Annotated in this window: 40 protein-coding genes and 1 CRISPR repeat array; of the genes, 18 read left to right on the forward strand and 22 right to left on the reverse strand. The window is 37.7% G+C overall.

Translation table 11 applies throughout. The annotated features are described in order from the left end of the window. The 13 genes from QXK50_08385 to bgaS all read right to left on the reverse strand — a co-directional run. Positions 1–2,087: ABC transporter substrate-binding protein (locus QXK50_08385; GenBank protein ID MEM2009165.1), on the reverse strand; the 2,087-nt coding region annotated here is incomplete at its 3' end. Between the two features lie 120 nt (positions 2,088–2,207). After that, the gene (locus tag QXK50_08390; GenBank protein MEM2009166.1) at positions 2,208–3,662 is read right to left on the reverse strand and encodes an ABC transporter substrate-binding protein; all 1,455 of its coding nucleotides are present in this window, start codon (positions 3,660–3,662) and stop codon (positions 2,208–2,210) included. A 171-nt stretch (positions 3,663–3,833) separates the two neighbouring features. Continuing rightward, the gene (locus QXK50_08395; GenBank protein ID MEM2009167.1) at positions 3,834–4,409 is read right to left on the reverse strand and encodes a stage II sporulation protein M; all 576 of its coding nucleotides are present in this window, start codon (positions 4,407–4,409) and stop codon (positions 3,834–3,836) included. Positions 4,410–4,597: 188 nt separating this feature from the next. Then, entirely contained in the window at positions 4,598–5,368 is a 771-nt protein-coding gene (locus QXK50_08400) for an asparagine synthase-related protein (GenBank protein MEM2009168.1), read from the reverse strand. After that, positions 5,368–5,991 carry an ATPase gene (locus tag QXK50_08405; protein ID MEM2009169.1) on the reverse strand — a complete coding sequence of 208 codons (624 nt, stop codon included), beginning with the start codon at positions 5,989–5,991 and terminating at the stop codon, positions 5,368–5,370. The genes QXK50_08400 and QXK50_08405 overlap by 1 nt, the downstream gene beginning before the upstream one ends. A gap of 2 nt (positions 5,992–5,993) precedes the next feature. Further along, positions 5,994–6,686, reverse strand: a complete 693-nt coding sequence (locus QXK50_08410) for a ParB N-terminal domain-containing protein (GenBank protein ID MEM2009170.1) — start codon at positions 6,684–6,686, stop codon at positions 5,994–5,996. Between the two features lie 36 nt (positions 6,687–6,722). Continuing rightward, complete coding sequence (locus QXK50_08415; GenBank protein MEM2009171.1) at positions 6,723–7,697, reverse strand: cobalamin biosynthesis protein; 975 nt, start codon at positions 7,695–7,697, stop codon at positions 6,723–6,725. Beyond that, positions 7,664–8,479 (reverse strand): adenosylcobinamide-GDP ribazoletransferase, encoded by an 816-nt coding sequence (locus QXK50_08420; GenBank protein MEM2009172.1) that lies wholly within the window; start codon positions 8,477–8,479, stop codon positions 7,664–7,666. The genes QXK50_08415 and QXK50_08420 overlap by 34 nt, the downstream gene beginning before the upstream one ends. Further along, a complete protein-coding gene (locus tag QXK50_08425) occupies positions 8,472–9,515 on the reverse strand; it encodes an aminotransferase class I/II-fold pyridoxal phosphate-dependent enzyme (protein ID MEM2009173.1) in 1,044 nt (347 codons plus the stop codon). The genes QXK50_08420 and QXK50_08425 overlap by 8 nt, the downstream gene beginning before the upstream one ends. After that, the gene (locus QXK50_08430; protein MEM2009174.1) at positions 9,479–10,024 is read right to left on the reverse strand and encodes an NTP transferase domain-containing protein; all 546 of its coding nucleotides are present in this window, start codon (positions 10,022–10,024) and stop codon (positions 9,479–9,481) included. Before QXK50_08430 ends, QXK50_08425 begins: the two co-directional genes overlap by 37 nt. 95 nt (positions 10,025–10,119) lie before the next feature. After that, positions 10,120–10,602 (reverse strand): hypothetical protein, encoded by a 483-nt coding sequence (locus tag QXK50_08435; GenBank protein ID MEM2009175.1) that lies wholly within the window; start codon positions 10,600–10,602, stop codon positions 10,120–10,122. After that, entirely contained in the window at positions 10,599–10,820 is a 222-nt protein-coding gene (locus tag QXK50_08440) for a ribbon-helix-helix protein, CopG family (protein ID MEM2009176.1), read from the reverse strand. Before QXK50_08440 ends, QXK50_08435 begins: the two co-directional genes overlap by 4 nt. Beyond that, complete coding sequence (gene bgaS / locus QXK50_08445) at positions 10,817–12,361, reverse strand: beta-galactosidase BgaS (protein MEM2009177.1); 1,545 nt, start codon at positions 12,359–12,361, stop codon at positions 10,817–10,819. Before bgaS ends, QXK50_08440 begins: the two co-directional genes overlap by 4 nt. Before the next feature lie 168 nt (positions 12,362–12,529). Between bgaS and QXK50_08450 the strand changes: the two genes are divergently transcribed. The 5 genes from QXK50_08450 to QXK50_08470 all read left to right on the forward strand — a co-directional run bounded on the left by QXK50_08450 (position 12,530) and on the right by QXK50_08470 (position 18,536). Next, positions 12,530–14,563, forward strand: a complete 2,034-nt coding sequence (locus tag QXK50_08450) for an ABC transporter substrate-binding protein (protein MEM2009178.1) — start codon at positions 12,530–12,532, stop codon at positions 14,561–14,563. A gap of 111 nt (positions 14,564–14,674) precedes the next feature. Further along, the gene (locus QXK50_08455) at positions 14,675–15,688 is read left to right on the forward strand and encodes an ABC transporter permease (protein MEM2009179.1); all 1,014 of its coding nucleotides are present in this window, start codon (positions 14,675–14,677) and stop codon (positions 15,686–15,688) included. 2 nt (positions 15,689–15,690) lie between these two features. Further along, complete coding sequence (locus QXK50_08460; protein MEM2009180.1) at positions 15,691–16,584, forward strand: ABC transporter permease; 894 nt, start codon at positions 15,691–15,693, stop codon at positions 16,582–16,584. A 13-nt stretch (positions 16,585–16,597) separates the two neighbouring features. Next, positions 16,598–17,566, forward strand: coding sequence for an ABC transporter ATP-binding protein (locus QXK50_08465; protein MEM2009181.1), 969 nt, complete (start codon positions 16,598–16,600; stop codon positions 17,564–17,566). A 7-nt stretch (positions 17,567–17,573) separates the two neighbouring features. Beyond that, on the forward strand, positions 17,574–18,536 hold the full coding sequence (locus tag QXK50_08470) for an ABC transporter ATP-binding protein (GenBank protein MEM2009182.1): 963 nt from the start codon (positions 17,574–17,576) through the stop codon (positions 18,534–18,536). 49 nt (positions 18,537–18,585) lie between these two features. Here the strand turns inward: QXK50_08470 and QXK50_08475 are convergent, their stop codons facing one another. Beyond that, complete coding sequence (locus tag QXK50_08475; protein ID MEM2009183.1) at positions 18,586–19,851, reverse strand: NDP-sugar synthase; 1,266 nt, start codon at positions 19,849–19,851, stop codon at positions 18,586–18,588. 136 nt (positions 19,852–19,987) lie between these two features. Between QXK50_08475 and QXK50_08480 the strand changes: the two genes are divergently transcribed. The 6 genes from QXK50_08480 to QXK50_08505 all read left to right on the forward strand — a co-directional run bounded on the left by QXK50_08480 (position 19,988) and on the right by QXK50_08505 (position 29,674). Beyond that, complete coding sequence (locus tag QXK50_08480) at positions 19,988–21,565, forward strand: glycogen/starch synthase (protein ID MEM2009184.1); 1,578 nt, start codon at positions 19,988–19,990, stop codon at positions 21,563–21,565. A gap of 96 nt (positions 21,566–21,661) precedes the next feature. Continuing rightward, positions 21,662–23,215: a glycogen/starch/alpha-glucan phosphorylase gene (locus tag QXK50_08485; GenBank protein MEM2009185.1), complete on the forward strand. Its 1,554-nt coding sequence runs from the start codon at positions 21,662–21,664 to the stop codon at positions 23,213–23,215. A 4-nt stretch (positions 23,216–23,219) separates the two neighbouring features. Beyond that, positions 23,220–24,632, forward strand: a complete 1,413-nt coding sequence (locus tag QXK50_08490) for a phosphotransferase (protein MEM2009186.1) — start codon at positions 23,220–23,222, stop codon at positions 24,630–24,632. Then, positions 24,629–26,179, forward strand: a complete 1,551-nt coding sequence (locus QXK50_08495) for a glycoside hydrolase family 57 protein (protein MEM2009187.1) — start codon at positions 24,629–24,631, stop codon at positions 26,177–26,179. Before QXK50_08490 ends, QXK50_08495 begins: the two co-directional genes overlap by 4 nt. Beyond that, positions 26,176–28,104 carry an alpha-amylase/4-alpha-glucanotransferase domain-containing protein gene (locus QXK50_08500; protein ID MEM2009188.1) on the forward strand — a complete coding sequence of 643 codons (1,929 nt, stop codon included), beginning with the start codon at positions 26,176–26,178 and terminating at the stop codon, positions 28,102–28,104. Before QXK50_08495 ends, QXK50_08500 begins: the two co-directional genes overlap by 4 nt. Positions 28,105–28,108: 4 nt before the next feature. Beyond that, complete coding sequence (locus QXK50_08505) at positions 28,109–29,674, forward strand: glycoside hydrolase family 57 (protein ID MEM2009189.1); 1,566 nt, start codon at positions 28,109–28,111, stop codon at positions 29,672–29,674. A 230-nt stretch (positions 29,675–29,904) separates the two neighbouring features. On the opposite strand, the gene QXK50_08510 is transcribed toward QXK50_08505, so the two are convergent. From QXK50_08510 to QXK50_08540, 7 genes are all read right to left on the reverse strand, one after another. Next, entirely contained in the window at positions 29,905–31,002 is a 1,098-nt protein-coding gene (locus QXK50_08510; GenBank protein MEM2009190.1) for an adenosylcobinamide amidohydrolase, read from the reverse strand. 3 nt (positions 31,003–31,005) lie between these two features. Next, complete coding sequence (locus QXK50_08515; protein MEM2009191.1) at positions 31,006–32,085, reverse strand: TIGR00303 family protein; 1,080 nt, start codon at positions 32,083–32,085, stop codon at positions 31,006–31,008. 34 nt (positions 32,086–32,119) lie between these two features. Further along, entirely contained in the window at positions 32,120–32,902 is a 783-nt protein-coding gene (locus tag QXK50_08520) for an ABC transporter ATP-binding protein (protein ID MEM2009192.1), read from the reverse strand. Continuing rightward, the gene (locus QXK50_08525; protein MEM2009193.1) at positions 32,899–33,933 is read right to left on the reverse strand and encodes an iron ABC transporter permease; all 1,035 of its coding nucleotides are present in this window, start codon (positions 33,931–33,933) and stop codon (positions 32,899–32,901) included. The genes QXK50_08520 and QXK50_08525 overlap by 4 nt, the downstream gene beginning before the upstream one ends. An 11-nt stretch (positions 33,934–33,944) precedes the next feature. After that, positions 33,945–35,060, reverse strand: coding sequence for an ABC transporter substrate-binding protein (locus QXK50_08530; protein ID MEM2009194.1), 1,116 nt, complete (start codon positions 35,058–35,060; stop codon positions 33,945–33,947). Between the two features lie 35 nt (positions 35,061–35,095). Beyond that, complete coding sequence (locus QXK50_08535; GenBank protein ID MEM2009195.1) at positions 35,096–35,914, reverse strand: radical SAM protein; 819 nt, start codon at positions 35,912–35,914, stop codon at positions 35,096–35,098. Positions 35,915–36,018: 104 nt separating this feature from the next. Next, on the reverse strand, positions 36,019–37,116 hold the full coding sequence (locus tag QXK50_08540; GenBank protein MEM2009196.1) for a uroporphyrinogen decarboxylase family protein: 1,098 nt from the start codon (positions 37,114–37,116) through the stop codon (positions 36,019–36,021). A gap of 126 nt (positions 37,117–37,242) precedes the next feature. Here QXK50_08540 and QXK50_08545 point away from each other — a divergent pair, with 126 nt between their 5' ends. The 6 genes from QXK50_08545 to QXK50_08570 all read left to right on the forward strand — a co-directional run bounded on the left by QXK50_08545 (position 37,243) and on the right by QXK50_08570 (position 46,170). After that, positions 37,243–38,838, forward strand: coding sequence for a dihydropteroate synthase-like protein (locus QXK50_08545; protein MEM2009197.1), 1,596 nt, complete (start codon positions 37,243–37,245; stop codon positions 38,836–38,838). A gap of 169 nt (positions 38,839–39,007) precedes the next feature. After that, positions 39,008–41,554: a hypothetical protein gene (locus QXK50_08550; GenBank protein MEM2009198.1), complete on the forward strand. Its 2,547-nt coding sequence runs from the start codon at positions 39,008–39,010 to the stop codon at positions 41,552–41,554. Between the two features lie 381 nt (positions 41,555–41,935). Continuing rightward, positions 41,936–42,856 carry a quinolinate synthase NadA gene (gene nadA / locus QXK50_08555; GenBank protein MEM2009199.1) on the forward strand — a complete coding sequence of 307 codons (921 nt, stop codon included), beginning with the start codon at positions 41,936–41,938 and terminating at the stop codon, positions 42,854–42,856. After that, a complete protein-coding gene (gene nadC, locus QXK50_08560) occupies positions 42,844–43,698 on the forward strand; it encodes a carboxylating nicotinate-nucleotide diphosphorylase (GenBank protein ID MEM2009200.1) in 855 nt (284 codons plus the stop codon). Before nadA ends, nadC begins: the two co-directional genes overlap by 13 nt. Continuing rightward, a complete protein-coding gene (nadX, locus tag QXK50_08565; GenBank protein ID MEM2009201.1) occupies positions 43,695–44,480 on the forward strand; it encodes an aspartate dehydrogenase in 786 nt (261 codons plus the stop codon). Before nadC ends, nadX begins: the two co-directional genes overlap by 4 nt. 214 nt (positions 44,481–44,694) lie before the next feature. Further along, the gene (locus QXK50_08570; GenBank protein MEM2009202.1) at positions 44,695–46,170 is read left to right on the forward strand and encodes a hypothetical protein; all 1,476 of its coding nucleotides are present in this window, start codon (positions 44,695–44,697) and stop codon (positions 46,168–46,170) included. A gap of 782 nt (positions 46,171–46,952) precedes the next feature. On the opposite strand, the gene QXK50_08575 is transcribed toward QXK50_08570, so the two are convergent. After that, positions 46,953–47,141 (reverse strand): hypothetical protein, encoded by a 189-nt coding sequence (locus QXK50_08575; GenBank protein MEM2009203.1) that lies wholly within the window; start codon positions 47,139–47,141, stop codon positions 46,953–46,955. Positions 47,142–47,460: 319 nt separating this feature from the next. Then, positions 47,461–50,348: direct repeats of the CRISPR family, unit length 25 nt; unit sequence GAAACTCCCAAAAGGGAGTAGAAAG. Between the two features lie 139 nt (positions 50,349–50,487). Here QXK50_08575 and QXK50_08580 point away from each other — a divergent pair. Beyond that, positions 50,488–50,730 (forward strand): nucleotidyltransferase domain-containing protein, encoded by a 243-nt coding sequence (locus tag QXK50_08580; GenBank protein ID MEM2009204.1) that lies wholly within the window; start codon positions 50,488–50,490, stop codon positions 50,728–50,730. Positions 50,731–51,092: the final 362 nt, after the last annotated feature.

Genomic DNA, 51,092 nt, shown 5'->3' on the forward strand with positions numbered 1-51,092 from the left:
GGTGAAGGAGTTGTTGTTGGTGTTGTTGGTGTTGGTGAAGGAGTTGTTGTTGGTGTTGTTGGTGTTGGTGAAGGAGTTGTTGTTGGTGTTGTTGGTGTTGGTGAAGGAGTTGTTGTTGGTGTTGTTGGTGTTGGTGAAGGAGTTGTTGTTGGTGTTGTTGTTAGTACTGGTCTACCTGATTCTATTCTGAAGCTTTTTGCTTCATATATTGTCCTTCTTAGATATTCGTTATACTTTTTCATAGATATGAGGGCTCCTCCTTCTTCTACTGGCGCTAACCACCATGGTTTTTCAATTGGTTTTCCTGTTGGTGTTAAGAAGAATACCACAGGTACACTACCCCACCATGATGGTAGCCACCATGGTCTCTGTGCATTTGGCCATCCATCCCAGTATTTATTGTTGTATATCCAGAATACTGGTGTATAGAATAATGGTATTGATGGTAGATCTTCGAATAGTATCTCTTGGATAGCGTAGGCCAGCTCTTTTTCACGTTCAGGATCTATTAGTGATCTCATCATTTCTTCAAATAATGCGTTCAACCTATCGTTTGTATAGCCTATCCATCTAGCCATGTTGCCCCATGGAGAGTATAGAGCATTTCCATAAGAGTTTCTAACATGGCCTACTTCATATGCTCCAGCACTCCAACACAATGTTGCTTCGAATCTACCGTTGGAGAAGCTTTCCCACCAAACTCTATAGTCAACAGCTTGTACTGCTACTTGTATACCTATATCTTTTAGTGCATCAGATATAAGTGAAGCTATGTTGTTCTCAAGAACAGCTCCTGCAGACACTAGTATTGTGAATCTCAAGGATGTTCCATCTGGAAGTTCTCTAACACCATCTTTATCTCTATCAACAATTCCTGCAGCATCAAGCATACCTCTTGCTTTAGCTAGATCTTGCTTAAGTAGACAGTCTGGTGTTCCCCAATACTTTTGACATGCTTCACGATTCACATAATCTTCGTATACACCTTCAGCAACAAATCCAACAACAGGTGCCTGTTTTACTAATCCTAATAAACCATATTCAGTAATATCTTCCCACGGTATAGCCCAGGCAATAGCTCTTCTTACCTCGACTCTCTGGAAGATAGGTAGATTGAGGTTGAGATATAGCCAGAAACTTGCTCCAGGTATGAAGTATGGCTGTACATCAGACCATGTCTTTATACCATACTTTGTTTTAAGTTCATCAACATTAGGTACAAATACTCCTGCTCCACCACCTATAATACCTAAAGCATCTATATCGCCTCTGGTTAAAGCTGATACTGCTACTGTAACATCTTTATAGTATATGAATGTTAGATACTTAGCTGCAGGAAGACCAAAGATATCTTTACCCCACCAATTATCTATTCTCTCATATACAACCTGAGTAGCATCTGCGAAATAAAGTTTGTAGGGTCCACTAACGACCTGTTTATCTGGGTCATCATTTCTCCACTGAACTCTCATGCCTTCGCCCATTTCATCAATAAGAGGTTTGAAGATATGTACCGGTACTGGTCTTATGAATAGTACGCATCCTATAGGGCCTCCAAGCCAATCCATAACTATTTCCTCTCTTGGTGGAGGTTCTTCACCTGGTGATCTAGCTATGTAGTACTTTAGTGTTTTATTATCGATTACCTCGTAGTTATATATACACCAGTCTCCCCATAGACCAGCACCTACTTGTCTGCTTAACTGGTAACCCTCTATTATGTCTCTACTAGTTATGGGTGTTCCATCGCTCCAGCGAGCTTCATCCCTTATGTGTAGCGTTATAGTGATTTCGTCTCCATTGAATTCTATCTTATCTATAAGGAATAAGAGCCAGTCCTGGGTTAATGTATTCTGAATAGCTACTGATGGGTATAGAATATGCCAGGCACCCCACTCCATACCACCCGTGCCTCCAGGAGCAAAGATGTTCCAGTTTAGTGTTGGTGCACCTATGTTTCCTATAACTAGAGACTCTTCACGTCTTGCTCTTTGCGCATTTATGTGTGTATTCGCTATAGCAAGAGCTGTGCTTAATAACATCATTAAGATGAAGAGATACACCAGGTGTTTGTTTCTTGAGATCAAAGGATCCACCCGGTCTGGTTTATTTACTTATATACTCCTTATTGTAAGCTTAAAAATTTATTTAGCATACCGTAAAAATCTAGATGAGATGAACAAGAGGATAGATAGTAATGAAAGATGCTAGCCCAGGTTCTGAATCAATATATTGAGTTTACTGATGATAGCGTCTTTAAATGTGCTCCTAAGCTTTTCTATATCTACACTATTGTTGCGAATGGCATTACCAAGTTCACGTGCTTTATCTAGCGTAAATACTGTTTTGCCACCTGTTAGAGGATCTATGAATTCTACAGGCTGACCCACCATATCGAGATACCTGTAATATTCTTCGAGAACTATCTCTCTGTTAATGTACTTCTCTACAATACGGTTCACGACTATCCTTAGCAGTTCTCTAACATCTTGATCTGCTATAATTGTGTCTCCGTAAAGAGCTATAGCTGGTGCTGCTTCACCCAGCACAAGCTCCATATTTACTGGCGATGCATAAAGATTCGTTATAGCTGGATCCCTATAGATTATCCTGGGGTTTGTATTGTTGTATCCTAGAACCGGTATGTAGAAACTCCATCCAGTTCTGTTTAGGAACATCTTATCTTGTGCTTCTGTCAAAACCCATCTGATTAGTCTATACATGCCTTCTAGACCATCATCAGTAGTTCTAGCAGCTATAGCTATAGGTGTGAACCAGAATCCTGTCTCATTCCTGGGAAATATTATCCGGAGTTTATCGGGAAACATAGAGTAAGCTGTATATGCGTCACCAAACTCCAGAACAGTGAGTAATGCTTTTCCAAAAGATATAGAGTCTCTCGCTTGACGAGTACCTGTCTCAAGTCTTGAGATAGAACCAAAGATCACGGATATCAATGTCCAGCCTTTCTCCCAACCGTACTTCGATAGAAGTGTATTAACTGTATTCATCATTGGTGCTCTATTAGTTACAGGATAGGCTGCTACAACGTTCCCTCCTTTAGTTATTACTGCAACGTATTCAGGTTTGATCAAGTCTATCCATGAACTCGGTACCTCTAATCCGTATTTGTTAGCGTAATCAGTGTTAACTAACCATGTGTATGGTACAAAGAACATTGCAATCCAGCACAATCTGCCATCATCTGTATACCCCTTGAGGAGTTCTGGTACATCTCTAGCTAATGCAAGGATTTCTGGATCGTCTATTGGGTGTAGAGCTCCTTCTCTACATAGAATAGTTATGTTGTATCTGTTCTGTCCTATAAATCCATCTACACTTCCATTAATGCCTGCAGCTTTCCATACTTTTGGATCTTCAATCCTTATAAATGATATATTCGTTATATTCAGCCTCATTGATGCAGAAGGAAGTACTACACCCACTCTAGGCATACCGCTTTCAGCGAAAAAGTATCTATTAAAATCGTCACAACCCCATTGACTCCATGTAGACATAATCTTCAAGGATATAGGCTTAAGCTGTTTAACTTCAGATGTTTCTTGCCGACCTGGTGATATAATGATATTGTATATACCAAACAATGCTATACCTAAGATGACTACAATTGCTACAACCATTAATACCGCGTTTTTCCTCATACCGATCACATATCTGGAATTCTTTCTACAGAATTTATAAAATTTAGAGACACTAGATCGAACAATGTTCTACACATTATCTATCCATGACCGAGAAACATATCATATCAATAAACTGTTTTTTCGTATGATATGATATGTAGTGATTTGCGGAAACTTGGATGGACATACTTAGTCAATGAGGCTAGAAACTATATATGGTGTTATGAAGGATTCTATGAAGCTGGCGACTAAGAGTAGTAGAACAATTATCAGGATTATTTTTGGAAGAATCTTCAATGTTTTAGCTATATCTTCTCTATTTCTTTTAAATACATATTTCCAGAAGTCTATACCGAGCTTAGTTCCAAAAGCTGACGCCATGAGTATTGCTGGAAGTTCGAAAACACCGTGAGGAGCTATAGCTACAAAGCCTAGGAGTGGTGAGCCTCCAGTCATAATAACCAACATTATCACCATACCTACAATAAACCCATTGGCAAAAACTATTGCGCCGGGAATAAATACAAGTAGACCTGAGGCTATAGATATGGCCGCAACTAGTAGGTTCCTTCTAAATATATAGAAAGCTGTATCAATGCTATAGAATTCTATAGGGATATCTCCGTAAGCTTGCTTGATCATATCATTTACTGTTTGAAGCTCGTTTGGCTCAAACATCACGAGATATAGTGTAGCAAAAGAGCCTAGAAGCCAACTCACTATGAATATAATGACCATGACCAGGAAAAACATCTTCAGAGACACAACATTCACCTCTAGATATGTGCCACAAACTACTGGACTAATATACTGATTTACAGCTATATATTTCTACCTCAATGTATGTCGCTATGATGGTTGGCTAAGCCAAACTACGTGTATTTGTTTTAATCAGTACTTCAATAGAATGGGTTATGGATAATACATAACCATGTCTTTAGATTCAATTGGTTCTAGTAATCGTATATAGATCTGCATATAGATACAGTTCCTGCACCATCTTCAGCTGGCGTCTTTATTCTCTGACTGATAACATGTAGATCTCTTGACCTTAGTATCTCTCTCAAGATTTCTTTTCCCTGCATTTTCTCTGATCTCAAACAATTTATCGGTATCTTGAACGCTATATCCAGTACTTCTCTATCTAGGAGTAGGGCTACAGCCTTTACACCTATACACTTTGCTATTTCTAGCTCTGGGTATCTACTATAAGCTAACCTGTTAATGGTTTCCTCAAGTTCTTTTTCAACAAGTTTTAATAGAAAGCTATAGCCAGCGAAAACCTCATCTCCACCACTTCCTGTATAGATACATCTACATCCATCTCTTTTGGCTTCTCTAAGTACTGAATAGAAAACTATATCGTTTCTGATCTCTATACATCCACCATCTCTATGCGAGTCAATTCTATCCCTACCTATACACCCAATAACACTGCTCACCAGATTATCGATATCTCCTTGATCTATATAGATGTACTTAACATCTATATTGAAGAGCTTAGCTATATGGTTTACATATACAAGATCTTTCGGAAGACCTTGTCTATATACAGCCGTATAGCCTCTAGGCTTATAGCCAGCTGATATACTTGCTAAAAGCACTAGTGATGTGTCTATTCCACCACTTAAAGCAATACAATCACATCTATACTTCTCTACAGATTCCACCAGCACATTGAACATCTTCTCTACATATATACTGCAGGGCATGGAGACTCTCATTAGATCAGCCTCAAGATAATGTAGCTACCATAGCTTTCAGATCCTATAGTCTTGTAGCCGAGAGTAGATCTGTGGAGTGGTCCTGTTAAAACTACTGTATGGTATTCGCCTTTTTCTCCTAGAGGATCTACACCTATTTTTAGCGCTTTTTCGACAAATAGATCGACATTACTTTTACCTAGTTCTACACCAAGCCATTCACTTAAACTCTCTATACACCCTATTATGAGTGGTTTTACACCATCATTGAGCTCTCTATAGAGAAGATCAAGAGAATCTAAACCCCATAGAGGTTCAACAAGTGTTGCTCCTACTTCTTTAGCGAGTTTCTCCATATAGTTCAGATGCTCATCAACATACACATCTCCAGCAACTATAACATCTACCTGAAGCTTCTTAAGCAGATCAACTGTCTCCATAAACTCTCTACCTCTAGTAAGCCTTGCCACAGTAACCGGTATTTCGGCTAGAAGAAGTGTCTCAATAGATTTACCTATGTTGAGTAGATGTGGACTTGGTCTCGGAAACTCGTATACAAGCACTATACCTAGATCCACTTTTCTACCATATCGATAGACAGCGTAGTAGGAATCCTTGCCTCCAGATAGAAAAGCTACATACATATTCAGACACCAAGCTTTTGGAGAAGCTTTAAGGGATAGATTACGTAGAGATTCTTGAGATAGGTCTTGTGGTATGTTGTTCTAGGAGGAAAAGTCTCACTTTTTGTAGCAACTCTATAGATATCTTCTGGCTCTAGTTTTGGCATCAATACACATATATCTGAATAATAACATTTATCTATGTTTATAGGAATCTTAACCATATCGAATAACGTATTTGAGGAACCAAGTTCTTTAAACGCTAGATAAACATCAATTCTATCAATATTCAAAACCATCATTATATCACCCACCTTAACCATCATTTCATCGCTACCTCTCTTAACCATAGACTCTAGCTCTTCTACAGTCTTTACCACAGATCTATAGTCTATCAATCTACTTGACCCAATATACATCCATCCACCAACATCATCTACATCTCTGTAGTCAGCTAAATAAGCTGGAACTACTTTTATACCAAGAAATTTTAGAGCATTAAGTCTATGATGACCATCGATAACTATAAGCCTGTTCTTTTCCACAATAATAGGCTTCCTTAAAGCTCCATCAACACTTATTGAGCCTAGAACTCTAGAACTATGTATAGGGTCGATATCTTCGTGAGGAACAACATCATCTATGTAGAGTAGAACTAGATCAGCAAGACAATCAATACATGGATTCTCCTGGATTCTATATCTCTTTATTGGCATTTTACGCTACCTCAGAATTGTTAACATGATCTATCACTATATGTTAGCTAAGTATATAAGATGATGTACAGATAACGCCAAGAGATGTAGAACAACTACATAGACTATAGATACATAGATAGAGAGTTTTACAGCTTTTAGTATATCGATATGTGTTGGTAAATGAAATTCTCTACCTATAGTATAGCTCTCAATCTTTTCAAGCTTAACACCTAGACATCCAGCTGTAGCCGCCATAGGGTTTCCAGCATTTATGCTTTCTGTAGATCTTCTATCTCTTAAATATATGTACCAACTTCTTCGAATAGATCCACCAACAATAGAACATAAAGCTAGCGTAATTAGTGCAGTTAATCTTGCTGGAACAAAATTGAGGAATGTATCTACTTTTGCTGAAAACCATCCTATATCCTTAAACATAGGCTCTCTATAACCTACTGCAGAATCCATTGTATTAGCTAACCTCTGGATTAATGCTCCTATGCAGCCTAGAAAGAGGTAGAAGAATAGTGGTGATGTAAATCCGTCTACAAGACTCTCAAACAGAGACTCTATAGCGGCTGAAGCTATGTGGCCTTCATAAAGATTTTCAACATTTCTTCTAACGATATTTGAGACAGTTTTTCGAGCATGCACTATATCTCTATTCTTAAGATGTAGATAAACAGCTTTAACATAGTCTAGAAGCAGTTTTAGTGATAGAGAGACCTTCAAGAGATATATAGAGAATAATATCCAGAGAACTCTATGTATAGAGTTAAACACATAGAGAACAAACATATATAGAGCTGTATGGATAAAGACTGTGGCAATCCATAGAGCTACACCCATTAACCTATTCTTCGGAAGCTTTTTGTAGAGAATCATGACGAATCTATACGATGTGTGTACAGGATGTATCTTGTACATTATCCCGCTGTGGTATGGGTAGAGAAAATCAAGTATAAGAGCGCCTAAGAGTATTGAAGAGAACTCCACTATATCTCTAGGGAGAATCCAATCCAGATCCATAGATCTACACCTATAACATGTATAGTCATAACCATTAGATAGCATAGCTCAGATACAAAGCCCAGCACATCGCCATTAACGAAACCCAGAACCTTACTGGATAACACATAGGTAGAGATTACAGCAATAATGAAAGCAACAGCTAGTAACATGATTAATGGAACTACTGTAGTGTGTATAGAGAACATAAGGGCTATAGTTAAAGCAACTGCTATAGCTATACCGAGAAACACATCTATGTCTCTGACACTATGCTTGAATACTCTACCTATACCTTCTGGAGGTTCTCTACCTAGATAAGATAGTGTAGGCATGGAAACTATAGACCATACTTCAGCAGAAATAATCAAAACTATTGATATATCTGGTCTTGTCTTGATCAAGATGCTAAGTATCGATGAATATAGTCCTAAAACAAATAGCACGAATATCGCTATTGCGTAAGAACCTCTATACCTATCTTTAACAACTCTATACGCATCTACACCAAATCTATATGCCAAGACAGCTTCTGAGAAATCTATAAAACCATCTACATGTAGAAATCCCTGCATAATATAGTGCATAGCTATTACCGTAAACGTCGCTAGAAAAGGTGCATCTATATCTACTATATATAGTATATAGAGTGGGAGAATAGTGAATAATCCACGTATCAAACCAATAATCGGGAGAAGGTATAGAGATCCAAAAACAAGAGTATTAGATCTCAACCTATGTGGTAAAGGTATTGGTGTTAAAAAGGATAAAAGTGCGAAAAAGTTCTTCAATACTTTAACCAAGAGCTATCTCCTTACTGAGTATATCGAGTAACTCATCGTTTTCTTTAGCTTGCCTTATAGCCATCCTAATGAAGCTAGGTCCAAGACCTTTGAAACTAGTGCAGCTTCTTACAGCTATACCTTTCTTCCGAAGATCTCTAGATATACGGTCGCCTCCCCCAACTTCAACTAGAATGAAATTAGTATCGCTTTCAAATACAGTTAGACCCATATCTATAAGCTTTCTACTAACTCTCTTCTTCTCATTCTCTATATACCTTCGTGAATACTCTATAAATTCCTTAAATTCGTTCTCGTATTCAACTAAACCCAGAGCTAAACACTCTGCTAAGCTATTTACATTCCACGGCTGTCTAACTATATCTATCTTCCTATACAGTTCATCATCTTCTGTATACAGAAAACCTAGTCTAATGCCTGGTAGAGAGAGCCATTTAGTTAGAGATCTCACAAAAATAATGTTCTTGGGAAGATCATGCCCTACCTCTATAGAGCATCTACTACAAAGCTCTATATAAGCTTCATCTACTAGAACTCTAGCTCTACATCTAGAGAGATATGGAATAAGAACATTTTTGTCTATATAGATGCCTAAAGGATTATTGGGATTAGTCACAATTATGAGTGTATCCTCATCGAGACATGCTTCATCTAGATGTGATAGATCTAGATAGAATCTCGAGCCATCTCTTCTATAAAATACGCTACGATACTCTATACCAAGAACATGGGATACATCTTCATATTCACCATAAGAAGGCTCTAGAACAACTACAGTTCTTGGTCTAACTGCAATTAGTGTGAGATTCACTGCCTCTCCAGCTCCTGCTGTAGGTAGCACATTTTCTTCTCTACATCTATAGAATCTAGCTAGAGCTCTGCGTAGATCTCTATAACTATAGTCTGGATACTTATCAAGAACTCTATTCCTAACACATCTATCTATAATGCTATAGACTATTTGTGGAGGTCCTAGAGGATTAAGATTAGAACTAAAATCTATTCTCGCTTCTCTATCTCCTCCATGGATACGCATATCTCTCTAGCCCACTCAAGATCTTCATATGTATCTATATCTCTTAGCTCCTTAACCTCTTCAAAATATATATTCATCCAGTTCCCACTAGATCTCCTGAAAAACGATATACCAGACTCTCTACAAACACTATCTCTACAAACCATCAATGTAACAACATCTGCTTCACACTTTATTGCCTTAGCCAGGAACTCCTCAACAATACCTATTGATAGGAAAGGCATATCTGATGGTAGAATAAGTACAGGGAAAGACACTTTATTCAGAATAAAGTCTAGATCGTAAACATAACCTGCTCCAGGACATATAACAACCTCAATATCATCACTATCCTCAACATTATGAACATCTTCTGCTCTTAAACAAATATACACCTTCCTCCTCTCTTTGACACCTTTAGCCACCTCTACAGCAATATCTATTAACCTCTTACCACATACCTTTAGAAAAGGCTTCTTTAAACCACCCAATCTTGAACCTCTACCACCAGCCATAACAACTACATCCAACTCTATTCCACCACTTCAGAAACTTATCTAATACAAAGAAGAAATTATTACTGTAGACCGAATTACATAGCTTATATATCTCTTTGTATCTATTTCTATCTTTTGCTACTTTCGCTGATCACAAGTTCTCTAACCTTACTCACAAGTTCTTCTACACTCATCACCATGAGGCCGTATCTTCTGTAGATTTCATAATCAGCTGGATCTGCTGCAACTAGTATGTATCCTTTCTCTAGAGCTATAGCTACATTTATCAGATCAACATTATCGGGATTTATTGAGTGATGAAGTAGATCGCTCTTCATTAATGCTACTTTACTGACTATTCTATCATCTACATTCACTATATCGTATATCTGTTTCAAAACATCTATGACTTGTATTTGTGAGTTAATTCTCTTAATGTAGTAGAGATAGGCTAAAAAATCTATGAGCGATAATATTGAGACATGTATTTTTGTTTTAGCTAATATAAGTGGAACCAGATTCTTGTACTCACTACTGTGCAGTAGTGCTAAAGCTGGTGCATCAACTAAGAGCTCGAATTTTTCAAGAATATCCTCTATACTGAGGTTCAACGATTGCTACCTTGCTTACGCTTTATCTGTCTGAAGAACGCTGTAGCTTCTTCAGGATCTATGTCTATACTTATTCTCTCTATGTTTTCTCTAGCTACATTCATATGCCATCTCTTGATGAGCTCGTTTATTAATTCATTGAACGATTGACATCCCATTTTATCCTTAAGCTCTCTAAGCTTTCTCCAAGTCTCTTCATCTACAGCTATTGTCTTCATCTTCTATCACCCATATTGATTAGATGCCTTAGATAGTCTCTAGGTATTGAATTACTCGTCACTATCTGTTTGTAAATATTGGCAGAATGCCTGGCTCTTCTCTCTTTAGTAATCAGATCTACTTCATATAAACCGAACTTCTGTTTAAAGCCGTGAGTCCATTCGTAGTTGTCTGTAAGTGCCCAATGAAGATAACCTTTAACATCTATTCCCCTCTCTACAGCCAATAGAATGACATATAAATGGTTTACCAGATACGATGGCCTGAGAATATCTTTAGAGTCGGATACACCATTCTCAGTTACATATATTACGCTACTACATCTACGCCCTACATCAAGAGCTTCTAAAAGCCCTTCCGGATACATCTCCCATCCCATCCCATCACACTTCCTACCTGCTTTCGAAAGCCCATAAGGTATACACGCATATCCATATCCACTTACAGCCTCGAAATCCAGAATAGGATAACCTTCAAATCTACCCGGTCGTCTCCTTACAACAATTCTTGTATAGTAGTTTATGCCGAGCCAGTCAAGAGAATGTCCAAGCACCTTAGGATTTAATATTGTTTTACCATCTAACACTTCATCAAATCTTCCATGAACTATAGCTTCCAGTAGCAAATGGTTATGAAAATACGAGTAATGCTCACTAGCTCTACTAGATTCTTCATCGCCTACAGTATGTGAAGGAATTATGTTGTGAACAATACCTACTTCTGCAGAAGAACTAGAATCCTCATCAGCTTTAACGGTATCGAATCTCTTGATAACCCTGTATGCTAGAGCATGAGCTACAGCGATATTTAGTAAAGCTTTAGGTACGATATCTGGTCTATTAACACCAGGTGGAAAACCACTATAAGTCCCCATATACCCAAGTTCTACTGGAACCATAGGCTCATTAAATGTAACCCACATATCAACAATATCTCCGAATTTCCATGCAACATAAGCAGCAAATTTTGCGAACTCTATTGGAAAACTATCTTCTACAACTCCACGAGGACCCTTGTTTAAACAACTAGCTCTGGCTCTAATGGGGTTATGTATCCAGTAGGGGAAAGTGAAATGCGAGAGATTCAGTATTACTTTGAATCCCCTGCTCCTAAGGTCCAGTATAATGTTTCTATAAATGTCTATTGCATTATGATCTGCCAACTCATCCAATTGATTAAGGACTTCATCAGTTACCTTAACATCTCTAACTATACCATATCCATCAAACTCTACATCAACTTCTACAAATTTCGTAGAAAAAGGAAATACCCTGCTCCACTCAATACCTAACCTATATAGGTTCAGCCTCATGTGTTCAGCAATCTCGTGATCTACTTTATAGAGCTCCAGATAGTTTACGCCATCTTCAGGAAGATCCCCACTCACCAGCTTCATGGATATATTTACAGGATCTCTAACCCAATGCCACCAATCAGTATTTACATCTAGATACCTTCTATACTCATCACCCATTTCAAACTGGAATCCAGATTCAGACACACCCCATCTGAACCTCTCTGGAAACTCTAAAACACTCATACCTCTCCCCTAAAATTGGGGTTCCGTGCTCTCTAAACATGTTTATGCATGTTGCTACGCTATGAAGATTATAGCTCTATAGCTTATATTTATATGTGCGGTTTATAACTTTTATTAAAATTTATAAACCCATCCAAACGTTGTATAATTACAGAACCGGTGTTGTATATGGATGTCAAAATTAGGAATAGGATTACTGCATTGATGTTAACATTAGCTGTAGCCATAGCAGTACTATTACCATGTATATCCACTCTAAACGCACAGATGCCACCAAGAGAGCAGATGCTCGTTATAGGTGGAGCCTATTGGGAGCCTCCTAAAAAGTTCAATCCATTCAATTATGGAGGTTCTGTATCAGGTGTAGTTGGATTAATATATGAGCCTCTCTATCTATGGATACCCATTAAGTCTGAAGCTGAGAGATGGTATCCATGGATAGCCGCAGAACTACCTAAATGGATTTCAGCTACAGAAGTTGAGATAAAGATTAGGACAGAAGCAAAATGGTGGGACGGTAGAGATGTTACAGCAGAAGATGTTAGATTCACATTCTATGATGTTCCAAGAAAAGTTACAACAGCCTCATGGGCTGGTGTAAGAAACTATATAGATGATGTCGTGGTAGTAGATTCTAAAACAGTTAGATTCAAACTCAATCCAGATACAGCTAACTATGCAGACTTCCTCTTCCAGCTATACTCTGCACCCATACTACCAAAACACTTCTATGAAAGCTATGTGAATCAATATGGAGATGAACTTACAGATCTCGCTAAATGGACTGCTGTTGCTCCAGATAAAGATCCTAGAAAACTTGTTGGAAGCGGAATGTATAAAGTCTACTCTGTAGCTGATGATCATTTCATTCTAGAGAGAGTTGATAACTGGTGGGGTAAAGCAGTATTTGGGCTACCTCAACCTAAGTACATAAAGGGTGTTGTTGTCTATAGCAATCAAGTAGCAGCCAATATGCTTGGAGCTGGAGAACTAGACTGGAGCTGCTTCTATATACCTGGAGGACCCGACATGATTAAGAGAGGTTTAGCAGTATCATACTATAGCAAAGAACCTTACTACCTATCTGCTAACGTAGCATTCCTCTTCGTCAATACACAGAAGAAGCCCTTCGATGATGCGAAATTCAGAAGAGCTATGTACTATGCAATAAACGTTGATAAGATAATATCTGCAGCATTTGAAGGTGTTGTTATGCCATCTAATCCTGTTGGACTTCTACCATACTGGGAGAAATATCTTGCAAAAGATCTTCTAGCAAGATACGACTACAGATACAACCCAGAGAAAGCTAAACAGATCTTAGATGAAGCTGGATACAAGGATAAAAATGGAGATGGATGGAGGGATATGCCTGATGGTACACCAATAAGTATAAAGATCATAGTTCCATATGGATGGACAGACTGGATGTTCGCCATAATCAATATAGCAGAAGATCTAAGAGCCGTAGGTATATATGCTGAAGCTATATTCCCAGACTTCGGTAAATACATAGAGGAAATAGATAAAGCTACATTTGATGCAGCTATAAACAACTTTGGATCATTCGCAACACCACTACCATACAGTCTATACTACTGGGCATACAACGCAACACCAGGTATATGGACCGGTAGCCATGGAAGATACTATAACCCGAAGCTAAACGACTTGATATACCAGTTAGGAAGAACACCACCAGATCAAGAAGCCCAAATCGCTAACATACTTAGACAAATACAGGAAATACTGCTCGAAGAAATGCCTGCACTACCACTATGGTACAACGGATACTGGTTCCTAGCATCAACAAAATACTGGACAGGATGGCCAAATGAAGAAGATCCATATGGTGTTCCAACTATTTGGAATGGTCAATGGCAACATGGTGGCGTACTAACACTACTTAAACTAAAGTCATCAACTGTAACTCCTTCACCAACTCCTTCACCAACTCCTTCACCAACTCCTTCACCAACTCCTTCACCAACTCCAGTGCCTGGTACTGTCACCATAACGGTATCTGTTAAAGAAACTGTTAAAGAAACTGTAACTGTAAGAGTTGTAGAAACTGTTAAAGAAACTGTTAAAGAAACTGTAACTGAGGTTCCATGGGGTACTGTTGCAGGTATTGTAGTTGTAGTTGCTATTATATGTATTGTTGGGACATATTTTGGTGCAACTAGATTAGGTAAACGTTAACACAATATTATTTTTTAAAATCATTTTGTTTTGGTGAATCATGTGTTCATTAACTATTATAAATCTCTTTAAGTATGATTACTAGGTGATGGATGTCTAGGTGATGGATGTATGTCGCTCAAAAGATATCTAATAAAGAGAGGTATCACTTATATTGTTGTTTTTGTTGTAGCTATAACTATTGTATGGGCTCTCGTTAGATTTGCTCCAGGGGATCCGGGACTCACAGCAGTAATGAGGTCTTTTATGGCTCCAGGTGTTAGATATACAGAAGAACAGATAGAGGAATTTAAACAGAGAGCTAGAGCTATGCTGGGTCTAGATCTACCACTACATGAACAGTATATACTTTTCTGGGCCAGGTTGCTTCAGGGAGATCTCGGATGGAGTATGTATTATAGTGCACCAGTTGCACCTAAGCTTGTAGAAGTTCTGACATATGATCTGATCCTTATAACTCCTGCAGTAATAGTGAGCTGGTTTTTAGGTAACTGGATAGGAGCTCTAGCAGCAAGACACAGAAAGCTTGATAGAGTGTTTATACCGATAATATATGTGTTAACCTCTATACCCTACTTCCTACTAGGATTAGCATTTGCCTATATACTTGGTGTTGTATATCCTGTCTTCAAGCCAACGATAATGAGGACAGATATAGATCCATTCCTTAGTTCACCAAGTATTGAAACATTTTCGATGTTCATGAAGGCATATACATTGCCATTTCTATCAATGGTCTTGGTATCTCTTGGTGGATGGGCTTCAGGTATGAGGACTCTCATGATCTATGAGCTTGAATCTAATTATGCACGATTCATGGAGTCTCTAGGTTTCTCAGAAAGAAAAGTAGCTGGTTATGCATTTAGATATGCCATAAATCCACAGATAACCGGGCTAGGAATACAGATAGGGACTATTATTGTTGCAGGAATAGTAGTGTCATCAGTATTCAATTACCCAGGTGCTGGTATAGCCCTCATCTACGCTATAAACTTTAGAGATATATTCTTGATACAGGGTATAACGATATTCTATACCCTTATGGTTATAGTTGCCAACTTTATAATAGATATCCTATATGCTGTGATAGACCCGAGGATAAGGCTTGGTGTTGTAGGTGCATAGATATGAGTGAGAGAAAGATTATATTGGGATTGCTTAAAAAGAATACCAGATTTTGGGTATGTCTATCACTAGTACTAGTCATAGTAATTTTGGCATTAATAGGGCCTCTTGTAACTCCCTATAAGCCGAATCAACCCGTAGTGAGAGATGGTAAATACCTACGGTCTTTACCGCCAACTATAGAGCATATGCATCTATTTGGTGTAGATAATCTTGGATACGATGTATTTGCAGCATCTGTATATGGTTTAAGGGTTTCGCTTAGTGTTGGCGCTATAGCTGCTATAGTAGCAACAGTTGTTGGTGTGATACTGGGTTTGACAGCTGGATATATTGGTGGATGGGCAGATCTAGTGATAGATGGTGCCACAAATGTGCTTCTAGCGATGCCGCCAGTATTCATAATGATAATGGTTGGAACATTCTATATAGTTGGTCTAGGGATGCCCGGAAGAGAACTCCAGAATATACTGTTCCTGGGATGCTTGATAGGGCTTCTCTCGTGGCATTGGACAGCAAGAGCTGTTAGATCACAAGTTGCTGCACTAAAGGTTAGCGACTTTATAGCTATCTCTAGACTTAGTGGAAACCACCCCATAAAGATTATAGTGAAAGATGTATTACCCAATATAGCTTCCTACATACTTCTGGTATTCGTTATCCAGTTAGCCAATGCACTATCTACTGCTGTAACTCTTGAGTTTCTAGGGATTAAGGCAGCGGAATGGTCTCTATTTGCAAGAGTACAGCAATGGCTCCAGATGGGTGCACTAATAACTGGTGTTTGGTGGGCTTTATTTCTACCTGGAGTAGTTATAGTTATGTTGATAGCTTCTCTATACATTATTGTTCTAGCTCTTGAAGAAGTGTTCAATCCGAGGTTAAGAAGGGTATAGAGGGGGTGTGTATATGAGTTCGGTACTAAAGCTAGAGAAATACAAAGTATATTACAAGACCTTCGTAGATACTGTTAAAGCTGTTGATGGTGTAGATCTCGATATTAGAAGAGGCGAGATACTTGGAATAATAGGTGAAAGCGGATGTGGAAAATCAACACTTGTACAGTCTCTAGTTCTACCTAAACCACCTATGTTTATAGCTGGAGGTTCAGCTAAACTATTAGACTCTATAGAGCTCACCAAACTCAGTAGTAAAGAAAGAAGAAAAATACTGCTTACAAAAATAGCACTCATACCTCAATACGTGTTAGACGCTATTCCTGTGATCAAAAAGATTAATGTGTTTCTAAGAGATTTAGCAAAAGATAAGAAGATGAAATACGAAGATGTGCTCAATACATTTATCGATAGACTTAAGCTAGTTAATCTACCTCAGAAAGTCCTCGATATGTATCCACTTGAGCTCTCTGGAGGAATGAGACAGAGAGTAGTTATAGCATTATCAACTCTATTTAAACCAGATCTACTCATAGCCGATGAACCTACTTCTGCTCTAGATGTTGTAACACAGAGATATGTACTAGAGCTACTTAGAGATCTAGTTACCCAAAAGCTTGTAGGATCAATAGTATTCATAACACATGATATATCGTCTATAAGGCAGATAGGTGACAGAATTGCAACAATGTATGCGGGAAAAATAGTTGATGTAGGGAAGCTAGAAGAAGTAATAAGTTCGCCTCTCCATCCGTATACAGCTATGCTGATAAAATCGGTTCCAAAACTAGAGAACTCGTATAGAGTCTCTAGATTAGTTGGATTAGCTGGTGCACCACCAAGTCTAGTAAATCCACCGCCAGGCTGTAGATTTCATCCGAGATGTCCATTCGCTATGGATATATGTAGAAGAGAAGAACCACCTCTAACAAATATGGATAGAGATAGATATGTATCTTGCTGGCTTTATTCAAAGAGGTGATAAGGATATGTCTGAAGCTGTATTGAAGCTCGAGAATATTACGAAAATATTTAGGTTGGGCCTCCTGGGTAAAACAACGATAAAGGCAGTCGATAGAGTTAATCTAGATATTGTTAAAGGAGAGATACTTGGTGTATTAGGGGAATCAGGAAGCGGAAAATCAACAATAGCTAAACTCATTCTCAAGATATATGAACCCACACACGGCAGAATACTGTTTAAAGGAAAAGATATAAGGATCTTCAAGGGATCTAGAGGGCTTAAGAACTACTACATGCACGTGCAAGGCGTTTTTCAGGACCCCTACGCGAGTTTTAACCCTAGGAGAAGAGTCCTCAGCACATTGATAGATACTGTGAAAAACTATTATCCAAAGCTACTTAAGGAGGATTTAGAGAAGATAATAGTGTCATCACTTGAGAAAGTAGGGCTCAATATCAGAGACGTTATGGGTAGATATCCTCACGAGTTTAGTGGAGGACAGTTACAGAGGTTATCGATTGCTAGAGCTCTTCTAGTAAATCCAGAGGTCATTATAGCTGACGAACCTGTATCGATGGTTGATGCTTCAACAAGAATAGATATACTGAACATATTTATAGATCTAAAGGATAAAGAGGGGAAGACGTTAGTTATCATAGGCCACGATCTCGGCTTAACTCGATACGTTAGCGATAGAGTTGTTGTACTCTATAGAGGCCAGGTAGTTGAAGAAGGTATTGCGGATATTCTTTCAGAACCTGCACACCCATATACGAAAATGCTTGCCGAATCTATACCTAGAATAGATAAGATATGGGGAAGCAAGATACAGTATGGTGTAGGATCTATAGAACTAGGTGCTAAAGGTGTTGGATGTGTATTTGCTGATAGATGTCCACATAGACTCGACATCTGTATCAAGAAAGAGCCAGAGTATGTTGATATAGGTAAGAGTCGTGTAAAATGCTGGCTATACACATCAAAGTGATTTTATTCTATCATCTAACCAAACTTTTCTTTTAGAGATTTTAGAGATGCTAATCGTTTGCATCATGGTGGATTGGTTTAACCTCATAATTCTCTATGTGGACTCCTAGTGGTATTCTTTCGTGTGGCCATACCTTTACGTTAACCAGTTTACTGAAGGCACCTATATGGGTATTATCCCCTATGTAACTGTTTATTAGTGTTACTCCCTTCTCTATATGGACATGTCTCCCAATGATAGAGTTTATTATTTTTACATCGTCTTCTATAAAGCTTCTATCCATTATAGCTGAGCCAAGTATATGGCAACCAGACTTGATTATACTGTAGTTATCTATAACGGAATCCTCTATATAGACGTTATCACCTATATCGGTATGTCTACCTATTAGCGAAACACCTGAGAACTTTACAAGTCCTCTCCTATATCTCTCAATTATATCTTTGTGAAGAACTTTAGAGGCTTGAGATCTACCCTGCATATATACTCTAGGGAGTTTTTCTTCAGCTTCCAGTATTCTATGATCAGAATGATACAGCAGGAACTTCATTGCCTCGAGATATCTTTCGGGCGTACCTATGTCGAACCAATACCCATTCTTCATTACGTATCCATAAACTCTGTAGCCAAGCTCTATAAGTTTCGGGATAATGTCTTTTCCGAAATCCATTCTACCTGTTTTAAGCATATCCATACCATGGATACTGTTAAAGAAATCTATTACTGTGGGCTGGATTAAGTATATACCTGTGTTAACGAGTTTGCTGGGAGCTTCTTGAGGCTTTGGTTTCTCAACAAACTTTACGACTTTGTTATCGTTATCGAGTACAGCTACACCAAATTCACTAACATCTTCAACTTCTTTGAAGACTATAGTCATATCTGCTTCAACACTTTTATGAAATCTATACACATCACCTATATTTAGCTTGAATAGATTATCACATTGAACAACAATAAAAGATTCCCTCAAGCTGTAATAATCTACGAGAATTCTCACAGCATCAGCATTACCGAGAGTTTCATACCTAGGCATATACCTAATCCTAACATCATGATCTATGAAGGGATATCTAGTTCTTATCCAGTAACCTTCTTTAAAGTAGTCATAAACAGATCTATAGTTATAATAACCTCTAACACCTAGATAAACTTCTTCTATACCATTCATGGCGAGTTCGAGAATAATCAATTCTAGAATTGGTTTATTAAGTATCCGTATCAAAGCTTTAGAAGTTCCTATAGATAGAGGCCTAAGTCTAACAGCTTCACCTCCTATAGGTATTACAGCTATCCGAAGACCATCATTAGTCAAAAGGGAACCCCCTAGATATAATTTAAGAACAACAGTTTATTAAATCTTTCCAATACTTAGGCATCTAGTATCATATTTCCACTCTATCGCACAGTTTATTATCCCTAGCTCATTAATTTTTTCTGGGTCTAGAGAAGTGTATGCACCTATATCAATAAAAAAAGTATGGATGCTAAGCTTTGAGTATAGTGGTGTAACAAAACTCGGTGGTTTAGGAGAAGCAGTAGCTCTAATGAGCACAGAGCTCGCTAATAGAGGATTTGAAGTAACTGTTGTAATGCCATCGCATGGCGTTTATCCAAAGAACTTCAGGGAACTAGATATTGTGTGTAGAGGTGATAGATATGGTGTTGATGGCAACATTTATCCATATGATCTAGGTTTTCTAGAAGGTTATGTAGATAAGGTTAAGGTTATCCTAATTAGAGGAAGAGATAACCGTACATCTAGTGTTATAGATGTTTGGCCTCCCTATAGCTATGCTGATGAAAAAGCATGTCTTTTGGCTAGAGGCACACTATGTTTAGCTCAGGCATTGGGTTATCCAGATATTGTTCATGTAAATGATTGGCATTCAGCTTTAGCAGGTGCTCTTCTAAAGAGTGTAGCTGAAGTCAATGGATATGCTCTACCCATACTCTATCAAATCCATCTCAGAGGGTCGCCTTCATATCCATGGCATTACGCTTCTGAAGCATGGCTAGGTATACCGGATATTCTTCAACGTATATGGAGTGTGCATAGACATGAGTTTCTCTCCACTAGATATTTGTGGGATAGTTGTTGGGGTAATATAGAGTGCTTCATGGTGAAGATAGCTGATGCCATAGCCACAGTAAGTAGATCTGAAGTAGATAGCCTTGCTCGCGACTATGGTGAATGGATTAGAGGAAAGTGTTGCTACATATATAACTCAACTTCATGGAGCATTAGAGAAGTGGAAGAGATAGCTAAAAAGGTGTACAGATCTATAGATAGGGTTGAGATTAGGTGGAAAGTTGCCGAAGATGTGATTAACAAGACTCATCTATGGGGCTATATAGATCTAAAGGATGGCGATATACTTGTTGTATCATCTGGTAGATTGACATCTCAAAAAGGATTCGATACACTTATCCATTCAGCTAGACATCTACCCCATTCTATAAAGATACTTATCCTCGGAAAAAGCGTAGGAGACTATGGATACGAAAACTATCTAAGAAGCCTATTAGGCGATGTTTTAGGTAAAGTCGCAGTAGTTTATGATGGACTGGATCTAGATATGTACAAGTTACTTGTTTATGTATCACATCTATATGTTCTACCATCTAGATATGAGCCTTTCGGTATATCAGGTATAGAGGCTCTATCTATAGGAACACCTCTAGTTGTGTCTAATACTGGAGGACTTTCAGAATATGTTGGTGATCTAAGGGCTACCCCACTAGGTGTAGGTATCAAGGTTCCTTCTGGAGATGTCTATGAGCTTGCTAGAGCTATTCAGAGCCTTGGTTATCTCATGTTTTATAGTGAAAGAGGTCGAGGTCTCGAGAGTATAGTTTATAGAGAACTTAGAGATATAGTGTTGAGAGAACCTAGATATGGAGAGAAGATTAGGGAATTTTCGATAAATTATGTAGATTCTTACTTCAGACCTAAACATACTGTAAATAGCTTGATATCGTGTTACGAACTTGCACGCCGAATGGCTTACTATAGGGCTTGTACATAGAGTTCAAAGACAATAGGGGTAAGGTTTTTTATCTTTAGCCATAGCTAAACGTTTTCTCTAGGACATTAGCTCTAAAGGTAGCTCACATTGGTAATCGTGTCTATAACACCTGAAATAGCTCTAGAGGAAATCAATTGTTATGCTGGTGGTCTAGGGGTACTTGAAGGAGATAAATTTATTGAGGCTTCTAAGAATGGATTTGAATACCTTGTGCTAACTTTATTCCATAAGAAAGGATATGTGGATTACTATGTAACTGATGATGGAAACATCATAGCTAAACCACAGAAACAGCCTATAGATTTGACAAAGTTTATGAAAGCTGAAGAAGAATTCGTAATCAAGATTAGAGGCGAGAACGTCTATACACGTCCATGGACCTACACAAAGGGTAGAGCTAAGGTAGTATTTTTTGAAGCGACATGTCCTTTGTGGTTGAGGCAAGCTACTGAGAGAGTATATATCGAGAAAGATGAGGAAAGCAGAATATATAAGTGGACTTTCTTAGCTAAGGCTTCAGCAAAATACATCAAGGAATTTATAGGCCTAGATAGTGTAGATGTCATAGATCTTAATGAAGCCTATGCATCACTTCTGGTATACGCATTACCGGAGTACAAGAACTTTAGGCTTATAGTACATACACCAGGACCCTGGGGACATCCATACATATCTTCTCAAGTTCTTGAAGAAGAATTTGGTATAAGAATTAAACATGATAGTGAAATGATAACTAGACTAGCTCTTGAAAGAGTTTCAAAAGCTTGCGCAGTATCGAAAAAACATTATGAGGTAACAAAGATTCTCTTTCCTGAATTTGTGCACAAGTTTAGTTATGTAACCAATGGTGTTAGTATAGATAGATGGAGACACCCCATAATTAGAGGTCTCGTGGCAGGTAAAGGTATAGAAAATATCTCTTCCGAAGAATTGTGGCGTACACATCTAGAGGTCAAGAAGGAGCTGATCGAGGATCTTCTAAAGATCTATAAACCAGGGCTAGAAATTGATGAAACAACCCCTATAGTTGTTTGGTGTAGAAGGATCGTTAGATACAAGAGGCCTTACTTCATTACATGGTTTATAGAGGATATAGGTAGAGATCTAGATGCAGTCTTCGTTATAGGTGGAAAACCGCATCCAGATGATAGAGATGGTCTTCATTACGCTAAAAAGTTTTTGGAATTGAGTAAGAAGTACGATAACATTGTATTCATACACGACTACGACATATCTAAAGCTAAGCTTCTGCTAAGTGGGTGCGATATACATCTCTTTACCCCGTTCCCTGGATGGGAGGCCTGCGGCACAAGCTACATGAAGGCAGCTCTAAATGGTATTCCAACGCTTAGTTCAAGAGATGGTGGAGCGCTAGAGCTTATTGTTGATGGATTAAATGGCTGGTTCTTTGGCTCAGAAATCAATGAATTCATAAACATTTACAGCGATACAAGAGTAAACGATATCGATAAAGTTGAGTATGAGGAGTTTAGGGAGAAATTGGTAGATGTTTTAAAGAGCTATGGTTCTATTAAATACAAAGAGGTAGCTCTTAACGCGCTGAAGAGTTCTGAGAGATTTAGTATCAAGAGAGTTCTCTCTGAACTCTATACACCTATTAAGGAGAACAACAGTTCTGTATCTGGGTAGACATGTGGAGATAGATCTAGATAAACTAGCTAGATGGTTAAAGAGAGCGAGATGGTGGCCTAAGGATAGAGAGGTAGTCTCTATCCTGGATCACGAATTCTATAGAGATGGAGAGTACCTCATTCTACTAATTGTTGATGATAATGGATATAGATATTTTGTTCCACTAAAGAAGATGCATAAAGATATCCATGTCTCTGTACCTCTGGAGATCAATGGAGATATCTATGTTGAAGCAGATCTTGTAGAACCTTTTCTATTGAGAGCTAGAAACATTATCGATTGCGAACATCTCTATATTTTACCGAAGTGTATATTCAATAAAGTAGAGCTACTGACCGATTCCTCAAACGTTGTTACGATAGCTTCATCAGATAAAGAAGGATGTAGGATTGTTATGAAAAGCTATAGATTGGTTTCTACAGATAGAATTGAGTTGAAGATAGCTAGATACCTGATGGCTAAAGGTTTTAGATATATACCCAAGATGTATTCTGTATGCAGGTATAGAGGCTACACCATAGGGCTATCTCTAGAGTATGTCGAGGGAGTTAATGGAGGACTACCATTCTATGAATCTCTTCTAAATCTCTTAAGAAGAGGTATAGAGAGCCACATACACGACCTAGACTATTCTGTGGGAAGAACTATTGCAGAACTACATAAAGTGTTTGCGTTAAGTGATGATACCTTCTTCTCTTCAGAACCTTTTACTGTTGAAGATACTGAATTATGGGGGAAAAGACTTGAAGAGATAGCAAATATGCTTCTACATAATCTAGATACACTTCATACTGAAGATCGTGTAGATGGTTTCTGGATTGAGGTTGTTGATAAGAGAATCCCTGTATGGATAGATAGAGCGTTTAATGCTTTTGCAATATTTAGTGAAACTAAGAAGATACTATGTCATAGTGATCTACATCTAGGCCAAATAGTTTACTCAGGTAATAGAGGCTTCACTATAGTTGACTTCGAGGGCGAACCTTTATTTCTGTCTAGAGATGGATATCTAAAGTCTCACGGTTTTAGGGATATAGCTTCACTTATTCGGAGCCTAGACTACATACTTTTTGCAGGAGTAAAGGAGGTCTATGGAATGGATATAGATTCTATTGCAAAAAAGCTTGCTAAATATGGATGGGGTGAAGCAAGGAAATGGAGAGATGCTCATGCTTCATCTATACTGATGAGCTATATCCATAATCTTGCTAGAGAATCTCTTCTAGAAACTGTGTTAGGCTTTAGATCTATACCTAGAGATCTATATAGATACATCACTCCATGGTATATCTATAGAGTTTTTTATGAAGCACTATACGAATCTATATATAGACCCCATAATCTGCCGATACCGCTTCACGTACTTATATGGGATCCTGAGGATATGGTTATGGGTATAGGTGGTGGGATTTGAAGGATATAGTCATGTTTTTTGAGGTTCATCAACCATATAGACTTGATAGAAGGATGCACGAAAAATTGATTAAGAAGGCGATCAAGGGGTCATTAGATCCTAGAGATATAGAAGATGCCCTGTTTGATCAAGATCTCAATAGACTTGTTATAGAGAGAGCTGCTAGAAAGTGCTACATACCTGCAACATCTATTATAGCTGAGACCATTAGGAGGTTTATGGGTAGCGATAGAAAGTTTATGGTGTCTTTTGGTATATCTGGTGCATTCATTGAGCAAGCTCTTCGTTGGGTACCTAAAGTTGTAGATCTTTTTGTAGATCTTGTTGCAACAGGATTAGTGGAGCTTGTTGCTCAAACTTATTACCATAGCCTAGCATTCTTGATACCTCCACACTACAAAGAGCTAGAGGATCAGATAAAGAGTCATCTAAAGATTCTTGAAGATATTTTTGGTGTTAAACCTGTTTCTGTTGAGAATACAGAGTTTATATACAATAACGATCTCGCTTGTAAGCTCTACTCAATGGGTTTTAAGGTGATTCTTACTGAAGGTGTTGAGTGGATTCTTGGCTGGAGAAGCCCTAATTTTGTTTATAGAGGATATCTATGCGATATAAGGGTTCTAACGAGAAACTATAGACTTAGCGACGATATTGGGTTTAGATTCAGTAACAATAAGTGGGATCAATATCCATTGACAGCTGATAAATATGCCTTATGGCTAGCCGTTACACCTGGTGATGTAGTAGTTTTGGCAATGGACTACGAAACCTTTGGTGAACACCACTGGCCTGAATCAGGTATACATGAATTCCTAAGGTATCTTCCCCAAGAGGTTTTGAAGCATAGTCATCTACGTTTCTCTACACCATCTAGAGCAGCATTTGCACATGATACAGTTGATGTATATGATGTACCTCCGTGGGTAACTATTAGCTGGGCTGATGAAAGGGATCTAAGTGCATGGCTTGGAAACTATATACAGAAAAATTCATTCTCTATGCTTCTAGAGCTCAAGAGATACATCGACGCTATTGATGATCCCTATCTAACACGTATATGGAGGCTTTTAACAATAAGCGACCACTTCTATTATATGGCTACAAAATTTGGCTCTATGGAAGAAGTTCATCAATACTTCAGTCCCTACAAGAATGCTGTTGATGCATATGTTCTTTATGCACAAGCTATATCAATACTATTCTACATTATTGCTGAAAAAGCTAGAGAAAATCCATCGAAGATGCTTAAGAACCTTGTGCTACCACCTGAAAAAGCATTCTATTTCAAATGTTTCGATCTCGAATCTCTAAACATTTCTGCAGCATCTGTTAAAGAATTCCTATGGATCTCTAGATCTCTGCCTAGTGAATGTATTGTATATCACCTTAATAGAGGCGATATACAGAAATGGTTTAGAGAGATCTATATGGTAGATGATATAGCTAATGCTCTAGACGAGATAGCTAGATCTGATGCTTCTGCTGATGAAAAGAAAAACCTTATGATAAAGGTTATCGAGAATTTTTTGGGGGAGAGGCGATGAGTAGAGTGAACTTCATATTCGTGTTACATTTCCATCAACCTGTTGGACAACTTGAGTGGGTCTATGAAAGAATATATAACAACTGCTACAAGATTCTACTCGATATATTGTTGGATCATCCAAAAATTAAGATAGCAGCACATATAAGTGGTCCATTGCTTCTCTATATGCTTGAGAAACATAGTGAATGGATAGATGGTGTTAAAGAACTAGTTAAGAGAGGTTCTCTAGAGCTTCTAGGGGGAGCTTTTGGTGAGGCTATTCTTCCTGTAATACCTCGTGAAGATATGTATATGCAAATCAGACTATATATAGAGTTATTTAGAGAGATTTTTGGGTACAAGCCTAGAGGATTCTGGTTAGCTGAAAGAGTTTGGGAACCTTCTGTTGTAGAACCTCTAGCTATTAACGATATAGAGTATACAATTATAGATGACTATATTCTACCGAAAATCGTTAATCGAGATGAAGCTGGATATTCATGGCTAACTGAGAACGATGGGCATAGGTTGAAGATATTCTTTGTAGATGAGAGAATAAGGTATATACTTCCATGGGAAAGCATTGAATCTGTGATAAAGTATATAGTGAGTAGAGGTAGCGATAAAGGTGATAGATATGTTCTCTGGGGTAGTGATGCAGAGAAATTCGGTGAATGGAGTCAAAGGGAATGGGCAAGCAAATGGTTGAGAGAGTTTATAGAGAAACTTGAAGAGAATTCTAGTATAATCAACACCATTACACCTAGCGAATATCTAGATAGATACGGTGTTAAGGGATTGATATATCCTGTGTACGGTAGTTACGATAAGATGATGTACTGGAGCTCAAGCTATTTCAGAAACTTTTTTGTGAAGTATAGAGAGAGTAACTATATGCATAAGAGGCTTCTATGGCTTAGAAGAAAGCTGAAGAAGCTTAATGCACCCGAAGATGCTTGGAGGTATTACTACTTTGCTCAATGCAATGATGCTTATTGGCACGGTCTCTTCGGAGGTATATATCTACCGCACCTTAGACAAACAGTTTATGAAAACATGATCAAAGCTGAGGTGATAGCTGAAAACAATTCAAACTATTTCGCTTCAAGAGATATGTATAGCAGTATAGAGGACATAGATTTCAATGGAGATAGCGAAGTAGTTATTGAAACAAAACATCTAGATGTTGTTGTAAAGCCTAGCGATGGAGGTACAGTAACAGAGTTAAGCTTTAAGCATCAGGGATATGAACACAACATTGCATCAACCATGAACCGTTATCTAGAGCCATATCTATCCACAAGCCCTACCTTTAGACCTGATTGGTATCAAAGGAATATTGCTCGAGACCATTTATGGAACCCAACAATAAGTTTATGGGACTGGGTAAATAATACACCATTCATTGATCAAAGCAATCTAGCTCTAGGTAAATATCAACTGGTGTCAATAGACAATAACAATCTAGTTTTAATGTATCGAGGATACTTCTATGGAAAAGGTATACCCATACCTGTAGAAGTAGCTAAACATATGTATGTAGACTCTAGAGCACCTTATTTAAAGATAATTCATAGGATTAAAAACATAGGTAACGAGCCTTTCACATCTAGAATAGGGTTCGACTATCATCTAAGTCCAAAAGTTCCTAGAAGAAGAGGAGAAGAATACCCCATCTATAGGCTTGAGCCAGACATTATTAAGCATCTCGAAGAAGTGTGGATAGGTAGTGGAAGGAGAATAGAGTTTAAGGGGATCATAGATCTAGAGTTATCGCTAGATAGAGATGTAGATATATGGGTAGCACCTATAGTAATGCCCACAAGAACTGAGAGAGGGATTATGGATATTATCCAGAGTATAGGTATAATGTTCTCTAGAGTCGTGGTTCTTGATCCCGAGAAGAGCTTTGAACTAGGTGTAGAGCTGATGCTCAAGGTGTAGCTATTTGGATGTAAGTATATGTGGGAAAGCACTTGTAGAACCTAGATTCTATGGCTCAGTAGAAGGCTACGTGATTGTAGAGCCATTCTCTAGAGATCCTCGAGAAACAGTTGTAAAGGTATATGTAAAGAATTATGGTTTTGGTAAGAGGTACACTATAGATCTATTGGTATGTAATGATCTAGTTGAGAGAAGAAGTGCAAAACTTGAGGTAGGAGAGATTCTAGGATTTGAGGTAGGTGTTAGAGCTAGAGATAGATGTAGTGTGAAGCTTAAGGTAGATGGATATACTATTGACTATATAGACCAGATGGTTGTGTACAGCGAGTACTCTAGACCTATATCTATTGTTACTGTTTTTCATCACCATCAACCCCCAAACTATGGCCCAGATAAACGCTACTTATCTCTATGGCCCTTCATATATGTTTGGAGACCTATTCTCTCTCCCTATGGATTGGGTCCTTATCATTATCATGCCTCTATCTTGAGCAAGTATAGGGGATACACATATATAACGTATAATCTAAGTCCATCTCTATTAGCTCAATGGATAGATATAGTCGATAATGGTATTACAACAGTTTCAGGAGAATCGATAGAGAGATCATCGGGACTTACACAAATAGTTAGAGAAACTATGGATATGTATAGAAGTCTAGCAGAAAGCAACTCGATAGAGGTTTTAACAAGCATATATGCACACACTATATCAGGCTATATTGTGGATTATCTAGAGCTTGATAGAGTTATCTCAAAAGAACTTGAATATGGATTGAACATATCTAGAAAATTTCTAGGTAGAGATCCTAGAGGTATTTGGCTCCCCGAAATGTCTTTCTCTATGAAACTTATACACATACTATCATCTCTCAACCTCGAATACACATTTCTAGATGAGAGACACCACTTCGTGTCGTCGCAAGGAGATAGAGAAAGCCCATATGAACCCTACATTGTGCAAGATGCTGTAACTGGAGAAAGTATTGTTGTTTTCTTTAGAGATACAGAACTCAGCAACGATATAGGGTTCAACAATAACTACTGTAGCGAGATTCACGCAATCAAGGGAGCATACACTTTTGTAACCAAACTACTGACAAAAGCAATCAGCAATAGAGCTAGAGTTGTGACACTAGCTCTAGATGGAGAAAACTGGATTGTTGCTTCAAGAAATCCACCAGCTACAGCAGTATTTCTAGATACTCTCCTAAACCTTTTCACCGAAATGAAGAAGATAGGTATAGCTAGAACTGTACTTCCCAATGAAGTACTTAGAGATAATCCACCTAAACGGAAACTCACATTTATACCATCAGCAACATGGCTAGGCTCTTACACAAAATGGAGAGGTGAGATCAAGGAGCACGAGGTATTCTGGAGAGAAGTAGAGTCTAGAGTGAAGGGATTCAAAGAGTATATCAGCAGGTATGGATATGATGAAAAAGCTGAAAAAGCTGAATGGGCTCTATGGCATATACTTGATAGTGATTATTGGTGGGCAGAATTCTGGAGTAGAGAAATAATATCTCTATGGATTAAAGAATTCGATAAACACATTAAACACTAAATCATTCCACTATCTAGTTGAGCTACATAATCCATTCTTTAACAATGATGCATCTAACCTAGCAAACATAGCTTACCTATTAATAAACATGTAGAACTAGCTATAATAACATGAACTACTATAGATACCAATTATGTGGAACTGTATGATATTGCTGAGCTATTTTGCTAAGAAGTTAGAAGGTATGTGGACAAAAACCGTGCACATCTTCATAGACTAACTATCGCTCATTATCTTGAATATCTATCGTATATCTTGCTGAGTATACCACCTATCAATGCAGCAACAATATCGTCTGCTATTGGTGGTAGAAGCTTCAGTATAGGTGTTTCTCCTCTTTCTTTTAGTCTCTCAATCCAGTAGTACATGAGTAGACCTTTGAACCCGTTTATATATTCTGCTAGAGCTTTACCAACAAGTTCATCAACTATGATTCCTGGTGAATCTGATTTATACTCATGTATACTGATACCAGGTAAAATGTTTATGGAGAGTGCTGCTTCCAGCAACCTCATACCTTTTATGAATAGCGGTATATTGGGATCTCTAAGAACTCTACTCATTTCCTCTCTTACTTCTTTCTCTATATCGCTATCATCTATGTGGGGTATTCTCGCTTTTGTGTAAACTTCTTTAGCTATGCCAATGATATTATCAATTCTATCAAAACCTAGAGTCTTAGCAATATATTCTTCTCTAGATATGTTTCTTATGTGTCTAGCTAAAGCACATATAACAGCCATAGACGAAGCTATACCGACATCTGTAGATATTCCTGCAAATCTCTCATCACCAGCTGGTGCAGCAACTAGAGTTGCATCAGATGCTGTACCTATAGATGGGCTAGAGATACACATAGGTCCTCCTAAACCCATAACCATACCCTTTACCTCTGATACTGTTCTAAATAGATCTAGAAGACCAACATTATTAAGCGGTTTATCTACAACTACAGCTACATTTATTGTACTGATTCTTCTAGAGCTTTGGGGACCTTCGGTACCTATACAAGATGGTGTATCTATGCCTAGGGTTACAAATGCTTCAGCCTTTATGTTCTTGTGTATAGAGAATCCGTGGCTACATGAAGATACATCTACAGCTGTAAGGAATATAGAGGATTTTGAGTAGTCTATACCTATACTTGAGGCTATGTCTCGACAGTAGCTATCTAGATCAACATAGCCAAAGTCTTTTGGCACTCTTCTGAAAACTATATACCTTATCTCTGAGTATATCTTTGGGCATCCAGCTGTAGATATAGCTATATATTCTTGCTCAAGATCTATTACAAAAGTATCTTTATCTCTAGTTAGAGTTTTTACTATATCTCAACCACCTTGTCTTACCAATCTCTCGTACTCTATATATATAGCTTTCACTAGATCAGTCACCTCTATGCCTTTGAGAATAGCTAGAAATGCTGTTCCTCCAGCACCTACACCTTCTTTAACGAATCCTTCTTCATAAGCTCTAAGCCCATCGAAAGATGCATCACTAAAATCTAGATAGCTATACACAATAGACATCTGTGGTGCAACCGACTTTATGAAACTCGTTATCTCTCTACCTTTATCCATAACGATCCATCTAGTTGTTGCTAGAATCATTCTATCTTGTCTAAACTCTGGAGACACAGCCTTCATAAGGGCTATTGCTGCCAGCATCTGGGTTCCACCTGCAAGAATTACAAAGCTCTCTGCTTCAAGCGCACCTAGAGCTAGACCTGCTACAGATATGTGGAGAGGATCTCCAGCAACATCGTTTACAGTAAATGGATCTCTAGAGCTCTTGAGTCTTTCAATAGCTTTATTAGCGACTAATCTCTTTAGGTCTACGGGATTATTCTTCATCGAGCTACTGACCAGGTTATAGGCATTATAGCCAAGTCCCTGTAGAATGGCCATAGCTGTTGTAGTTCCACTAGGTATGCTTTCACCAACTAGTACAACATCTGTTGCAGAACCAAGCATATAGCCTACAGATCTAGCTTCTTCGAATAGTTTTTTCGATGTTCCTCGAGGCAACGCATCTTCTACATCTATTCTTCCACCTACACATCTGCTTGGAAGATCTATTACAGGCATTTTTGGGGTTATGTAGGATCCTGTGTTTACAATTATGAAAGGTGTTCTAGATAGTTGGAGAGATACTCTCGTTATTATTGCTGGTGTTGGTATACCTGTAGGTGTTGTTGGTATTATGTCTAGTGTCACAGGTTTTCCGTAGTGAACATACTCTACATCAAGTGCTGGTGTAAATAGTGTTGCTATAGGCATAGCTCCAGCTATAGATATATTGGGTATAGTTGAAGTCATAGTTGATCCTATTGCATAGAGAGCTAGAGTTTTCCCATATCTAATCTTATCTAGAGGGATATCCCCATATATTACCTCAAACCCTTTAACCATACCGAATCACCTCAAAAACTGGATCCAGGTCACCTTAATTTGATTTAGGTTTCGGAACAACGATTACGGTGTTATCCCCTATCTTTATAACCTCGATCTCTACACCATATACTTCTTCAACAACCTTATCCATAAACACTTCATGTGGTGATCCGCAAGCCACAATTCTACCTCTATCTAAAAGGACAACAGTATCGCAATATACTGAAGCTAGATGGAGATCATGGATAGCTACAACAGTTGCTATACCTTCTCTAACAGTATACCTCTTTACGTAATTGAGTATCTCGAATCTATATCTTATGTCTAGAAATGCTGAAGGTTCATCGAGCAACAGTATCTTGGGCTTCTTTGCTAATGCATGTGCTATTAACACTCTCTGTAGTTCTCCACTACTTATCTGGTCAAGTTTTCTCCCAAGGAGATGAACTATATCAAGTTCTCTAGCTATTTCCTCAATAATCTTCAGGTCTTCAGATGATTCAAAATATTGAAGAGTGTTGTGGTAGGGGTATCTAGCTGTTGAAAGAAAATCTAGTACAGTCATAGGTAGACTTCTAGATATATATGGTTCTGAATATGCGATAATCTTAGCTATATCCCTAGGGCTGTAAAGTCTAGAGTCTTTTCCATCGATATAAACCACACCTCTTGTTGGCATCAAGATAGATGCCAAGATCTTCAGGAACGTGGTTTTTCCAGCACCATTAGGACCTATGATACAAGTCATTTTTCCTGCTTCAATCTTTAGTGTAACGTCTTTTAGTACTGATGTAGAGTTATAGTTGAATGAGACGTTCTCTACCTCTATCTTCATCTCTTACCACTCTTAATGATTAGATATGCAAGAAAAGGTGCACCAATTATGCTTGTTACTACCCCTAACGGGAATTCTCCTTGTCTTGTTGTTACTGCAAGTATCTTAGCCAAAATATCTGCTGATGTTGCTAGTGAAGCGCCTATGAATATTGATAACGCTAGAGTTACTCTATGATCTGAAGAACCAGCTATCAGTCGAGCTATATGGGGTGCTGCAAGTCCTATAAACCCAACTATACCTACAACAGCAACTGTTGTACCTGTCAATAAGCTTGCTAGTAGAGCTGATATAATTGATAAAAGTTTTGGGTTATAGCCAAGTTGTTTAACAAAGCTATCTCCAAAAACATATGCATTAAGTTTCTTCGGTAGTCCGAAGATGTATATAAAGAATGTGCAACACAGTAGAGTAGAGGTGAGTATTAAGACGTCTTGAATAAGAGCTGTAGAGGTAGAGCCCATGAGCAGAAGATGATAAGGTGATTTTAGTTTGCTTTGAACTATATAGAGAAGAACATGAGATAAGCCTGAGAATATAGATGTAATAGCTATGCCCGAGAGTATGAGTGAGTATCCTGTTGAACCAGCTAAAACACTTAGAGCTGTAGTTAGAAGGTATCCAGCTATAGCCCCAACAAAAGCTATAACCATCATATAGTACCTATAGGCTATTACTGTAGGCCATATCAGGATAGCTATTGCTAGAGCTGTTAGAGCTGTTGAAGATAGCCCAAGGATATAGGGTTCAGCTAGAGGATTTCTAGCTATAGACTGTATCAATGTTCCTGAAAGAGCGAGAATAGCTCCAGTAAGTAGTGCTGTAGATGATCTTGCCCATCTGTAGCGAAGTATTGATTCAGAAATATCTCTACACTCTATCCCAAAAAGACATAGAAATACATCTCTGATCGGCAACATAGAAGAACCTATAGATATTGAAACTATGTATATAAGACATAGAATTAGTATAGAGAATATGAGTGAAAAAATAAATCTCTTAACATTCTGTACATGTATCTCTAGAGCCATAATCTATCCACTTACTTATGCATCCTATAGACTATAGGTGTATCTGGTTCACCAAATATCTCTGGATAGAGTATCTTAGCGACAAGTACAACAGCTTTACCTACTCTAGGACCAGGTCTAACCAATATATCGTTAGCCTCTTTATCCAATAGATATACCCTACCCTCTTTAAACGCTTTAGTATCGGCTAGAGGTGTTCCTCTAATCTCTTCTATTATTGCTGTATAGTTTGCACCCATAGCGCTTACTATAATCACATCAGGATTTTCTGCAATCACGAACTCATAATCAAGTTGAGGCCATCCAGTAAACCTCTGCGCTATATTGATTCCTCCTGCAGTTGATATAACCCATCCAATGAATGTATCTCCACCAGCGCTATAGAGTCCCCAGCTAGGTGGACCTGCAAGTTGAAGAACCTTTAGTTTCGCTACATTAGCTTCACCTAGTTTTTGAGTAACGTACCTTATTTCGTTATCTATATCCTGTATGATTTTTCTAGCTGTATCTTCTACCCCAAATATCTTCGCTATTGTAGCTATATCTTCATATATTTCATAGATATTGGTTGCTCCAGATCCTTTTATGTACACAATCTTTATTCCTACTTCTTCAACTCTTTCTCTAAGCTGTATATGTGGTCTTGTACCCGAAGATCCTATAACTAGATCAGGTTTGAGAGCAAGTATCTTCTCTACATCGGGTGTCCAGTAACCACCTATAACAGCTATCTTACCTTCTTCTACAAGTCTCAATACTTCTGGTGGATAGTTACAGTAGCTAGTCACACCAACAACTCTATTTCCAAGACCTAGAGCAAACAGTATCTCTGTTATAGATGGAGCTAATGAAACAACTCTCTCTGGAGTTTTCTCGAAAACAATACTTCTACCTAAAGCATCAACTATAGATATAGGAGTTTCTTGAACAACTGTTAGAGTTTCAATAACTGTTAGAGTTGCATATATAGGTGATGGTGTAATTGTTTTCTCAACCACATGTGTATACGTAACAGTAGCAGTAATTGTGGTGATGGTTGTAGGTGCTGTAGTCTGACCAATGTAGTAGCCTCCTATAAGCATAACTATTGCTATAATAATTATGAGTCCTAGATACTTCATATCCATGGCTTACCACACATATGGCTAGTCTAGCCATATGTTCAGCCCGTATATAAGTTTTGCGTACTGTTTCTATCTAGAGGTCTAGGGTAGATGAGGTAGATTTCTCCCCTCAAGCCACTCGATATAGTTCTACCTCTTACATACACATTCTCTAGATATTTTGAGGCTTCTTGTTCTACTCTATCTAGTTCATCTAATGTAGGTTTTCTCCATAGAGCTCCTGGAACAGGTATGAAGGAGTCTATTATTAGCAGTATATCTCTGTCTAATGACGCTATGAATTTAGCTAATCTACGTATCTCTTCAACATCATTGAAACCAGGTATCAGGATCGTCTCTATAGCTATGTTTATACCTGATTCATACATATTGGTTATATTGGTGAGAACTGGTTCTAGAGGAAAACCTGTATATTCTCTGTGTTTCTTTGGATCTATACTCTTTACACTAGCTATAACTGTGACACGAGGATCTCTAAGTTCTTCAACTAGATCTCTACTCAGACTATAGGAATTTGTAAGCATCTTGATCTCTAGTCCAAGATCCTTAAGCATTCTGGTAATCATAGCTATAGCTGGATCTATACTTGGTTCACCACCTCCTAGAACAACTCTCTTCATACCGTATACAGAGATTAGTTCTTTTGCTAGAGTCTCTAAACCTCTATAGGATAGAAATCCACTAAACCTTAGACTCGAAATGGTTTCACTAGGTAGATGGCAATCCCATATAGATAGCCTTCTTATACACCCTAGACATCTAAAGTTGCAGTTGTAGAAGTGTATATAGGCTGAAGAATCATAGTCGAAGTAAACTATATGAAAAACATGTGTATAGCTGTCATTGTTGTGTTCTATAGATGGTCACCAAAGCTGTGGTGAGTTTAAACAAGATATATCTTCTTGTGTATATCTATTCAATTTATTAAATATGTGGGAATAGATAGATCTGGCTATATTATCTACTTTCTTTCTATACAGCACCTATAGCAAGCTTCTGCTAGATAAGCTATAATCTCTAGAGGAGCTGGTGGATAAACCTCTATATTGATCATCAATCCACTTGATTCTGTCTCTAGCTTCTCTACAGCGTTTCTGATGTAGTTCAAGATCTCTTCTCTAGATTTGTTGAGAATCAGATGCTCTTTATCGATATTGAGATCTATACATACTTTGCCTCTGAATAGGGAAGCGATATTGTCTATACCGTTAGCGCTATCCTGTATATTCAGCACATCTACATCCATTTCTAGAAATACATTAGCTAGAGGAACTATGTTGCCATCGCTATGGAAGTATATAACAGCATTCATACTCTTCACCTCATTGAAAAATCTTCTATAGTATGGTAGAAAGTATTCTCTGAGATGATGCGGCTTTATCAGAGGAGAATCTTGTGCACCTAGATCCTCTAGAAATACAACAACATCAATTCCTCTATATCTCTTAACCACTTTAAGTAGACCAAGCTTGTATTCCGCAATCTTGTTTAAAGCTATAAGCAACCCCTCGTCACGTCTGTATAGAGCTGGAATAAGCTTGTTTAGAGGAACTAGATCCATAAGCTTCTGGAACAAGAAATGATGTAGGTTGAAGACTATGAGTCGACCGCGTTCTTTCAGTTTATCGAAATAGTTGAACAGTTCTTCCCATGGGATTAGAGGTCTAGGATCAGCAAAACCTATAGGATAGCCTGTTTCTGGATCAGGTAGAGACCATTCTCGAACTCTATCTAGATCCTCTAGAGGATAGCGATGAGGTATACCGACAAACCCCTTTATCCTGAATCTCCAGATCGTTCCATAAACATCTACAGTATATCTATCTTCATAGATGTCTCTGGATTCTTCATCAAACCTCAGCTCTTCTGGATCGTAGTCAGGGAAAGCTAGAGGATATTTATTGATTATCTCGATGATCTTTTCTCTATAGATGTTTAGAATGGGTTGAGAAAGATTGATTCTGCATGGCGTGAACATAGGTTTCTCAAGTCTGGCACACTTCAAGAAGTTTAGTCTATGTATTCTCCAAACCTCTTCAATACCTAGGCGAGTTTCCACTGAAATTTCATCACCTTTGCAGATCTCTTGCTGGAGCCAGATATAGGATTTACTGTATATCGAGAATTGTGATAAAGATTTGAATACGTAGCAACATTCTCTATAGCTATAGGGTGGCTACATTATATGGCTAGAATACTTATCGTTACAAGTAGATTGGCTGAACCTATTGTTAGAGAAGCTGTTGCTCTCAGCAACACTAGACACTATGTAGAGATACTTGTGGCACCTGTTGATGTAGCTGCATTTCTGTCTACAGACTATATAGCTAAACTCTTGTTGAGTAGAGGTATCAAGAAGGGAGATTACGACTATATCCTTGTCCCTGGTCTAGCGAGAGGTTCTGGTAGAGTTGTTGAAGAAGCCATAGGTATAAAGACCTTCAAGGGATGCACAATAGCTTACGATCTTACCGAGCTACTTAAGCTTGAGGATCTGAGTACCTTATCTGAAGATAGCCCTGCTGATGATATTCTTCAGAAACTTTTTATCGATAGGAACAAGAGGTTGTTGATTGAGGTAGAAGAGAAAGCACGTTTAAACGGTTTCTCTGTAGGAAATCTGCATATACCTCTGGTACCTCCCCCGATAAGAGTTGCATCAGAAGTAGCGTCTGCTCATAGAGTCGATGAGTCATTGCTCTACAAGAGGGTAGTGTATCTAATTGAGAGTGGAGCAGATATTGTGAGTCTCGGTTTCGAGGCTCTAGAGCCTCATCCTGATGATGTATATAGGATTGTTAGATTCTTGAAGAGAGAGTTTGATGTAGCTATAGCTATCGATACACCGATTCCTAGCGAGATATCTAGAGGTGTTGAAGCTGGATGCGATATGGTTATAAACATAGACTTAACTAATATCGATAGAGTTGTAGACTATGTTAAAGATGTAGCTGTAGCTGTTATTCCTCGAGATCCTTCAACAGGATCTATACCCTTTAGCTCTAGCCAAAGAATTGAGCTATTGATTAAGACAATAGATTATGTAAAGAGCTTAGGTGTAGAAAAGATTCTGGCTGATGCTGTACTTGATCCTCCTGGCTCTACATTCAATTCAATGATTGCTTACCATAGCTTCAAGATGCTACATCCCGAGATCCCTATGTTCATGGGTATAGGCAATGTTACAGAACTAGTTGATATAGATAGTGTAGGTGTTAATGCACTTCTTGTGCTACTTGCACAAGAGATAGGTGTAAGTATTGTTTTGACTTCTGAATGTAGCACCAAAACCTATGGATCTACAAGAGAAACAAAGATAGCTACACAAATGGCAGCTCTAGCGAAAACCATGAAAACTATGCCGAAGAATCTAGGTATATCTCTTCTCATTCTTAAAGACAAGAAGAGAGTTAAGGTACCTCTAGATAGTGATGCAGAAATCGTTACAGCTACCGAAAAAGATACAGAATATGCTCTAGATCCTTTAGGTATCTTTAAGATAGATGTGAATCATGATGAAGGCTTTATAGAGGCTCTCTACATAGGCAGAAAGGGAAAGATATTGATAAGAGGTAAAACAGCGAAAGCAATACGAGACGAGATACTATCTAGAGAACTTGTTTCATCTCTCTCACACGCAATATACCTAGGTATAGAACTTGCTAAAGCTGAAGAAGCTCTAAGAACAGGTAAAAACTGTATCCAGGAGCTCCCTTTATTCATATTACCGAAACCAATAGAGTTAAGGAATAGCGGTATCAAGACCTTCGCTAGAAAGTAGAGATGATGGGTATCATTATCAATGAAGAATTAAGATGATGTACAGCATAGGATACAGCATACAGACTCTAACTAGATCTGATGGATTGAACCAAGACTTTTAAAGACTTTTATATTGTGTACCTGTATCTATGTATTCTCGGTAGTGTGTCTAAGCTGGGTGTTGTGTATTGAGTAGCAAATTATCTCGAATCTCTATACCGATCATCACGTCTATGGTTGTTATAGCTAGTGTAGCTGGAATCATTGGTTATATAGCTGGAGGCTCTAGAGCTCCAGTTACACAAACATATACACATACGTATACATTAACATCACCAGTAACATCGACTAAAACAATCACTATAGGCTCTATAGTTACTGAAACAACTACATCAATTCTAACATCTACCTTAATATCTACATTGAGAGAAGCTGTAGAAACTACAGCTACACATACTATCACTATGCCTACAACATATACACAAACAGTCATAACCACGAGAACAATTACAGCTACAGCATTGCCCCAGCAAACAGTTGTACCAGAAGGTAGTAGACTCTTCTACTTCTATCTCCCTTGGGATGATTCTATACAGACAGATATAAGTCTTGCTGATTATCTCCATAAACCTGCTGGTAAGTATGGTCATGTGTATGTGGGTAGCGATGGACATCTCTATGTCGGTAACCATAGGATAAAGTTCCTAGGCGTTAGTGTAGTGGGTCCAGGAGCTTTTCCGACGAAAGAGGAGGCAGAACTTATAGCTGCTAGATTAGCTAAATTTGGTGTAAATCTTGTTAGGTTTCATGCTCTTGACGCTAACTGGGAGCCCTACAACAATATATTTTCTCCTCCAGGTACAACTAGACTGAATCCAACGAATTTAGATAGAATGGACTATTTCGTTGCTCAACTAAAGAAGAATGGGATCTACATAAACATAAACTTGATGTGCTATAGACAATTCTCATCAGCTGACGGTCTTCCAAGTGAGGTAAACACTATGGCTGTTAAAGATCAGCATATACTGCCATTCTTCTATGAACCGGCTAGAAAACTTGTGAAAGACTTTGCTAGAGCTCTTCTAACTCATGTGAATCCCTATACAGGGTTATCATATGCAGAAGATCCTGCAGTAGCTATGATAGAGATTCTTAATGAATATGGAGCTACTTTTGGATGGCTTGATGGAGCTGTAGATAGACTTCCAAAGGTTTTTAGAGATGCTTTAAGAGAGAAATGGAATCAGTTCCTCATAGAGAAATACGGTACTACAGAGAACTTGGTGAAGGCCTGGGGATCAGACAGTATTCTACCTGGAGAAAATCTAGAGAGTAGAACTGTCGATGTATTTGATCTCAAGGACCTGATACTGAAGAGACCTTCACGAAGAGCTCGAGAAGATTGGGCTGAATTTCTGTGGAGACTTGACTACGAGTATTTTATGGATATGTACAATTTCTTGAAGAACGAGCTAGGTGTTAAAGCCCTTATAGCTGGAACACAATCTGCTTGGGGAGGAATGCCGAACATAATGGCTCAACTAGATATTGTTGATGCACATCACTACTGGAGATATCCTGTTGGTTCTGGAAACAATTGGTATGTACAGAACGACGCTATGGTGAACTTTCCAGAGTCTAATACCTTATCTCAACTAGCTTTCAGAAGTGTCTATGGTAAGCCTTTCACAATAAGTGAATATAATCATCCTGCACCAAATATGTATAGAGCTGAAGGTTTTGTATTTCTATCAGCTTATGGAGCTCTTCAAGACTGGGATGCCTTAATGCCTTATAGCTATGGACCTTATACCTCAGGACATATAGCTATGGCAAGCTGGAACTCTATGATGATGAGAGGTACACTAGACTTTGATCAAGATCCAGCTAGATGGGCTATGATGATCACAGCATTTATGCTTTTCGTAAGAGGTGATGTATCTCCAGCTAAACATTTTGTAGCTATAGAGATGGATAGAGAGACAGAGATACAGCTTGTAGCTACACAAAGAGCTAGTGCATGGAATATGCCCAACGGTGTTCATCTAAATATACCATACTATGTGCCTCTAATCCATAGAGCTAGACTAGTTGTAGCCAATACAACAAAACCTGTTGACGCTCTTTCACCAAGAGATGTAAAACCACCTGAGGGAAGCATCATAAAGTCTGATACAGGTGAACTTATATGGGATTGTAGAGATGCTGGAAGATGCGTCTTTATTGTTAATACACCTAGAAGTATAGTTTTGACGGGCTTCATAAGCGGTAAGAAGTTCGATCTAGGAGATATAGTTATAGAAGTTAAAGATACTTTACTAGATGGTTGGGCAACAATAGCTCTACATGTGCTAGAGGGAACAAGCTTTAGAGATGCCAGAAAAATACTCATAATAACTATAGGTGCAGCCTTTAACAACAATATGCCTATCTATAACTTCGATAACAGGCAACTCTTATTTAGAACATCATTAAATCTAACGAAAGATGACTTAAGCAATCTCTATGGAAAAAAGATATCGAACTTCGGTAACTGGGGAAGAGGTCCAACAATTGTTGAAGGTATTGAGGCAACAATATCGATTAAAACAAACAGAAACATTATTGCATGGTCTCTAGATGGTATGGGTAGAAAAACAAGATCGCTTACCATAGTAGCTAAACAAGAATATAGACAGATAATATTGTCACCCACATATGGAACAATATGGTATCAAGCTGTAGTATATTGATTAAGATCTAATACATAGTTCATTAACTATATACATGTTTATTCAAACTTTTTTCCAGATAATTGACTACCTTTATATGATAACCCGGTTTATCGATACATCTATAGAAACAGCCATAGAAAGATACATGAGATATTTACTGAATTTGAATTTATCTCTATATGGAGAACAAGGAACATTAAGGCTACATACCTTTAGCTAGCTACATCATACCCAATATGTCTCCATATTCTAGTTTATCTCGATTCCAAGCGTTCTGAATGTATTTCGTTTTAGATAATGTCTATTACCTCTTCGGCTGTAGAGTGATGAATATTTTTAACTGTTGTTCTTTAGTAAATTTGTAATCAAACGTTTATTGGTGTGAAAACCTTGGACATAGTGAATGAGGTATTTAAGCTAAAGAAAGAGACTGGAGCAGTCATCTTGGCACATAACTATCAGTCTCCTGAAGTTCAAGATGTAGCAGATTTTGTTGGAGATAGCCTCGAACTTTCTGTGAAAGCTCTAGAGAGTAGAGCAAGAGTCATAGTATTTGCAGGTGTAGACTTTATGGCTGAACAAGCAGCTATACTGAATGAGGATTCTATTGTCCTTCACCCTAATCCAGAAGCCCAATGCCCTATGGCTCAAATGATAACTATTGAAGAACTTAGAAAGTTCAAGAAGCTTTATCCAGAAGCTCCAGCTATAGTCTATGTTAATAGTCCTGCTATAGTTAAAGCAGAAGCAGATTATGTTGTTACTAGCGCTAATGTTGTTGAGCTAGTTAGATCACTATCATCTGATGTAGTTATCTTTGGACCTGATGCTCATCTAGCTCAGTATATAGCTGAAAGAACTGGTAAAGTTGTTATACCTGTGCCTAGAGATGGATATTGCCCCATACATATTAAGTTTAATGCAAATAATATACAGAAACTCATTAAGATATATGGAAAAGCTTGTTTTATAGCTCATCCAGAGTGTCCTAAGAGTGTTAGAGATTTAGCACAATTTGTTGGATCTACTAGCCAGATGGTGAAGTATGTAAAGACATCTGGAGAGAGAGTGTTTATTGTAGGTACAGAGATAGGTATTATTTATAGAATGGTTAAAGAGAATCCTGATAAGATCTTTATACCTGCTTCTACTGAAGCTATTTGTGAAGATATGAAGAAAATAACTCTTGATAAAGTGTTAAAAAGTTTAAGAGAAAGAGTCTATAGGGTATTAGTGGATAGAGCTATAGCTATAAGAGTTAGAAAAGCTATTGAGAATACTTTTAATGTTCTTGGGGTTGATGCACCTTGGAAGAGATAGCTATAGATAGACTTCTTCAGTTCCTTAAAGACGATCTGTTTTTCATAGATGTAACTACAGAGGCTATGATACCGAAGAACTGTAGAGCTAGAGCTATAGTTGTAGCTGAAGATAGAGGTATTGTTGCTGGTAATAATTTTGTTGCTCCTTTTCTAAAGTATTTCGGTATAGATGTGATTAGATATGTAGAGGATGGAGGGTATATAGATACTGGTGATATTGTTCTAGAGCTGATGGGAGAAGCAAGAAAGATACTGTCTATAGAGCGTACTATTCTGAACTTCTTAATGATTCTCAGCGGAATAGCTACATATACTAAGAGTATTGTTGAGAGAGTTAGAGAGATAAACAGTAGGTTGATTATTGCAGCAACTCGAAAGACTCATCCAGGGCTAGCGTTTTTTGAGAAATATGCTGTATCTGTTGGTGGTGGTTCTACTCATCGTCTAGGTCTTTTCGATACGGTTTTGATAAAAGATAATCATTTAGCGATAGTTGGTGATGTTAGAAAAGCTGTAGAATTAGCTAGAAAGACTTTAGGATATTTCAAGAAGATAGAGGTAGAGGTTAGATCTGCTGAAGAAGCTCTAGAAGCTGCTAAAGCTGGAGCTGATATAGTTATGCTAGATAATATGAGTGTTGAAGAAGTTGCAAAAGCTATTGAGCTTCTGCGTCTCCATGGACTAAGGGACAAGGTTTTGATAGAGGTTTCTGGAGGTATAGATGAAGATAGTATTGTTGAGTATGCTAAACTTGATGTAGATATAGTTTCGCTTAGTAAATTGACTCTAGAAGCACCACCGCTAAAGATGAGTATGGATGTTGTTGAGGTGATTTTGTGATAAGAGTAGGATTGATTGGTTGTGGAGCAATAGGGTCTAGTATAGCTAGAGTAATTGATGAAGATTTTGATGAAGTAGATCTAGTAGCTGTTTTCGATAGAGATATCAATAAAGCTCTAGAGCTGGTGAAGAAGCTTAAGAGATTTAGACCTAGGGTAACTAGTTCTATAGAAGAGATGCTTGAACAATCAATAGATCTGGTGATAGAGGCGGCTTCACCTGAAGCTGTAGAGAGATATATTGTGGATATAGTTGCTAGAGGTAAGAGTATAGTGGTTTTGAGTTCAGGAGCTTTCCTCAATAGAGATCTTCTCCAAAAAACTATCCAGATAGCTGAAAATACTGGAGCTAGAATCTATATACCTAGTGGAGCTATAGGAGGAATAGATATACTGAAAGCAGCATCTCTTCTAGACATAAATGAACTTGTATTAACAACTAGAAAGAATCCTAAAGCTCTAGGACTAGATAATATAGATAAGCCTCTAACTATTTTTGAAGGAGATGCTACTGAAGCTGTAAAAAGATTTCCATTAAATATAAACATAGCTGCCACAATAGCTCTAGCAACAAACAAAACACCAATAGTCAAAATAATAGCAGATCCAAACACAAATGAAAATATACATGAGATATATGCAAAAGGGTTATTCGGTGAAATAAGAATAGAAATACGCAACAAACGAATAGACGAAAAATCAAGATCAAGCCTAATAACAGTATTCTCAGTACTTCAGCTACTTAAACAACTCTCAAGAAAAAATCTAACCATAGGAACATAACATAATCAGCAAAACATATCACATCAAAGAAAATTCTCTACCTATTCTAGGCAACATAAACTCTATACACCTTATATCAAACTCTATCCCAATCCTATGTTTTATTGAATAAGTTTATTGATTCTACTCCATAGATGTAGTATACAGCTTACTACAGATACTCAACTAGATGCTTTATAGCTGTTTTATTTGCTGTATTTTTTGGTGAGTTTGTGTGTCCTCTAAATGCGTATTTATTACTTTTTATAGTGAGCCTATTGAAGCTTTCCTAACTTCTGTTTTTAGGATTCTGGATGTTTTTGATTGTAACAGTATCGCTATATTTACATCTGAAGGTCGTGTTGATGAAGCTAAGAGAATTATTGATTTAGTTAGAAGTTATATTCCTAACGGTATTGATCTACATATATATCCTGATTTTCCTCTACCTAATAACCTTGACAGTTTTGATAATCTTGTTAATAAGATATATGAAAAATTAAGTAATGTTTCGTCTAAAGATGTAGCTATTGTAGCTGTCTATACAGGGTCTAGAATTGAGGTTTCTGCAACTGTATTAGCTGTATCTAGAATTAGAGAGAATACTGTTCTTGTCTATACACCATTTTTCTGGGGTCCGTGGAGTAGTCTCTTCTATCCTTTTACTCCTAAGCCTCTAGAACCTCTAGTAATTCTACATCCAGATGCAGAATCTGTTAAAAATCTAGTTAAGCAGTCGAATAAACAATATGTACCGAATATACTGAGTAACTTAGGCAATAAAGTATCTGAACTACTTAGCGAGATAGGTAAACAGCTATCGATACTCAGAAAAAGGACATCTTATGAACAATACAAAATGAATCTACATTACGCATACAGTACTATGCTGTATCCAGTTGATGTCATGTGTTCAAAAATTAGAGTGTCTATACATGTTGACGGTAGTGAGAAGCTTTCAGCTGAAGCTAGAGACTACTGTAGTACCAAAGATGTTGTAGAGATTGTTGATGGACTTGGCAAAGGGTTTATAAAGCTAAGAGAAAGTGGCTCTATAGATAGTGATAGACTTAATGCTCTCGATCTACTCTTCAAATTCTCATCAATACTAACTCTAGCTGTAGAAGAGTGTAGCTATGGATGTAGCGATAATAAAGATCTTCTATTTATAGATGCTCTAAGAACTATAGGTGGTAGCGATAGTATTCTGGTTGATACAAACGTTCTCTACGCATCACTTCATACCCAACTCTATGAACATCGTGTAGAAAGGATTAAAGTACCTCTATGTGCTTATGTAGAGCTTCTTAAGCATAGAACTCACTATAGAGAGAACTATGAAAAACTTAGATCAGAAATAGCGCTTCTAGTTCTAGATGAAGTGAAAACCATAGGTATACCACTAGATAGTAATGCATCTCAACAGCCATGTGAAGTAGGTATGGCTTTAGCAAGAGATGCAATAGCGGTTACAGCAGATAGACATGCATATACAGATCTCTTTAAACACCTCAATGTGAAAGCTATTCTAGTATCCCCAAAGCCTATAAAGAGCATTAGATTCATATATAGAGAGGATATGAGGAGGATATCATATGCCTACTACGCTTTAGCACAACTAAAAGCTCTAACAAGCTATACCCCGATAGAGAAGATTCTACAGAATATGAAGATAAATATAGAGTTTAAACAAATACATGATAAACAATAATGTAGATCTCGCATCATTCTTATCTTATAAAGCTTGAATGCTCTAAAAAGTCGAAGAATAATATCTTTATGATGATACAACATCTATAAACACTCTCTCATTATAGAATAATATCTCTCAAAACATCATATACCGATACAATAATACTATAAAATAAGAACCAGTACAGCAAAACAGTCACCATATTATACATCATTGAGTACCTCTAGTTAAACTAAACAATATTGTTTACTATGTATATAATGTTGATACTACTTATTACCCTTCTCCGATACTTCTTAAGACAAGTAAATAGCATTACTGTTGAAGAGAGGCTATATTCTTGATCAAAAATAGGTTAACAAATACCATCCATACATCAATAAATCTAGTATACATCTTACAGCTTCTAAAGAACGTATAGCAATAAGATATACCTCGAGTCACTCACAAGAATAGATCTCTATATATCATGGCTAAGATTTTGATAAATATTGAGATATAGCTTCAATTTACATCAAATAGCTTTACGAAAGCGTTCACTAGCATCAATACACTTAATAGCTATAACTCTACACAATTGCTTCAACTTTTTATGAAGCTTGATACTGTTTTTCAGCAACTTTATTCTCGAAGACAATTTATAGTCCATACTTAACATATACATAGTTAATAGATTCTATATCAACCATAGCCATGAATTAGATATAGCTTTATAGCCACTATCTATGTAGAGAATCACAGCTATATATTGCTATAGATAGCTAACTTCTTACTACTCAATATCATGCATAAAGATTTTCTCAAACATCAAAACTACAATTAGCTATCAATAAACATTGATGTAGATAAATCAATAACATAGAAGCTATAAAGAAACCGATATCTAATAAACACAATGCTAACACATATCTAACTATAACAAGAACTCTAAGAATCCTAAAGAAACCAACAAAACCTAAACTTTCAACTACACCCAACCCCTCAAACACAATATAGTCTAATCACCACCTAACACTATAGCTCTTCTCAACCAACAATAAACCATTAACCAAAATAAACAACACAAACAATAAACCATTAACCAAAACATATACTCAACTCTATGCAGGTAATACTTTCAATACTTACTCATTAGAACATATAAATTCAATTCTTTTCATCACATCATCAGAACATCTACATCAGCTCAACTCTTACTCATTAGAACAACCATTATATAAATCATCAATATAGCTATGAATCTTCTGATTAAATTCATAAAAATATTTATAAACCCTAAAAAACACAAATATATAAATGTAAACACAAGAAACTCCCAAAAGGGAGTAGAAAGGCAGGTCCAGTTGCTGTTGTTAGATCCATCGGCAATTTAGCTAAGAAACTCCCAAAAGGGAGTAGAAAGTAGTTATACTAATACTGTTGTTAGCAGCACCTCATGTGGTTGCGCAGGAAACTCCCAAAAGGGAGTAGAAAGATAGATATCTATAGTAATTGCGTTTGTAATCAGGTTCTGTTGAGAATTCGAAACTCCCAAAAGGGAGTAGAAAGGCATAGAGCCTACAGCCCCCCGTCTTCACCTCCCCAAGAATAGAGAAACTCCCAAAAGGGAGTAGAAAGTTAATACAATATGATATTTGTCGAATGGTGTGTCTGTTGGTAATTCGGAAACTCCCAAAAGGGAGTAGAAAGCGGGAGAGGCATGTAGACCACTACACCGCAGCTCTCCACACATAGAAACTCCCAAAAGGGAGTAGAAAGGTATTAATTCCACCCTCTTTTCCTCCAGTTCTTCAACATCCTTTAAGGAAACTCCCAAAAGGGAGTAGAAAGTCATGTCTGGAAAACATCTTCACATTTCACCTCTTTTACAGGGGCTAGAAACTCCCAAAAGGGAGTAGAAAGTGGTTTGTATAATTTATTGTATAGTTTATCTAACCAAAAGTAAAAGAAACTCCCAAAAGGGAGTAGAAAGGACTATATCACAGAACAGGATCTAAAACTAATACTGCATATGCAGAAACTCCCAAAAGGGAGTAGAAAGGATTTAGTGAGTTTCGAGTGATAACATAGAGCAAGAGATTGGAAACTCCCAAAAGGGAGTAGAAAGTATTCTGTATATTTCATCAGGTGGTAGAACACGGTAAACCGACCAGAAACTCCCAAAAGGGAGTAGAAAGATGACCGCAAAAGCCTCCTAATTCTGTGATATAGTGCTTTCTTCTCGAAACTCCCAAAAGGGAGTAGAAAGATATCTTTGTCTTTAGTTTACATGTTTCCTCATGTAATCCTGTCGAAACTCCCAAAAGGGAGTAGAAAGTATTTATCTAGATACTTTATCTGCCTCTCATAGTTCCTGAAGAAACTCCCAAAAGGGAGTAGAAAGTCTTGTAGATGTAGAAGCTACTAAAAACAAGCTTTATGTAGAAACTCCCAAAAGGGAGTAGAAAGGAATCTGTAGCATTATATTTAGCATCTGAAATCAATAAAGAAGAAACTCCCAAAAGGGAGTAGAAAGTACGTAATGTACAAATATCCCTACCCCGTCATCTCCAGAGACCCAATGAAACTCCCAAAAGGGAGTAGAAAGCAATATAATAACCAGTGTTGGTACAAGTGAAATAGATTTAGGAAACTCCCAAAAGGGAGTAGAAAGGAAGCAGTTAGAAATCTGATATCTACTGTAAGCACAATTATACTTTTGAAACTCCCAAAAGGGAGTAGAAAGGCAACAATGTTGTTCAACTTCCTATAAGCCTCAGTATTATAGTAACGGAAACTCCCAAAAGGGAGTAGAAAGCTAGCTAATTCAGCTTCAAGTTTCCTAGCAATCATCCCTCATCCAGAAACTCCCAAAAGGGAGTAGAAAGCAGATCTCAAAGACTATTTTCTTCACCGTCTTCTCAATCAATTCAGAAACTCCCAAAAGGGAGTAGAAAGCATATGTCTGCGCAGCTAGAGATGCATCAAAACATATATCTGCGAAACTCCCAAAAGGGAGTAGAAAGCAAACTCGAATAACTCCAGCCCCTCCTTCTCAGCTTCTTCTCTAAATGAAACTCCCAAAAGGGAGTAGAAAGGTTGTAATCATTGTTGTTCTCACTTGCATAAAATTGATCCTTTCGAAACTCCCAAAAGGGAGTAGAAAGTGATGAACCTTGATGACGCTGAAAAGATCTCTATCTTAGCATTGAAACTCCCAAAAGGGAGTAGAAAGATTAGAGAGTAATTCATCTCGTTTATCTGGTTTGAAAACTGCTAAGAAACTCCCAAAAGGGAGTAGAAAGAGACGATTACAGCAGCACATGGGGGAGGAAGCATGCGCTATGGACTGAGAAACTCCCAAAAGGGAGTAGAAAGGTTTTTGCTGTTGCTGTTGCTGCTGTTGATGTGGCTGTTGATGAAACTCCCAAAAGGGAGTAGAAAGAGAATACCGGATCCAATGCGGAAGAAATTCATAATATCTGAACCAGAAACTCCCAAAAGGGAGTAGAAAGAGGGAATTAATTAAAGAAAAGGCAAAGCTTTTAGAGGTGTTAGAGAAGGAAACTCCCAAAAGGGAGTAGAAAGATCTTCAGCTTCTTTTTCCTTGGTAGTTCAGCTTCATCTATTTCTTGAAACTCCCAAAAGGGAGTAGAAAGCTATAGAATCCTTGTCAATAGAGCCATGCATAATCAAAACATTTGAAACTCCCAAAAGGGAGTAGAAAGTGCAGTAGTATAATGTGTCATATTCCTTGACAACTACAATAGAAACTCCCAAAAGGGAGTAGAAAGTCGTAGCAGTAGATCCCTAAAACAACCTCTCTATTTCCCTCGTAGAAACTCCCAAAAGGGAGTAGAAAGTAGAAGAATAGAGAGTGATATATATCAGAGTGTCATGCCCAGACGAAACTCCCAAAAGGGAGTAGAAAGTCAACTACAACACCACACAACATAGCCGAAACATGTTGGAACAGGAAACTCCCAAAAGGGAGTAGAAAGTGTGCATCTGGTACCAGATGTTGATGGAAACGGGGGTTTCTATCCACAGAAACTCCCAAAAGGGAGTAGAAAGTTGTTCACAGAAGTGAATTACTATGCAATGTTGATTGATATGTTTGAAACTCCCAAAAGGGAGTAGAAAGTTTGTAGCAAGTTACGCCGCGTTCATGGCTATAACACTCTTCCTCGCAGAAACTCCCAAAAGGGAGTAGAAAGGACGATCTTCCTGAACGCTAGGAGCGGGGCAACCACTATATAAGTTTGAAATCTATATTAGGTATGCTAAAGAGATAGAAGATTTATTTAAGAATCCACAAAACATCTTATTATCTGTTAAAAAGATATTGAGAAAATTGTGTCAAGGGCTAAGATCTATCTCTTTAGCTCAGTAGCCAGAGGTAGATATACATATTTAAGCGATATAGATATATCAACAGTTCTCGAAAACCTCCATAATATAGATGTAGACACTTTGAAGATATATATTAAGAGTAGGTATAGAGGATACCCAATAGAGCTACACATAGTTGATAGACAAACCTTCGAGAAATGCTGCGTGAAGTTCATTAAACCAGAAGAGCTTATAGAGATAACATAGAGTCTATCAATAATCATCAGCTCGCAAACTACTTTTAGCAGTAGAAAACTAACAGAGTATTACTAATAATGCTACAAAGATCGCTATATCCTCCGCATTCTTTTGATCTTTAACCTACGCCGGAATGACATAAATAAAAACCCAAATCAGTATGGTAAGTTAAGCAACCCCAATAGCTCTATCACCATAAAAATACTGGTCTTAATTCTACCTAGTTAAACTCTATGTAGGTGTATAGGAATTAAAATCGATACACAAATATAGATAGCAAATAATGGTATATCTGTATACTGAGTACTGATACATTAGTCCATCTATTTTCAATTACTGCATATTCCATAGAATTGCTCTTTTCGTTTCCC

Source organism: Ignisphaera sp. (genome assembly GCA_038831005.1).
GTDB lineage: Archaea > Thermoproteota > Thermoprotei_A > Sulfolobales > Ignisphaeraceae > Ignisphaera.

Coding starts and splice junctions, on each gene's coding strand:
- QXK50_08390 (MEM2009166.1), bottom strand. CDS start 3,662: ATGAGGAAAAACGCGGTATTAATGGTTGTAGCAATTGTAGTCATCTTA.
- QXK50_08400 (MEM2009168.1), bottom strand. CDS start 5,368: ATGAGAGTCTCCATGCCCTGCAGTATATATGTAGAGAAGATGTTCAAT.
- QXK50_08405 (MEM2009169.1), bottom strand. CDS start 5,991: ATGTATGTAGCTTTTCTATCTGGAGGCAAGGATTCCTACTACGCTGTC.
- QXK50_08410 (MEM2009170.1), bottom strand. CDS start 6,686: ATGCCAATAAAGAGATATAGAATCCAGGAGAATCCATGTATTGATTGT.
- QXK50_08415 (MEM2009171.1), bottom strand. CDS start 7,697: ATGGATCTGGATTGGATTCTCCCTAGAGATATAGTGGAGTTCTCTTCA.
- QXK50_08425 (MEM2009173.1), bottom strand. CDS start 9,515: ATGCGTATCCATGGAGGAGATAGAGAAGCGAGAATAGATTTTAGTTCT.
- QXK50_08440 (MEM2009176.1), bottom strand. CDS start 10,820: ATGAAGACAATAGCTGTAGATGAAGAGACTTGGAGAAAGCTTAGAGAG.
- bgaS (MEM2009177.1), bottom strand. CDS start 12,361: ATGAGTGTTTTAGAGTTTCCAGAGAGGTTCAGATGGGGTGTGTCTGAA.
- QXK50_08450 (MEM2009178.1), top strand. CDS start 12,530: ATGGATGTCAAAATTAGGAATAGGATTACTGCATTGATGTTAACATTA.
- QXK50_08455 (MEM2009179.1), top strand. CDS start 14,675: ATGTCGCTCAAAAGATATCTAATAAAGAGAGGTATCACTTATATTGTT.
- QXK50_08460 (MEM2009180.1), top strand. CDS start 15,691: ATGAGTGAGAGAAAGATTATATTGGGATTGCTTAAAAAGAATACCAGA.
- QXK50_08465 (MEM2009181.1), top strand. CDS start 16,598: ATGAGTTCGGTACTAAAGCTAGAGAAATACAAAGTATATTACAAGACC.
- QXK50_08470 (MEM2009182.1), top strand. CDS start 17,574: ATGTCTGAAGCTGTATTGAAGCTCGAGAATATTACGAAAATATTTAGG.
- QXK50_08500 (MEM2009188.1), top strand. CDS start 26,176: ATGAGTAGAGTGAACTTCATATTCGTGTTACATTTCCATCAACCTGTT.
- QXK50_08515 (MEM2009191.1), bottom strand. CDS start 32,085: ATGGTTAAAGGGTTTGAGGTAATATATGGGGATATCCCTCTAGATAAG.
- QXK50_08520 (MEM2009192.1), bottom strand. CDS start 32,902: ATGAAGATAGAGGTAGAGAACGTCTCATTCAACTATAACTCTACATCA.
- QXK50_08525 (MEM2009193.1), bottom strand. CDS start 33,933: ATGGCTCTAGAGATACATGTACAGAATGTTAAGAGATTTATTTTTTCA.
- QXK50_08530 (MEM2009194.1), bottom strand. CDS start 35,060: ATGGATATGAAGTATCTAGGACTCATAATTATTATAGCAATAGTTATG.
- QXK50_08545 (MEM2009197.1), top strand. CDS start 37,243: ATGGCTAGAATACTTATCGTTACAAGTAGATTGGCTGAACCTATTGTT.